The sequence below is a fragment of the Roseinatronobacter sp. genome, from assembly GCF_051859525.1.
Classification (GTDB): domain Bacteria; phylum Pseudomonadota; class Alphaproteobacteria; order Rhodobacterales; family Rhodobacteraceae; genus Roseinatronobacter.
Map to the genome: position 1 here is coordinate 112201 of NZ_JBHYFM010000003.1, position 55462 is coordinate 167662.

Annotated in this window: 56 protein-coding genes and 1 tRNA gene (2 of these 57 running past the window's edge); 21 read left to right on the forward strand and 36 right to left on the reverse strand. The window is 60.3% G+C overall.

The genetic code is table 11. The features are described 5' to 3' along the window. The 6 genes from rseP to pyrH all read right to left on the reverse strand — a co-directional run. Window positions 1-1037: the 5' portion of an RIP metalloprotease RseP gene (rseP, locus tag ACTIE1_RS04935; protein WP_439562272.1), read on the reverse strand. Its footprint begins 298 nt before the window's first position; 1037 of the gene's 1335 nt are visible here — the first part of the coding sequence; its start codon is at window positions 1035-1037; the stop codon falls past the left edge of the window. A gap of 36 nt (window positions 1038-1073) precedes the next feature. Beyond that, window positions 1074-2249: a 1-deoxy-D-xylulose-5-phosphate reductoisomerase gene (gene dxr, locus ACTIE1_RS04940; RefSeq protein WP_439562273.1), complete on the reverse strand. Its 1176-nt coding sequence runs from the start codon at window positions 2247-2249 to the stop codon at window positions 1074-1076. Window position 2250: 1 nt separating this feature from the next. Beyond that, window positions 2251-3060, reverse strand: a complete 810-nt coding sequence (locus tag ACTIE1_RS04945; RefSeq protein WP_439562274.1) for a phosphatidate cytidylyltransferase — start codon at window positions 3058-3060, stop codon at window positions 2251-2253. Next, window positions 3057-3803, reverse strand: a complete 747-nt coding sequence (locus ACTIE1_RS04950; RefSeq protein WP_439562380.1) for an isoprenyl transferase — start codon at window positions 3801-3803, stop codon at window positions 3057-3059. The genes ACTIE1_RS04945 and ACTIE1_RS04950 overlap by 4 nt, the downstream gene beginning before the upstream one ends. A gap of 50 nt (window positions 3804-3853) precedes the next feature. After that, entirely contained in the window at window positions 3854-4417 is a 564-nt protein-coding gene (frr, locus tag ACTIE1_RS04955; protein WP_439562275.1) for a ribosome recycling factor, read from the reverse strand. Window positions 4418-4516: 99 nt separating this feature from the next. After that, window positions 4517-5248, reverse strand: coding sequence for a UMP kinase (gene pyrH / locus ACTIE1_RS04960; RefSeq protein WP_439562276.1), 732 nt, complete (start codon window positions 5246-5248; stop codon window positions 4517-4519). Between the two features lie 118 nt (window positions 5249-5366). On the opposite strand from pyrH, the gene miaA reads away from it, so the two are divergent. Continuing rightward, the gene (gene miaA / locus ACTIE1_RS04965) at window positions 5367-6266 is read left to right on the forward strand and encodes a tRNA (adenosine(37)-N6)-dimethylallyltransferase MiaA (protein WP_439562277.1); all 900 of its coding nucleotides are present in this window, start codon (window positions 5367-5369) and stop codon (window positions 6264-6266) included. Window positions 6267-6410: 144 nt separating this feature from the next. Further along, complete coding sequence (locus ACTIE1_RS04970; protein WP_439562278.1) at window positions 6411-7238, forward strand: AraC family transcriptional regulator; 828 nt, start codon at window positions 6411-6413, stop codon at window positions 7236-7238. Here ACTIE1_RS04970 and ACTIE1_RS04975 read toward each other — a convergent pair. Beyond that, a complete protein-coding gene (locus ACTIE1_RS04975) occupies window positions 7232-7396 on the reverse strand; it encodes a DUF2256 domain-containing protein (protein ID WP_439562279.1) in 165 nt (54 codons plus the stop codon). The two genes, ACTIE1_RS04970 and ACTIE1_RS04975, sit on opposite strands and share 7 nt — an antisense overlap. A 1-nt stretch (window position 7397) precedes the next feature. Beyond that, window positions 7398-8936 carry an FAD-binding domain-containing protein gene (locus ACTIE1_RS04980; RefSeq protein ID WP_439562280.1) on the reverse strand — a complete coding sequence of 513 codons (1539 nt, stop codon included), beginning with the start codon at window positions 8934-8936 and terminating at the stop codon, window positions 7398-7400. Window positions 8937-9056: 120 nt separating this feature from the next. Between ACTIE1_RS04980 and ACTIE1_RS04985 the strand changes: the two genes are divergently transcribed. Next, complete coding sequence (locus ACTIE1_RS04985) at window positions 9057-9512, forward strand: CAP domain-containing protein (RefSeq protein ID WP_439562281.1); 456 nt, start codon at window positions 9057-9059, stop codon at window positions 9510-9512. A gap of 96 nt (window positions 9513-9608) precedes the next feature. Next, a complete protein-coding gene (pepN, locus tag ACTIE1_RS04990; protein ID WP_439562282.1) occupies window positions 9609-12176 on the forward strand; it encodes an aminopeptidase N in 2568 nt (855 codons plus the stop codon). Window positions 12177-12225: 49 nt separating this feature from the next. On the opposite strand, the gene ACTIE1_RS04995 is transcribed toward pepN, so the two are convergent. From ACTIE1_RS04995 to ACTIE1_RS05010, 4 genes are all read right to left on the reverse strand, one after another. Then, window positions 12226-14943: an ATP-binding protein gene (locus ACTIE1_RS04995; protein ID WP_439562283.1), complete on the reverse strand. Its 2718-nt coding sequence runs from the start codon at window positions 14941-14943 to the stop codon at window positions 12226-12228. Window positions 14944-14945: 2 nt separating this feature from the next. Continuing rightward, window positions 14946-15266, reverse strand: a complete 321-nt coding sequence (locus tag ACTIE1_RS05000; protein ID WP_439562284.1) for a hypothetical protein — start codon at window positions 15264-15266, stop codon at window positions 14946-14948. Next, on the reverse strand, window positions 15263-15631 hold the full coding sequence (locus ACTIE1_RS05005; RefSeq protein WP_439562285.1) for a response regulator transcription factor: 369 nt from the start codon (window positions 15629-15631) through the stop codon (window positions 15263-15265). The genes ACTIE1_RS05000 and ACTIE1_RS05005 overlap by 4 nt, the downstream gene beginning before the upstream one ends. Before the next feature lie 183 nt (window positions 15632-15814). Further along, window positions 15815-17140: a helix-turn-helix domain-containing protein gene (locus ACTIE1_RS05010; protein WP_439562286.1), complete on the reverse strand. Its 1326-nt coding sequence runs from the start codon at window positions 17138-17140 to the stop codon at window positions 15815-15817. Between the two features lie 217 nt (window positions 17141-17357). Between ACTIE1_RS05010 and accB the strand changes: the two genes are divergently transcribed. Next, complete coding sequence (accB, locus tag ACTIE1_RS05015) at window positions 17358-17858, forward strand: acetyl-CoA carboxylase biotin carboxyl carrier protein (RefSeq protein ID WP_439562287.1); 501 nt, start codon at window positions 17358-17360, stop codon at window positions 17856-17858. A gap of 10 nt (window positions 17859-17868) precedes the next feature. Continuing rightward, complete coding sequence (accC, locus tag ACTIE1_RS05020) at window positions 17869-19221, forward strand: acetyl-CoA carboxylase biotin carboxylase subunit (RefSeq protein ID WP_439562288.1); 1353 nt, start codon at window positions 17869-17871, stop codon at window positions 19219-19221. A gap of 29 nt (window positions 19222-19250) precedes the next feature. On the opposite strand, the gene dacB is transcribed toward accC, so the two are convergent. The 3 genes from dacB to ACTIE1_RS05035 form a co-directional block, all read right to left on the reverse strand. Next, a complete protein-coding gene (gene dacB / locus ACTIE1_RS05025) occupies window positions 19251-20735 on the reverse strand; it encodes a D-alanyl-D-alanine carboxypeptidase/D-alanyl-D-alanine endopeptidase (RefSeq protein WP_439562289.1) in 1485 nt (494 codons plus the stop codon). A 154-nt stretch (window positions 20736-20889) separates the two neighbouring features. Beyond that, window positions 20890-21492, reverse strand: a complete 603-nt coding sequence (locus ACTIE1_RS05030; protein WP_439562381.1) for a nicotinate-nucleotide adenylyltransferase — start codon at window positions 21490-21492, stop codon at window positions 20890-20892. Between the two features lie 123 nt (window positions 21493-21615). Continuing rightward, window positions 21616-21692: transfer RNA gene (locus ACTIE1_RS05035), tRNA-His, on the reverse strand. Window positions 21693-21894: 202 nt separating this feature from the next. Between ACTIE1_RS05035 and ACTIE1_RS05040 the strand changes: the two genes are divergently transcribed. Beyond that, entirely contained in the window at window positions 21895-22104 is a 210-nt protein-coding gene (locus ACTIE1_RS05040) for a DUF6324 family protein (protein WP_439562290.1), read from the forward strand. Between the two features lie 153 nt (window positions 22105-22257). Here ACTIE1_RS05040 and ACTIE1_RS05045 read toward each other — a convergent pair whose 3' ends face one another. The 11 genes from ACTIE1_RS05045 to dapB all read right to left on the reverse strand — a co-directional run bounded on the left by ACTIE1_RS05045 (window position 22258) and on the right by dapB (window position 34424). Beyond that, window positions 22258-22602 (reverse strand): hypothetical protein, encoded by a 345-nt coding sequence (locus ACTIE1_RS05045; RefSeq protein WP_439562291.1) that lies wholly within the window; start codon window positions 22600-22602, stop codon window positions 22258-22260. A gap of 43 nt (window positions 22603-22645) precedes the next feature. Beyond that, window positions 22646-24301, reverse strand: a complete 1656-nt coding sequence (gene recN / locus ACTIE1_RS05050) for a DNA repair protein RecN (RefSeq protein WP_439562292.1) — start codon at window positions 24299-24301, stop codon at window positions 22646-22648. Between the two features lie 36 nt (window positions 24302-24337). After that, on the reverse strand, window positions 24338-25201 hold the full coding sequence (locus tag ACTIE1_RS05055; protein WP_439563288.1) for an outer membrane protein assembly factor BamD: 864 nt from the start codon (window positions 25199-25201) through the stop codon (window positions 24338-24340). 85 nt (window positions 25202-25286) lie between these two features. Then, window positions 25287-26207 carry a UDP-3-O-acyl-N-acetylglucosamine deacetylase gene (lpxC, locus tag ACTIE1_RS05060; RefSeq protein ID WP_439562294.1) on the reverse strand — a complete coding sequence of 307 codons (921 nt, stop codon included), beginning with the start codon at window positions 26205-26207 and terminating at the stop codon, window positions 25287-25289. Between the two features lie 233 nt (window positions 26208-26440). Further along, window positions 26441-28198, reverse strand: coding sequence for a cell division protein FtsZ (gene ftsZ, locus ACTIE1_RS05065; protein ID WP_439562295.1), 1758 nt, complete (start codon window positions 28196-28198; stop codon window positions 26441-26443). Between the two features lie 182 nt (window positions 28199-28380). Next, window positions 28381-29715: a cell division protein FtsA gene (gene ftsA, locus ACTIE1_RS05070; RefSeq protein ID WP_439562296.1), complete on the reverse strand. Its 1335-nt coding sequence runs from the start codon at window positions 29713-29715 to the stop codon at window positions 28381-28383. Beyond that, window positions 29715-31022 (reverse strand): cell division protein FtsQ/DivIB, encoded by a 1308-nt coding sequence (locus ACTIE1_RS05075; RefSeq protein WP_439562297.1) that lies wholly within the window; start codon window positions 31020-31022, stop codon window positions 29715-29717. Before ACTIE1_RS05075 ends, ftsA begins: the two co-directional genes overlap by 1 nt. Further along, window positions 31010-31930 carry a D-alanine--D-alanine ligase gene (locus ACTIE1_RS05080; protein ID WP_439562298.1) on the reverse strand — a complete coding sequence of 307 codons (921 nt, stop codon included), beginning with the start codon at window positions 31928-31930 and terminating at the stop codon, window positions 31010-31012. The genes ACTIE1_RS05075 and ACTIE1_RS05080 overlap by 13 nt, the downstream gene beginning before the upstream one ends. Window positions 31931-31981: 51 nt before the next feature. Next, window positions 31982-32944 (reverse strand): UDP-N-acetylmuramate dehydrogenase, encoded by a 963-nt coding sequence (gene murB, locus ACTIE1_RS05085; protein ID WP_439562299.1) that lies wholly within the window; start codon window positions 32942-32944, stop codon window positions 31982-31984. Window positions 32945-33142: 198 nt separating this feature from the next. After that, window positions 33143-33499, reverse strand: coding sequence for a dihydrodipicolinate reductase (locus ACTIE1_RS05090; RefSeq protein WP_439562300.1), 357 nt, complete (start codon window positions 33497-33499; stop codon window positions 33143-33145). A gap of 124 nt (window positions 33500-33623) precedes the next feature. Then, on the reverse strand, window positions 33624-34424 hold the full coding sequence (gene dapB, locus ACTIE1_RS05095) for a 4-hydroxy-tetrahydrodipicolinate reductase (protein WP_439562301.1): 801 nt from the start codon (window positions 34422-34424) through the stop codon (window positions 33624-33626). Window positions 34425-34530: 106 nt separating this feature from the next. Here dapB and rbfA point away from each other — a divergent pair, with 106 nt between their 5' ends. Genes rbfA through ACTIE1_RS05115 form a run of 4 tightly spaced genes read left to right on the forward strand, consistent with a single transcriptional unit; the run spans window position 34531 to window position 37167 of the window. Next, on the forward strand, window positions 34531-34956 hold the full coding sequence (gene rbfA / locus ACTIE1_RS05100; RefSeq protein ID WP_439562302.1) for a 30S ribosome-binding factor RbfA: 426 nt from the start codon (window positions 34531-34533) through the stop codon (window positions 34954-34956). Next, window positions 34940-35698, forward strand: coding sequence for a phosphodiester glycosidase family protein (locus tag ACTIE1_RS05105; RefSeq protein ID WP_439562382.1), 759 nt, complete (start codon window positions 34940-34942; stop codon window positions 35696-35698). Before rbfA ends, ACTIE1_RS05105 begins: the two co-directional genes overlap by 17 nt. 30 nt (window positions 35699-35728) lie before the next feature. Continuing rightward, window positions 35729-36637, forward strand: coding sequence for a tRNA pseudouridine(55) synthase TruB (gene truB, locus ACTIE1_RS05110; protein ID WP_439562303.1), 909 nt, complete (start codon window positions 35729-35731; stop codon window positions 36635-36637). Then, window positions 36634-37167 carry a DUF1643 domain-containing protein gene (locus tag ACTIE1_RS05115; RefSeq protein ID WP_439562304.1) on the forward strand — a complete coding sequence of 178 codons (534 nt, stop codon included), beginning with the start codon at window positions 36634-36636 and terminating at the stop codon, window positions 37165-37167. Before truB ends, ACTIE1_RS05115 begins: the two co-directional genes overlap by 4 nt. Before the next feature lie 18 nt (window positions 37168-37185). On the opposite strand, the gene ACTIE1_RS05120 is transcribed toward ACTIE1_RS05115, so the two are convergent. Next, window positions 37186-37656: a hypothetical protein gene (locus ACTIE1_RS05120; protein WP_439562305.1), complete on the reverse strand. Its 471-nt coding sequence runs from the start codon at window positions 37654-37656 to the stop codon at window positions 37186-37188. A gap of 115 nt (window positions 37657-37771) precedes the next feature. Continuing rightward, window positions 37772-38209: a Fur family transcriptional regulator Irr gene (gene irr / locus ACTIE1_RS05125; protein ID WP_439562383.1), complete on the reverse strand. Its 438-nt coding sequence runs from the start codon at window positions 38207-38209 to the stop codon at window positions 37772-37774. Window positions 38210-38345: 136 nt separating this feature from the next. Between irr and fabA the strand changes: the two genes are divergently transcribed. The 3 genes from fabA to ACTIE1_RS05140 are packed head-to-tail and all read left to right on the forward strand — an operon-like array spanning window position 38346 to window position 40915. Further along, on the forward strand, window positions 38346-38855 hold the full coding sequence (fabA, locus tag ACTIE1_RS05130; protein ID WP_277804780.1) for a bifunctional 3-hydroxydecanoyl-ACP dehydratase/trans-2-decenoyl-ACP isomerase: 510 nt from the start codon (window positions 38346-38348) through the stop codon (window positions 38853-38855). A 31-nt stretch (window positions 38856-38886) separates the two neighbouring features. After that, on the forward strand, window positions 38887-40116 hold the full coding sequence (fabB, locus tag ACTIE1_RS05135) for a beta-ketoacyl-ACP synthase I (protein WP_439562306.1): 1230 nt from the start codon (window positions 38887-38889) through the stop codon (window positions 40114-40116). 10 nt (window positions 40117-40126) lie between these two features. Beyond that, window positions 40127-40915 carry an enoyl-ACP reductase FabI gene (locus tag ACTIE1_RS05140; protein ID WP_439562307.1) on the forward strand — a complete coding sequence of 263 codons (789 nt, stop codon included), beginning with the start codon at window positions 40127-40129 and terminating at the stop codon, window positions 40913-40915. A gap of 60 nt (window positions 40916-40975) precedes the next feature. Here ACTIE1_RS05140 and ACTIE1_RS05145 read toward each other — a convergent pair whose 3' ends face one another. From ACTIE1_RS05145 to ACTIE1_RS05160, 4 genes are read right to left on the reverse strand one after another with little or no spacing between them, the layout of a single operon-like run. Further along, window positions 40976-41347, reverse strand: coding sequence for a fluoride efflux transporter FluC (locus tag ACTIE1_RS05145; RefSeq protein ID WP_439562308.1), 372 nt, complete (start codon window positions 41345-41347; stop codon window positions 40976-40978). Between the two features lies 1 nt (window position 41348). After that, window positions 41349-41780 (reverse strand): fluoride efflux transporter FluC, encoded by a 432-nt coding sequence (locus tag ACTIE1_RS05150; RefSeq protein ID WP_439562384.1) that lies wholly within the window; start codon window positions 41778-41780, stop codon window positions 41349-41351. A gap of 45 nt (window positions 41781-41825) precedes the next feature. After that, window positions 41826-44354 carry an ABC transporter permease gene (locus tag ACTIE1_RS05155; RefSeq protein WP_439562385.1) on the reverse strand — a complete coding sequence of 843 codons (2529 nt, stop codon included), beginning with the start codon at window positions 44352-44354 and terminating at the stop codon, window positions 41826-41828. Further along, entirely contained in the window at window positions 44354-45055 is a 702-nt protein-coding gene (locus tag ACTIE1_RS05160; RefSeq protein WP_439562309.1) for an ABC transporter ATP-binding protein, read from the reverse strand. Before ACTIE1_RS05160 ends, ACTIE1_RS05155 begins: the two co-directional genes overlap by 1 nt. Here ACTIE1_RS05160 and ACTIE1_RS05165 point away from each other — a divergent pair. Further along, complete coding sequence (locus tag ACTIE1_RS05165; RefSeq protein ID WP_439562310.1) at window positions 45045-45773, forward strand: arylesterase; 729 nt, start codon at window positions 45045-45047, stop codon at window positions 45771-45773. The genes ACTIE1_RS05160 and ACTIE1_RS05165 overlap by 11 nt on opposite strands. Before the next feature lie 134 nt (window positions 45774-45907). Continuing rightward, on the forward strand, window positions 45908-47077 hold the full coding sequence (gene metK / locus ACTIE1_RS05170; RefSeq protein ID WP_439562311.1) for a methionine adenosyltransferase: 1170 nt from the start codon (window positions 45908-45910) through the stop codon (window positions 47075-47077). A 632-nt stretch (window positions 47078-47709) separates the two neighbouring features. On the opposite strand, the gene ACTIE1_RS05175 is transcribed toward metK, so the two are convergent. Then, complete coding sequence (locus ACTIE1_RS05175; protein ID WP_439562312.1) at window positions 47710-48738, reverse strand: NAD(P)/FAD-dependent oxidoreductase; 1029 nt, start codon at window positions 48736-48738, stop codon at window positions 47710-47712. Window positions 48739-48795: 57 nt separating this feature from the next. Here ACTIE1_RS05175 and mnmD point away from each other — a divergent pair, with 57 nt between their 5' ends. Both mnmD and ACTIE1_RS05185 read left to right on the forward strand, forming a co-directional pair. Beyond that, window positions 48796-49455, forward strand: coding sequence for a tRNA (5-methylaminomethyl-2-thiouridine)(34)-methyltransferase MnmD (mnmD, locus tag ACTIE1_RS05180; protein WP_439562313.1), 660 nt, complete (start codon window positions 48796-48798; stop codon window positions 49453-49455). After that, window positions 49452-50324 carry a DMT family transporter gene (locus tag ACTIE1_RS05185; RefSeq protein WP_439562314.1) on the forward strand — a complete coding sequence of 291 codons (873 nt, stop codon included), beginning with the start codon at window positions 49452-49454 and terminating at the stop codon, window positions 50322-50324. The genes mnmD and ACTIE1_RS05185 overlap by 4 nt, the downstream gene beginning before the upstream one ends. 16 nt (window positions 50325-50340) lie before the next feature. Here ACTIE1_RS05185 and argF read toward each other — a convergent pair whose 3' ends face one another. From argF to ACTIE1_RS05200, 3 genes are all read right to left on the reverse strand, one after another. Next, on the reverse strand, window positions 50341-51267 hold the full coding sequence (gene argF / locus ACTIE1_RS05190) for an ornithine carbamoyltransferase (RefSeq protein WP_439562315.1): 927 nt from the start codon (window positions 51265-51267) through the stop codon (window positions 50341-50343). A 76-nt stretch (window positions 51268-51343) separates the two neighbouring features. After that, window positions 51344-52519, reverse strand: a complete 1176-nt coding sequence (locus ACTIE1_RS05195; RefSeq protein ID WP_439562316.1) for an aspartate aminotransferase family protein — start codon at window positions 52517-52519, stop codon at window positions 51344-51346. Window positions 52520-52734: 215 nt separating this feature from the next. Continuing rightward, entirely contained in the window at window positions 52735-53070 is a 336-nt protein-coding gene (locus tag ACTIE1_RS05200) for a DUF2794 domain-containing protein (RefSeq protein WP_439562317.1), read from the reverse strand. Window positions 53071-53215: 145 nt separating this feature from the next. On the opposite strand from ACTIE1_RS05200, the gene ACTIE1_RS05205 reads away from it, so the two are divergent. The 3 genes from ACTIE1_RS05205 to ACTIE1_RS05215 form a co-directional block, all read left to right on the forward strand. Beyond that, complete coding sequence (locus ACTIE1_RS05205) at window positions 53216-54343, forward strand: S-(hydroxymethyl)glutathione dehydrogenase/class III alcohol dehydrogenase (RefSeq protein ID WP_439562318.1); 1128 nt, start codon at window positions 53216-53218, stop codon at window positions 54341-54343. After that, window positions 54340-54846, forward strand: a complete 507-nt coding sequence (locus tag ACTIE1_RS05210) for a GNAT family N-acetyltransferase (protein WP_439562319.1) — start codon at window positions 54340-54342, stop codon at window positions 54844-54846. Before ACTIE1_RS05205 ends, ACTIE1_RS05210 begins: the two co-directional genes overlap by 4 nt. 69 nt (window positions 54847-54915) lie before the next feature. After that, window positions 54916-55462: the 5' portion of an NYN domain-containing protein gene (locus tag ACTIE1_RS05215; protein WP_439562320.1), read on the forward strand. The gene runs 158 nt beyond the window's last position; 547 of the gene's 705 nt are visible here — the first part of the coding sequence; the start codon lies at window positions 54916-54918; the stop codon falls past the right edge of the window.

A 55462-nucleotide genomic window follows, 5' to 3' on the forward strand; every position in this document is an offset into this window, starting at 1 on the left:
CCCAGAACCATATAATAAAGCCCTTCGACCGATGTGCGCAGCACGCGCCATATCTGCGTTGCCGCCATTGTCGCGGCGTCAAGGACACTGGGCGTTTGCGTGGCGTATTCAAACACCGCCCCTGATGTCAGCCCGATCAGATACCGTGTTTCAAACCCGCCATCCGGCAAGGGCAGGTCCGTGCTGCGCGGCACCAGCGTCAGGTTCACCACCTCACCATTGCGCCAGACCGTCAGGTCCAATGCGCCACCCGCGGATTCGGCGACCAGTTCGCGCAACTCTCGGAAGGTGGCGATGGGCGTGCCATCAATGGCGGTGATCACATCGCCGGGCTGCATGCGCGCCTCGCGTGCTGCCGATTGCATGGCCACGGAACCCGCAAGCGGCGGTTGCGGGTGCGGGCCGGTCACTTGCAGCACACGCCCGTCGCGGTCCACACGGTAATTCAGCACAGCTTGCGCGGGCAGTGTTTCAGCCGCAGAAAGGAAGTCGCCCAGTGTCGCGGTCTCCACCCCCTCAACGGCCAGAATGCGATCGCCCTGCTCCAACTCGAATGGCTGTGCGGGCAAAGGCGTGATTTCACCAACGACAGGTTCATCAACCGCAACGCCCTGCACCATCATAAGCGCGGCAAATACAAAGAATGAAAAGATGAAGTTGAAAACCGGCCCTGCCGCAACCGTTGCCGAGCGCGCCCATAGGGGCGCACCATGCATGGTGCGGCGGCGCGCGCTGTCATTCATGCTTGATATTGCATCAGCATCCTTGCCCGAGGCCGCATCCGCATCACCTGCGAATTTGACATAGCCCCCCAGCGGGATTGCAGCGATCTGCCAAACCGTGCCGCGCCGGTCCTTGCGGCTGGCCAGAACCGGCCCGAACCCGATTGAAAACACATCCGCATGAATTCCGGACCAGCGCCCGACAATGTAATGGCCATATTCATGCACAGCAACGATGATCGAGAGCACCACCACAAACGCCGCGATTGTATAGAAAAAGTTGCCAAAACTGGGCAGAAACCCGATCAAATCCAAGTGCTTTCCCCTTTGTCGCGCCAGACAGGGCGGCGCTTAACTTCTATTGAACAGGCGTGACACAAGTTCGCGCGCTGTTGTTCTTGCCATTTGGTCCATGGCCTGCACTGTTTCAAGCGCCTGCACCGGCGCGGTTAGACCGCTGTCAGACATAAGCCGTTCCAGCGTTTGGTCTACCAGCCGCGCCATATCAAGGAAACCGATACGCCCGGCAATAAATTCATCCAGCGCGACTTCTTTTGCAGCATTGAAGGCCGCGCCGGCATGGCCGCGCATATCCATCACCTCTCGGGCGATGCGCAAAGCGGGAAAGCGTTCGGGGTCGGGCGTTTCAAAGTCCAGCTGACGCAGGGTCGCAAAATCCAGCCGTGGCACTGGCAGCGCGGCACGATCCGGCCAGTTCAGCGCATAACCGATGGCATGGCGCATATCGGGCATGCCCATATGCGCCATCATCGCACCATCCCGAAACCCCACCAAAGCGTGCACAATGGATTGCGGGTGGATCACAGTTTCGATCTGTGCAGGATCAAGGCCAAAGAACTCGCGTGTTTCGATCAATTCCAGCGCCTTGTTGAACATGCTGGCAGAATCGATGGTAATGCGCTGGCCCATAGACCAGCTTGGGTGAACCTGCGCCTGCGCCAGACTTGCCGTTTCCAGTTCCGACTTGGTCCAGCCTCGGAACGGCCCGCCGGATGCCGTGATGACAACACGCTCCACTGTGGCGATATCTTCGCCGACGAGGGCCTGAAACACGGCGGAATGTTCACTGTCAACAGGCAGGATACGCCCGCCATGCCGTGCCGCGCAGTCCATCATCAGCGGACCGGCAGTAACCAGCGATTCCTTGTTGGCCAGTGCAAGCGTGGCCCCTTGTGACAGGGCGCGAACCCCCGGCACCAGCCCCGCCGCACCCACGATTGCGGACATAACCCAGTCCACGGGCCTGTCGGCCGCATCAATCAGGGCCTGTGTGCCAGCGGCAACCTGAACGCCGCTGCCTGCCAGCGCATCGCGCAGGGCCGGAAGGCAGTCTTCATATGCCGTGACGGCAAGTTCGGCCCGCAGCATGCGCGCCTGCTGTGCAAGCCGTGCAACATTGCGCCCGCCCGTCAGCGCGACAACCTGAATGTCGGCGCGGCGCGACAGCAGATCAAACGTGCTTTCCCCGATGGACCCCGTGACACCGAACACAGAAACCCGTCTCACGTCAGTGACCTGCCACTTGTTCAAATGCCAGCGCCATCAGGCCGGTTTCCGTCAGCAGCAGCACCATCAGCGCGGCGGCAATCATGGCATCAAACCTGTCCATAACCCCGCCATGTCCGGGTATCAGGTTCGAGCTGTCCTTGACACCGGCATGACGCTTGATCGCGCTTTCGGCGATATCGCCCGCCTGACCCGCCATTGCCACAAGAACCGAAAGCACCAGCAGACCTGCACCCGCGCCCAAAACCCCCATGAATGCCCAGCCTATGGCCACAGCGACAGCCCACCCCGCAACCGTGCCGGACCAGGTTTTTTTCGGGCTGACACGCGGCCATAGTTTGGGGCCGCCAAAAATGCGGCCCGCAAAATACCCTGCTACATCCGACCCGATGACCAGCAATACCAGCCACAATACCCAGTCCCAACCATGCACATTGCGCAGCAGGATCAGCCCCAGCCCCGCGAACAGGATCAAGGCCAGATAGGCGGCGGCGACCCCGCGATCTTTTGGAAACCGCCACGCCAGCAACAGCACGGACAGCGCCAGCACGCCCAGTAACACCGCGCCTGACAGCTTGGCGGAAAACACCCATAGCGCGACAGCCGCACTTAGCCCTGCCGCTTCCGCCTTGCCGGACGGGGCGGCGGGGTCCAGCATACGCGTCAGTTCCCACACCATTGCGCCGGTCAGGACATAGACCAGCAGCTCGAATGCCAGCCCGCCCGCCCAGACTGCCGCAATTCCGATGACAGCCATTGCAAGCCCCGACAGGGCACGCGCTCGCAGGTCACTGAAACTCGCCGCACTCATGCGTTTACCCCGCCGAAACGGCGTTCACGCTTGGCAAAGTCGTTCAGGATATTCTGCATGCTTAGGGGGGTAAAATCCGGCCAGAGGGTGGCCGTAAACACATATTCGGAATAGGCCGCTTGCCATGGCAGGAAATTCGACACACGGGTCTCGCCAGAGGTGCGGACAACCAGATCGGGGTCTGGCAATTGTCGCGTGTCAAGGTAGCGCGACAGAACATCGTCATTTATGTCATCGGCGTCCAGTTTGCCTGCGGCCACATCACGGGCAATGGCGCGGGTCGCGCGCGTGATTTCATCGCGACCACCGTAGTTCAGCGCAACAGTCAGATGCACGCGGTCATTTCCAGCGGTTTCGGTTTCAATCCACTGGATAAGCATCTGCAAATCGTCATTCAGCCGCGTCCGGTCCCCGATGAAGCGCAACCGCACGCCTTCGCGCTTCATGCGCCCCGCCTCGCGCCGGATGTAGCGCGCAAAAAGCGACATCAGGCCCAGCACTTCCTCGGTGGAGCGCTTCCAGTTTTCCGTCGAGAACGCATAGAGGGTCAGATAACGAATGCCCAGTTCGGGGCACATCTCGACCAGTTTGCGCACCTGTTCCGCCCCTTTGCGATGCCCGACAAGGCGCGGCCAGCCACGGTTTTGCGCCCAGCGCCCGTTCCCGTCCATGATGACCGCCACATGCAAATCCCGCGGCAACGCGGGATGGTCACGGTCGTGCGGGACTGACTTGTCGAACATCATTCACCAGAAACCTTCTCAACTGGCGTCCGCCAGCGGGTTTGGCAGACTCAAACCTGCATTATTTCTTCCTGCTTGCCATCCAGCGCCTTGTCAACGTGGACAATATAGCTGTCGGTCAGGTCCTGAATCTCTTCTGACCAGAGTTTCTGTTCATCCTCTGACATGCCAGCTGCTTTTGCCTTCTTGATCTGGTCCATCCCGTCACGGCGCACATTTCGGATGGCCACACGCGCATGTTCGGCATATTGCGCGGCAACGCGCGTCAATTCGCGGCGGCGCTCTTCGTTCAGTTCGGGGATCGGCAGCATGATGATCGTGCCGTTCAGCTGCGGGTTGATGCCCAGACCGGATTCGCGGATCGCGCGTTCGACCTTGCCGACAAGGCCCTTGTCCCAGACATTGATTGTCACCATGCGCGGTTCGGGCACGTTCACACTGCCCACCTGATTGATCGGGGTCATCTGGCCATAGGCTTCAACCATGATCGGTTCCAGCATTGTCGCTGATCCGCGCCCTGTCCGCAAAGATGCGAATTCGGTTTTCAACGCACTCATGGCGCCATCCATGCGGCGCTTCAGATCATCCAGATCAATTTCAATTTCGTCTGACATCCTAATATTCCCTGTCACTGGGCCAGCATCGCATGATGCAGCAAGCTTCCCGTCTTTTAGCGTCAACATTGCGGCTTTGTAAGCCCGTGTCGACCAGCCCTAGTCCGAAACGCGGGTATATGTCCCTTCCCCGCGCAAAATACCGCTAAATCCGCCCGGCTCATCCAGCGAAAACACGATGATCGGCAAGTGGTTATCGCGCGCCAGCGCAATGGCCGAGGCATCCATCACCTGCAAATGTTTGACCAGCACATCGTCAAAGCTGATGGTGTCAAAACGGCGTGCATCCGCATGTTTCTTGGGGTCTTTGTCATAGACGCCGTCAACCTTGGTGCCCTTGAAAATCGCCTCGCAGGCCATTTCATTGGCGCGCAACGTGGCGGCGGTGTCCGTGGTGAAATAGGGGTTTCCGGTGCCGGCTGCAAAAATACACACGCGTTTCTTTTCCAGATGGCGCACCGCGCGGCGGCGGATATAAGGTTCGCAGACCTGATCCATGGGAATGGCGCTGATGACGCGGGTAAAGACGCCCAGATCCTCCAGCGCGGCCTGCATGGCCAGCGCATTCATCACTGTGGCCAGCATGCCCATATAATCGGCCGTGGTGCGTTCCATCCCCTGCGCGGAGCCCTGCAACCCGCGAAAGATGTTGCCGCCCCCGATCACCATACAAATCTCGACGCCCATATCATGGACGGATTTGACTTCTTGCGCGATGCGCGCAACCGTTGGCGGGTGCAGGCCATAGCCCTGATCCCCCATCAGCGCCTCGCCCGAAATTTTCAGCATCACGCGTTTATAGGTGGTGCGGGTTTCTGGGGCTTCACTCATGGGACAGTCCTTTTTCTTGGCACGCGCGGCAGAACTTGCGGCAGGGCGCTTTCATCACGCTGCAAAATGTCGGAAAACGGGCGCAGGTTCAATGTGAAAGCGGGCAGAGATGCAGGAAATGACCGATCCATCGCAGATGGCACTGGCGCGGCTGCACGCCCAACCGCCAGACACTGCGCGCCCCGTCCTGCTGGCCGGTCCCACAGCCAGCGGCAAGTCGGCGCTGGCCCTTTGGCTGGCCCGCACCCAAGGGCGGGTGATCATCAATGCCGATGCACTACAGGTCTATGATATGTGGCGCGTGCTTAGTGCGCGCCCTGACAATGATGAAACCGCGCTGGCCCCGCATTTTCTGTATGGCTGTGTTGCGCGCGGTCAGGACTGGTCGGTGGGGCACTGGCTGCGCGCGCTGCGCCCGATTCTGTTGCGCCACCCGAATGCAGTTATCGTGGGGGGAACGGGCCTGTATTTTCGGGCACTGACCGAAGGGCTGGTCGAGATTCCGCCGACGCCCGCAGACATTCGCGCCCAAGCCGATCGGCACATGGCGGCCAATGGCGCCGCAGCCTTGCTGGCCGAACTGGACCCTGCGACAGTTGCACGGATCGACACTGCCAACCCCGCCCGCATCCAGCGCGCATGGGAAGTGTTACGCACCACCGGACGCGGGCTGGCCAGTTGGCAAGACGACACCCCGCCCCCGCTGCTGCCGCAAGGCGACACGACGCCCTATGTCCTGCGCCCCCCCAAGGACTGGCTGAACACCCGAATCGATTCGCGGTTTGACACCATGATCGCCGCTGGCGCGTTGGAGGAGGCGCGCGCGATGCTGCCACACTGGTCCCCCGGCGCGCCCTGGACCAAGGCAATCGGCGCACCAGAGTTGATTGCCCATCTGCAAGGCCATATGTCGTTGTCCGATGCCATTGATGCCGCTAAACTTGCTACGCGGCAATACGCAAAACGGCAACGAACATGGTTCAGAAACCGGATGCAGGGCTGGATTTCCCTGCCATAAGCGCAATTTCCCCCGAAAGTCAGAGTCACAGAATTGCCACGCCATCCGGAAATATGTCCGATCTGACACATCTGCGTGATTGATTTTCCTTCCACTGGTCCGCTTCGGCCTTACTGTCGCAAGGCCTTGGGGGACAGATAAGCAATGATGCAGATACCTGAACAACCGTCACGCCTGCGGATGAAACCACTGGCGAAACTGGCCAACAGTCCGAAATGGCAACTGGAAACACTACGCGCCCTGAACGAGCCGCTGTTTTTGTGGTTCACCCACGGGCAGGGCCGCATAACCATTGCGGGCAGTGCGCGCGGGTTCCACCCGCATAACGCCATTTTCATACCGGCAGGTGTCATGTTCAACTTTCAGGCCATGACCCGCGTGCAGGGCATGGCAATCTATTTCGGGCACAAGCATGGTCTGGACCTGCCCGACCGCCCCCTGCACCTGCGCCTGCGCGAGGGTGGCCACCAATCCGAAGTGGGGCAGATCATCGATGCGATTCACCGTGAACTGGATGGCGGCCGCCCGCTGGCAGAACGCGCCGCACTTTTTCAGGCTGGCCTGTTGTCGGTCTGGCTGGATCGCCACCGCGCCGAGCAGGCAAAGGACACAAGTCAGGCTGGACCCCGCAATGCCAATGAACGGCTTACCGCACGCTACACAGCGCTGCTGGAGCGTGAATTCGGATCGGCGCTGAATATCTCGGATTACGCGACAGCGCTTGGTGTGACGCCGACACATCTGACCCGCGCCTGCCGTGCAAGTTGCGGGCGCACTGCGCTTGCGCTGCTACAGGACCGCCGCCTGTATGAAGCACGCCGCATGCTGTCGGAAACGACCGTGCCCGTTCAGGACATTGCGCGCGGATTGGGGTTTTCGACAGCGGGCTATTTTGCACGCGCCTTCGCACAGCAAACAGGCCAGCCGCCCACCGCGTGGCGCAAGGCCCATAGCGGCATCACGCGTCACTGATCCGGCGCGCGGGCCTTCGGCCTGGTGTCGCGGCACCTGTCCGAGCAATAGCGCACCTCTTGCCAGACGCGCGCCCATTTCTTGCGCCATGCAAACAGGCGCCCGCAGGTGGCGCATATTTTTTGTGGCAATTCGGATTTGCGGCGCATACGGGCCATATCACAAATCCAGTCGCAACTGTGCGGGGTTATCCTTGCTGCGCCGCGCTGCCGCCTGACGCAGGGTGCCTGCGTTGCTGCGGTCGGTTCCCCGCGCGCGCGACGCGTGTTTATGGGCAACCGCCTGCGCCACGTCACGAAACCCAGCCTGTTTGCGCAGACCCCAAAGCGTTTCACGCGCAAATTTCCCTGCCTGCGCCAGATCGATAACCGGCGCGGGATACCGCTGCCCCAACATGCGCCGCCCTTCCGGCCAGGTCCAGGGTGTGTGGATATGCGACTGGGGCACATTTGCCAGTTCCGGAACCCATGCCCTGATGAAACGTCCGTCAGGGTCATGGTCAAGCCCTTGTTTGACGGGGTTATAAATGCGTATGGTATTTATCCCTGTGGTGCCCGATTGCATCTGGCATTGCGACCAGTGAATTCCCGGCTCGTAATCCGTGAACATCCGCGCCAGATGCGGGCCGCTGTCGCGCCAGTCCAGCCAAAGATGATAGCTGGCAAATGACATCAGCATGGCACGCATTCGGAAATTCAGCCAGCCGGTGGCATGCAGATAGCGCATGCAGGCATCAACAAAGGGAACACCGGTTTCCCCGTGCGCCCATGCCTGCAAACGGTCCTGATCCCGCCCGCGCGGGCGCAGGTTTTCATGCGCCGGATGCAGGCACTGGGTTTCCAGCTGCGGTTCATCCTCCAGTTTCTGGATGAAATGGTCCCGCCACGCCAGACGCTTGGCGAAGCTGTTGAAGGCCGCCGACCATCCACCCTGCCCCGCATGGCGCGCGCGCGCCTGCTGGCGGGCATGCTCGACCTCTCGGACCGACAAAACCCCCAATGCCAGATATGGCGACAAGCGCGAACAGGCCCGTTCAGCCGTCAGCGGCGACGACATTTGCGCCCGATACCCCTGCCCGCGCGTTTCCAGAAATGTCTGCAAGGTATGGGTCGCGGCTGCATGCCCGCCACGCTGGCGGCTGGGACATGCATCAGGACTCAGGCGCAAGGCTTTCGCGTCTGGCAAATGCTCCAGCGTTGTGATCGCTGGCTGGATGGGGGCCAGGGCCTGCGGCGCGGCAGCGGCCTGCCCGGCCATGAATTTCGCGCGCTGGCTTTGCCAGCCATCACGCGATGCCAGCCGCCGCACAACGGCAGATTGCGGCAGTTCCAGCCACTCGACACCCGCGCCGCGCGCCCATGCGCCGACACGCCGGTCGCGCGCGTATGTCCAGCCGTTGCCGGTTTCTTCTTGGCTGATCATCCGCGTCACGTTATGGCGCTGGCACAGACGCGACAATTCCTGCACAGCGCAGCCCATGCGAACAATAAGCGGCTGCCCAAGGCGCGCCAGATCTTCGCGCAGACTGTGCAGGCATTGGGCGGTAAAGGCCCATTGCCGTCCGGATGTGTCGGGTAATGCCCAATATTCGGGTTCGATAATATATACCGGCAGCACATATGAGCCCGCAGCCACAAGCGCAGGATGATCGTGAACACGCAGATCGCGTTTGAACCAGACAAGGACAGGGCTATACATAACAGCAATGACATATCGCAGGAAAATGGCGGGTCAAGCACGTTTGTTCACATAATGTTCACTTCCGTGGTGTATTTCAATCATATCGAAGGTCTGCAAGGAAAGGGCTGGGGTAGTTATGTGTTAAAACTTAAACTGTTTGTCATACTCTGTCTGGCGTGGCTGCCCCTGCAAGCGCGCGCATGTCCGGTCCCTGTGAATGACGAACTCGGTATTCATCTCGATACTCTGAACCGCGAGCGACAACGCGCGGGCCTGCCCGCATTTACCCTGTCTGCCGAATTGACACGCATTGCACAAGATCACGCCTGCGACATGTCCAGACGCGGGTATTTCAGCCATAACAGTCCGGATGGCAGGGGCATGATGGACCGGCTGGCGAATGCTCGGGTCACGGGCATATGCCGCGCCGCTGAAAATATTGCCAAGGGACAACGCGATGTGCCCCATGTCATGCGTGTGTGGCTGCAATCGGACGGACACCGGCGCAATATTCTTGACCAGCGCCTGACATTGGTCGGTTTCGGGCGCGCACCGGGTGCGTATTGGGTGCAGTTATTTGCGGCACCATGCTGACCGCAGGCCGCACAAATAGCACACTGGCACAACGGGTGTTTGCTGTCAGTGACAGTCTGGGCTACACCCTGCCCGTCACCCTGCCGGAGGAACTGAATGCCCGACACGACACCCCAGCCCGTCTTCCTTGCCGATTACCAGCCGCCGCCGTTTCTGGTGGATTCGGTCGCGCTGACATTCCGGCTGCACCCCAAGGCTGCGCGGGTGATGTCCGAAATCCGCTTTCGCCCGAACCCGGATGCAACGCCGGGCCATGACCTGCGACTGGATGGCGAAGGGCTGATCTTGCTGCAGGCCAGCATTGACGAAACCCCGCTGGATGCCCGACCGGACGCAACCGGCCTGACCATTCCTGCGGCGCGGCTGCCAGATGGTGCGTTTGTGTGGCGGGCAGAGGTCGAGATTGCACCCGAAGGCAATACCGCGCTTGACGGATTGTATATGTCAGGGGACATGTACTGCACCCAATGCGAGGCTGAAGGCTTTCGCAAGATCACCTATTACCCCGACCGTCCGGATGTGATGGCCCCGTTTCGCGTCCGTATCGAAAGCGATATGCCGGTGCTGTTGTCGAACGGGAACCTTGCCGCTTCTGGTGACGGCTGGGCGGAATGGCATGACCCCCACCCCAAACCGTCTTATCTGTTTGCGTTGGTTGGTGGTGATCTTGTGGCAACGCGTGACAGATTCACGACAATGGACGGGCGCGACGTCGCATTGAACATTTGGGTCAGGCCCGGTGATGAGGAGAGCACGGCCTTTGCAATGGAGGCGCTGAAGCGTTCCATGTTGTGGGATGAACAGGTTTACGGCCGAATCTATGACCTGGACGTTTTCAACATTGTCGCTGTTGATGATTTCAACATGGGGGCCATGGAAAACAAAGGCCTGAACATTTTCAACTCCCGTTATGTTCTTGCCACGGCGGAAACGGCAACCGACACGGATTTCGCCAGCATTGAACGCATTATCGCGCATGAGTATTTCCACAACTGGACAGGCAACCGCATTACCTGCCGCGACTGGTTCCAGTTGTCGCTGAAAGAAGGGTTGACCGTGTTTCGCGACCAGCAATTCATGGGCGATATGCGCAGCCATGCGGTCAAACGGATCGAAGATGTCCTGACGCTGCGCACACGCCAGTTCCGTGAAGATGCAGGTCCGCTGGCCCACCCTGTCCGCCCCGAAAGCTATGTCGAGATTAACAATTTCTACACAGCTACCGTCTATGAAAAAGGGGCTGAACTTATCCGGATGCTACGCCTGCTGGTTGGCGAAGACCGCTATGCCGCGGCCCTTGACCTGTATTTCAACCGCCATGACGGGCAAGCCTGCACGATCGAGGACTGGATTGCCGTGTTTGAAGAAGCGGGCGGACGGGATCTTTCCCAGTTCAAGCGGTGGTATGAACAGGCGGGCACACCGCGCATTGACGTGACCGAAGACTGGCAGGACGGTCGACTGACGTTGAGCATGCGCCAGCATACAGCGCCCACACCGGGGCAACCGCTGAAAGAACCCCTGCTGATTCCGGTCGCTGTGGGTTTGATCGGATCTGACGGAGGTGAAGTTTTGCCGACGCGGGTTCTGGAACTGGACAGCCCGACCCTTGACGTTACGTTCGACGACCTTCCTGCGCGGCCTGTCGTATCCCTGCTGCGGGGGTTTTCCGCGCCTGTGATCGTGCACCATGACCAACCGGCTGCTGACCGCGCCGTGTTGTTGGCGCATGACACCGACGCCTTCAACCGGTTCGAGGCGGGACGCAGCCTTGCGCGTGACAGCTTGCATGCCATGATCTTGCAGCATGCGACGCAACCTGACCCGCATTTCGCAAATGCCTTGCGCGTCCTGCTGTGCGACAACGCGCTGGACCCCGCTTTTCGCGCGCTTGCCTTGCGCTTGCCAAGTCAGGAAGACCTAGCCGCCTCGCTTTTTGATGCGGGACATACGCCTGATCCGGTTGCAATATTTCATATGCGCCAAGCCGCAAGCAAGGCAATCGCCACAGCGCTGGAACCCGAACTGGCCCGGCTTGCACAGGACATGGCAACCCCCGGCCCGTTCAACCCCGATGCAAAGGATGCGGGACGCCGCGCATTGCGCATTCAGGCGATCGCGCTTCTGGCCCATGCAGATAATGGCGCGGCAGCACGACAGTGCCTTGCCCAAGCCAACAATATGACCGAAGAAATGGGCGCGTGGTCAGCCCTTCTTGGGATCGGGGAAGGCGCGCCCGAAGGCGCAGAGTTTTACGCCCGCTGGGGGCATGACAGGCTGGTCATGGACAAGTGGTTTACCGCCCAGATCGTCCATGCCGGCCCTGACGCTGCAGTGGCGCTGACCGAAGACCTGACCCGCCATCCGAAATTCGAGTGGAAGAACCCCAACAGGTTCCGCGCGGTTATCGGCGCGCTTGGCGCGAATCCTTGCGGCTTTCATGTTCCGGACGGGACAGCGTACCGGCTGGTCGCTGACTGGCTTCTGCGCCTTGATGCCGTCAATCCGCAGGCTGCTGCGCGCAACTCAACCGTTTTCGAAACATGGCGGCGCTATGATACAGCGCGACAGGTGCTTATGCGCACCGAACTGGACCGCATCGCCACGCACCCAAACCTGAGCCGTGACATGAGCGAGATGGTGGCGCGAATGCTGGGCGACTAGGTGCAGGCGACAAATGCGACCCTGCCCGCGACGCCCCATGGCGCGGCGGTCACTCCGCCGTTGCGGGGGCAGAACCAGACCCGGAAGGGCGTTCCAACAGCAGCGGCAGACTAACCCGGAATGCCGCGCCGCCCTGCCCGGGGACATAGTCGATATCGCCGCCAAGATTGTTCATGATCTCGCGGCAGATTGCCAAACCCAGCCCTGCCCCGCCCGCCTGCAACGAATCCGTCAACCGAGAGAATTTTTCAAAGATCAGGGCCTGTTTGTCGCGCGGAATACCGGACCCGTTATCAATGAAATCAACCTCGAGCATGGATTTGTGCTGCCGCACAATGATTTTCATCTGCGGGTCGGTCGCATCGCAATATTTCCGCGCATTTGACAGTATGTTGATAAACACCTGCGTCAGACGCCCGGGATCGGTGACAATCTCCACGTCTTCGGGATCACGGCTGCGCAGGATACGAAAGGTCCGCTGCGCCTGCACTGATTTGGACGCGGTGATGGATTTGTCGATCAGATCGCGCAAATTGACCGGCCGTATATCGAGCGACACCTGCCCGTGTTCCAGCACACTCAGGTCAAGCAAATCGTCCAGCAGCCGCGTCAGGCGGATGGATTCATCGTGGATAATGCGGGCAAAATGCGTCTGTTCCTGTGCGCTTAACCCGTCAGCATCCATCATGATTTCGGAAAATGCACGAATAGAGGTCATGGGCGTGCGCAGCTCGTGGCTGATCTGACTTAGAAAGGCATCTTTCTGGTCCGAGAGGGTGCGTAGCTTCTCATTCGCATCGCGCAATTTGCGCGCGGTGCGGGACAATTCCTCGGATTTCGCCTCCAGCTGACTGGAATATTCGATAATCTGCGCGGTTTCCGACGCCACCGCCATCAGATCCTCGACCGAGACAACTGTTGCACCAACCGTTTGCGAAATCATTGCATGCGCTGTTGCAGCGCCCACCGAACCTGACATCTTCAGTTCCAGCGCTTGCAGGAATTCCGGCGTAATGTCAGGCAGAAATCCGTTCTTGCCCTGCGCCTGTGCCTGCACACGGAAAAACGCCTGCCCTTCGCTGGCGCCCAATATGCGTTGCGCCATGGGCAACAGGTCCTCGGCTTGGGCGACGGGGTTGGTCCAGCTGCGCGCAGGGCCGGGGCGGTCGAAGATATTGACGAACAGCGCGCCCTGAACCCGTTCGATCGGGCTGGGCAGGCTTAACAGCGACCCAAGACAGAACGCCAGCGTATTCAGCGACAGCGACCAGAACAGCGCATGCAATAGCGGGTCCAGCGTTGTCAGCCCGAACAGGCTGTAGGGGCGCAGCCATGACTGGCCGAACAGGCCCTGATCCATCAGCGTTGCAGACAGCAGCACATCCGGCCCGAAACTGGGCAGAAACAGCGCGTAAAACCACAAGAACGTGCCAAGCCCGAGCCCCAGCGCGGCACCATTGCGACTTGCCCCGCGCCAGAACAACGCCCCCAACAACGCTGGAAGCACCTGTGCCACGCCAACAAAAGCCACAAGGCCAATGGCGGCCAGGGCTTCGGTCCCGCCGGAAATAATGTAATAGATATATCCCAGCCCCAGAACCAGACTGATGGACAAACGCCGCACACTCAGCACCAGCAAACGCATGTTTCCAGTGTCCAGATTTCGCGCCGCACGCAGCTTCAGCCACAATGGCACAACGATATGGTTGGACACCATCGTCGCCAGCGCAAGCGACGCCACAATGACCATGGAGGTTGCCGCCGAAAACCCGCCAAGAAACGACAGAAGCGCCAGACCATCCTGCCCCAGATGCAGCGGCAGCGTCAGCACGAACATGTCGGGATTGGCACCCTCGGGCATCAGTTCCATGCCGATCACGGCAATAGGCAACACAAATAGCGAAATCAGAAACAGGTATAGCGGGAATGCCCAACTGGCCGTTGCAAGGTGTTTGTCATCGATATTTTCAACCACGGTCACCTGAAACATGCGCGGCAGGCAGATGATCGCGATGGCAGACAGCAAAATCAGGCCGGTCCACCGACCCGGCTGGATTGTCCATTCCGGCAGGGCCTGCGCATCTATGCGCGTCAATATATCGGTGGGGCCGGATGCCACGAACCACACAACGAAAATACCCACGGCAATCAACGCAAGCAATTTGACCACCGCCTCGACCGCAATCGCGGTGACGACACCGTGATGCTGTTCATTCGCATCCAGATTGCGCGTGCCGAACGCGATGGTGAAAAACGTCAGGCCCGCGGCCACCCAGAATGCGATCAGGTTGCGATCTGCGGCAAGTGGGGCGCGCCCCGTATCTGACACAAATACCGTGAAGGACAGCGCGATCGACTGAAGTTGCAGCGCTATATACGGGGTTCCCGCTGCGACGCACAGCAGCGTTACGATAACCCCCAGAAGGTTCGACTTCCCGTAGCGTGCGGAAATCATGTCGGCGATGGATGTAACACGGTTTTCACGGCCAATGCGCACCAGTTTGCGCAACACCACCCACCACCCGACAAAGACCAGTGTCGGCCCCAGATAGATGGTCATGAATTCCAGCCCCGAACGCGCGGCGTAACCGACTGCGCCGTAAAACGTCCATGCTGTGCAATACACGGACAGGGACAGCGTATAAACCAAAGGCGAGCGCAACCACTTTGCCCGTCCCTGCAACGCGCTGCGTTCTGCGGCCGAGGCTACAATGAACAGGAAAATCACATAGGCGATGCAGGTCAGAACAAGCAGGTTGAACGACATGCCTAGCTGTCCTGCGAAATGGACGGGGGGGACTCAGGCTGGTGCTGCGGCATGGGGGTGACATGCGGGGGCGGCGGGCGCAAAGTGCGGCGCAACCATAGCGACATGATGAATGCGATCACAATCAACCCGATCCAGACGGCAAACAGATACACCGCCTCTGCCGCTGTCGCCGGGCTCTCCGAGCCCGAATCAAGTCGCATCAGCGGAAGCAGCAACAACACCAACCCGATGACCGGCAGCATTCGCGCCGCATCCATAAGCCGCCGCATGCGGTAACTGTCGCGGGCCAGAAACTGTGTGCTGCGGGACGGAAGTTTCATGGACCCGCCATTTCACGAACCGCCGCAACCACGTCTGAATTCGCAAACGGCTTGGTCATAAAGCGGGTGACGCCCAGACGCTCGGCTTCTTCGCGGTCGGCTGTTTGTCCTTTGGCCGTCAGCATCAGCACGGGCATGGCCTGTGTGACCGGATCGGCGCGCAATGCCTTCAGAATGTCAAAACCGCTGACATCAGGCAGCATCAGGTCAAGGATCAGTAAATCCGGGGGGTTCGCCTGCAAATCACCGATAGCCGCAATCCCGTCGGCTGTTACATCGACATGCCAGCCGTTTCGCGTCAGGATGAACCTTATCGCCTCCGATATGTTGGGCTCGTCTTCGACCACGACCACGCGCTTGTCCATTACGGTTTCCCCCCCGTCATCGGCGGCAACGCTAGAATTGCGGCGCCTGATCTTGCGTCACGCAACAGGACAGGTCGACCGGACCAGTTGCGCGCCCATACAGTCCAGCCCCCCTCCCAAGTGGTGCCGAGCTACAGTTTTATCCTGCATTCCATCCTATCTGTCAAAGTCCGATCTTGCCGTTCATGCAAAAGCGACAAGTATGGACGGCTCGCGCCGTGCAGGACAATCGGCCTGTGCGCAGGTCCGGCATGTTCCGCCAACAATCAGGGGTTGAGCATCCGCCGGTATCGCAGGGCCGGCCTGTGCCACGATCAGCATTGTCGATTGCATCACTGGCGGGTAGTCGAAACTTGGCGGCGCATCGGATGCGCATATCGCATAGGCGGTGAAGTGCCGCCCCAAGCGCCCATCTGTCAGAAGATGCACACGAAACGCACGTCCGGGACTGTGCTGCGCCTGATACAGCGGCCATAGCGGGCACGCCCCGCCGAAACGCGGCATGGGAAAACCGTCAATGGCCCGACGCAGCACCAATGTGCCGGAACCATCACAAACGGCCAGTCCGGTCGCCGGAACACCACGCTTGCGCGCCGCCTCGGTGGGCAACATGGCCAGCCGCCTTAGAACCTGTTGCAAAGGCACGCCAAAACGCGCGGCCAACAGATCAGGGGCCATGCCCACCTCTGTCAGCGCATCCAAAAATACATCCAGCGGAAGCGCGCGTGCATCGTCTTGAAGGCGGGCCAGCCATTGCAAGGCCAAACTGCGCGATGCATCCGAGGACAGCTCGACCTGCCCATCCACCAAATCCGGCAACGCCCCCTGATTTCCGTCCTCCAGCGCAGGAAGGTGAAACCCGAGACGCGCCAACCATGCCTCGACTTCTTCCTGCGGGGCGGCAAGTCCGCTTTCAGTGTCGTCGGCAGCATCAAGATAATTGACCAGCGCCACCGCCCCCTCGGCCAGCCGCTTGGAGTCGTTTAGAATATTCGCGTGGAACCGCGCCTGCCATTCCGGCGCGATCTCGCCCCCGTCATTCAGGATTGCCGCCGTCGATTGCACAGATGTCACAGCCGAAATAATTTCATGCAGCGCGGCCCCCAGATAGGGATCATGCGTCATGCGGTCACTTAGCTGCTCGACCACGCGTTCCAGTGTTTCCACGCGGGCCTGTGTTTCCGCCAAAACCTTGGCCCAACCGGGAAACCGTCCTGTAAATTCATCGACTCTTTCCAGATCGACGATGTCGGTATCGGCGCGCAATGCCGCCGCACGCGCACCTTCGACAAACCGGATATCATTGTCCTGAACCAGTGAATCTTCGGACACCCCAAGGGCTTGCGCCACGGCATGCAGCAATGGCGGGCTGACCTTGCGGCGGTTATGTTCAATAAGGTTCATATAGGATGGCGACACACCCACCATCTGCGCCAGATCAGACTGGCGCAAGCCACGCAAATTGCGCCTTGCGCGAATGCGTGTTCCTGTAAGACTGGATTTTGACACGATAGCGCCCCCCCGACAAAGGAACTTTACAAAACTTTACAGTGATGGAAAGAGAAATTCCCGCTGATGTGCCGCGTCCATGCGCGGGCGGCTGCGCGTTTTCGGCACGGGATCGGGAAAACCATGCTTCACACCGGGGCCACACTACCGTATAAGCGGGCCGGAAATGGGGTGTTCTGTACGCCCTTGTCAGTTATGTCAGCATATCGAGGACCATATGGATCAGACCCGCAATGACGCCGATGTAGCCTTTATCAAAGCCCTTGCGGAACTTCTGAACGAGAATGATCTGTCCGAGCTTAGCGTGAAGCGCGAATATGGTGAAAAAGACAGTCTGAATGTGCGCGTGTCCAAAATGATGGCGCAGCAATTTGTTACGGCAGCACCTGCGCCACACCCTCAGGCTACGGCAATGCCGACCCACGCCCCGCAAACAGCAGCCCCGGCACCGGACTCAAGCGCCGCCGCCGATCCTGCGCAACACCCCGGCGCAGTTGCCAGCCCGATGGTCGGAACCGCCTATCTGGCACCCGAACCGGGCAGTGCGAATTTTGTCGCAATCGGGGATCAGGTCAGCGAAGGGGACACGTTGCTGATTATCGAAGCCATGAAAACCATGAACCATATTCCTGCGCCGCGCGCCGGTGTGGTCAAGCGCATTCTGGTCGCCGATGGCAGTCCGGTCGAATATGGCGCGCCGCTGATGATCATCGAATAAGGCGCATGTGATGTTTCAGAAAATCCTGATAGCCAATCGCGGGGAAATCGCGCTGCGCGTTATTCGCGCATGCCGCGAAATGGGTATCGCGTCCGTCGCCGTGCATTCCACCGCAGATTCTGATGCGATGCATGTTCGTATGGCCGATGAGGCCATCTGCATCGGTCCGCCTCCGTCAGGCCAAAGCTACCTGTCTGTTCCCGCAATTATTTCTGCATGCGAAATTTCGGGGGCGGATGCGATTCACCCCGGCTACGGGTTCCTGTCGGAAAATGCAGCTTTCGTGCAGGTGGTTGAAGATCACGACATTACCTTCATCGGCCCGTCGGCGGAACATATCCGCATGATGGGCGACAAGATCACCGCCAAGGACACCATGAAGGCACTGGGCGTGCCATGTGTTCCCGGATCGGATGGTGGCGTTGCCGATCTTGAAACTGCGAAAACAGTTGCGGCGGAAATCGGATATCCGGTTATCATCAAGGCCACAGCAGGCGGTGGCGGGCGCGGCATGAAGCAGGCGCATAACCCGTCCGAGCTGGAATCCGCCTTCCGCACAGCCCGATCCGAGGCGAAAGCCGCCTTCGGCAATGATGAAGTCTATATCGAGAAGTATCTAAGCACCCCCCGCCATATCGAGGTTCAGGTGTTTGGCGATGGCAAGGGCAATGCCGTTCATCTGGGCGAACGCGACTGTTCCCTACAGCGCCGCCACCAGAAAGTTCTGGAAGAAGCGCCCAGCCCCGCCATTGATACGGAAACGCGCGCGCGCATTGGCCAGACCTGCGCCGAGGCAGTGGCCCGCATCGGCTATCGCGGTGCCGGCACAATCGAATTCCTGTATGAGAATGATGAATTCTATTTCATCGAAATGAACACCCGCTTGCAGGTCGAACACCCTGTGACCGAAGCAATCTTTGGCGTCGATCTGGTGCGCGAACAGATCCGCGTTGCGGCAGGGGCGGATTTGTCCTTTGCGCAAGACGATCTTCAGGTGCTGGGTCACGCGGTCGAAGTGCGTATCAATGCTGAAAAGCTGCCCAACTTCACCCCCTGCCCCGGTCGGGTAAATACCTATCACGCGCCGGGGGGGTTGGGCGTCCGGATGGATTCAGCGCTGTATTCGGGCTATTCCATCCCGCCCTATTATGACAGCCTAATTGCCAAACTTATCGTCCATGGTCGTGACCGCCCCGAAGCGCTTGCGCGATTGAACCGCGCCTTGGGCGAATTGATCATCGACGGCGTTGACAGTTCAGTCCCGCTGTTCCGTGCGCTTCTGGAACAAGATGATGTGCTGACAGGAAACTATAACATCCACTGGTTGGAGAAGTTTCTGGCGCAAGCGCTGGACGCAAAATAGTGACGATATAAGGCGCGCAGGCAATCCCGTCAGGAATGTGCCTGCGCCCAACGAAACAGCATGTCCTGCTGCATGTTGCGCGCGGTACGCGCCCAGGCCGCTGTGCCATCAGGGCGATCCATATCGCCCCCCGCGACCTGCGACCGGCGCGACAGATCTGCCGAACACATGGCAAAAGCCAGATCACGCCCGCCTGGTGCCGCGACATAGCCGCCAAGTGCGGACACAAAGTAAAGTGTTCCCGTCTTGGCGCGCACATCTATTCCGGGGTTCGACATGATATTTCCGTTGGCATCGCGCAACGGGTGTTCACGCAACAACCCGCGAAGCACGCCTTCCTGCCCCGCACGCCGGAACATATTGCACAGATCGACCATGGACACGCGCGATGCGGCCCCAAGGCCGGAATGGTCCACAAGGCGCGCACTTGACATGCCATAACGCGCCCGCGCCCAATCTGACATCTGGCTTGCAGAGGCCGCCAGACTGCGCGGCGCGACACCGGCCTGAACGGCACTGGCCATCATGCCCACGGCCTCGGCCGTGATATTCGTTGAAAACCGCAATGTGTCGCGCAGCACTTCCGTCAACACCTTGGAGCGATGCTCGACCAACACCCGCCCATCGGGCACGGCTTGCATCACCTGCGGGGCGGGCAGCGTTATCCCCTGACCAGTGCCAAGCGCGCGAAGCACCTCGCCTGCATAAAGTTCGGGGTGGCGCACAGGCAGCCAGCGCGACCCGCTATTGCCCAAAGCGCCGCGCGCAACCGTCCATGAATCCTGCGTCTGGCTGCGGCTGTAGGTATATAGGGGGCTGGAGCGGTTGACGACCTGCATACGCGCCATCTGCACGGCGGGCCGGTGCCTGTCAGACCGTCCGTCCATGGTCACGGTGTAGTCATTGCCCGCGCGCGTCCAGCCGAAATGCACCCGATTAAAATTCAGGTTCAGCCCCGACACCGTGGCGTTATATCCGGCTTGCGGGGCCTGATCATTGGCGATCTGTTCCACGAATGGCAATGCGCCGCCCCAAACAAGAAAGCGCCCCTCGACGCGCTGCACACCTGCGCCACGCAATTCGGCGGCCATGCGCGCCAGATCATCCGTGTCCAACAACGGATCACCGCCGCCCGCCAGCACCAGATCCCCGCGCAACACGCCATCTGCAATGGTGCCGCTGGTCATCAGCCGGGTCCGGAACTGATAGGCCCCGCCCAAGGTATCCAGCGCATACAAGCTGGTCAGGGTTTTGGCGACACTGGCAGGCGGCAGGGCTGTATTCCCGCCGCGACCTTCCAGCAAATTGCCGCTGCCCATATCCATGACGGCATAGGACAGATCCCCCCCAAGCCCCGCGCGCGAAACAATACGGTCGGCTGGCTGTGCAGGCCGTTCCTGCGGACGGCGAGAGCGCTCTGGCGCTTCGGCACATGCTGGCAGAGCACATAGCGCACCGCCCCCAACCAGCAGGCGCAAAACACTGCGCCGGTCCCCTTCTGCCCCCCAAATCATTCAACCATCCCCGTTACACCACATGAACCAATCAAACACGCGCCCCCCCAAGAACCCGCATCATGAAAGCTTAACCAATTTTCAGGATCAAGTTAAAGAAATTCCCTGCCATCCGCGCCACAAAACAATGTGTTTCGCCATTGGCAATATTGAACTAACCCCAAAATCCGGCAGCGCGCAGCTGCGTCGAGGAAATGTCGCGCATAGGAATCGTGATGTAGCACCATGCGGGGGCATCGATATGCGCCAGTTGCATTGCCCGCGCTGGCAGGATGCGCCTGGCCGCATAGGCGCGCGCGGCAACCGACGACAGCGCACGCCGTTGCTGGCCGGGACGGGCGATCACGGCGACCGGCACATGGTCCATGATCCAGCGCCAGTTTTCCCAGTGATGGAACCCCGCCAGATTATCCGCGCCCATGATCCATACAAACCGCCGGTCCGGATATATCTGCATCAACCGCTGAAGCGTATCCGCCGTGTAGCGCGTGCCAAGCTGCGCCTCGGCGGTGGTGATATCGACGCGCGGATGCGACATCAATTCACGCGCCCGCGCAATCCTTTGGTCCATAGGTGCCGGGCCATTCACCTTTAGCGGATTGCCCGGCGACACCAACCACCAGACGCGGTTCAGCCCGAAGGCGCGCAGCGCATGGCGCGTCACATGCGCATGTCCGTCATGTGCAGGATCGAAAGACCCGCCAAACAGGCCGATAGCCGCCCCTTTGGGCGCGAATGGCAGCAGGTGGCGGGCAATGACAGGCAAGGCGCAAACCTTATCGTTCAGAAACAACAGCTTTGCGACATACGCGCCCGCACCGGCAAACACAAGCTGCGCGTCCGACCCGCAAACCACAAACAATCAAGGTGTTGGTGAAGGTGGTACCGCCTCCCCGGCTTGAACGGGGGACCTCTGGATCCACAATCCAGCGCTCTAACCAACTGAGCTAAGGCGGCACTGCGGGCGATTTAGCGCTGCTGGCGCACGAATGCAATAGGGCATGTGCTTGAAAAATCGCTACACTGCGCGTATCGCAACGACCAAGACAGTGTGCAATGCCCCGATCGGGGCTTTGCATGCGACTGAACAAGGCACCAGCGGTGCCATTATAGCAGGCAGTCTGGCCAATGGATCAGGCGTAAACAAGGATGTGGGAAAATGGGAATCAACACCGAAAGCGATATCTCCGCGAATCTGCAAATCGGGCCTACGACAATGGGGATGGTCCGCATTTATGTCGCAGGCGATGGCATCGATCTGCCGCTTGATTTCGACCCGGAAGAAGCCGAAGAAATCGCGCAGGAATTGCGCACAGCCGCAGCAGGTGCCCGTAAAATGGCGGAAGCGGCAAAAGCGAAGAAGAAATAGGACTGTCGCGCCGGTTGCTACATCGAAAAACGGGACAGACCCTGCAAGCCTGTCCCGCCACGATGTCCATAAACGCACGGCCAAGCCGCGCCATAACTGCTTCAAGGCATCAGCTCTGCGCGTTTCGGCATCCTGCTTGCGCGGGCTGTTGCGTCAGATCAGCATGATCCGCGCCATTCCGGTCGCGGTCTGGTAATTGCAACGCACCTCGATCTGTGTGCCGCTGCGGGTGACACGCAGCATAACATCGCGCGCGTCCTGCCCGTCCGGACCCGTTACGCTGCGCGAACCTGCAACGCCCTGAACCTCCAGACCGCGATCCTGTCCCGCAGCGATGCAAGCCTGCTCTGCGTCAGCGCCGCCCATCGGCTGGATATCCGATTGCGGGGCAACCGACGCTGGCGCAGGAATAACCCTGTTCGGGCCAGTTGCCATTGGCGCACCCATGCACCCTGCAAGGACAAGCACGAGGGCCATACCGCCTGCGCTTCGTGTCATGCGCTGAAACCGTGTTTTTGTCATGCTACTGCTCCAAATTCTGTCAGGTGCCCGCTTGCAACAGATCCTCTGCCGCGGCGCGGGCTGCTGGCGTTATCGTATCACCCGACAGCATTCTTGCAATCTCCTGAACACGGTCATCGGCGGAAAGCGGCACAACACGCGACAAGGTAATGTCATTGTGAAGCTGCTTCTCGACACGCCAATGATGGGCACCAAGGGCGGCAACCTGCGGCGAATGGGTGACAACCAGCACCTGCGCCCCATCGGCAAGGGCGCGCAACCTGCGGCCCACGGCATCAGCTGTGGCCCCGCCAACCCCGCGGTCGATCTCATCAAAAATCATGGTAACACCCGCAGCGCCACGGGCCAGACAGACCTTCAGTGCCAGCAAAAAGCGCGACAATTCCCCGCCGGACGCAATCCGCGACAACGGGCCAGCCGGTGCGCCAGGGTTGGTTGCGACTTCAAACGTTACCGAATCCGCGCCATCAGGGCCGGGGTCATCGGATATGACGACTGTGGTGAAAATCGCGCGCTCCAGCTTCAGGGGTGCCAGTTCACGCGCCATATCTGCATCAAGGCGCTGCGCCGCGTCCTGTCGCGCCGCACTCAGGGCGCGCGCTGCCCCTTCATAGGCGGCGCGCGCGTCCCCCTCGGCGCGGGCGAGTTCAGCCATATGTTGCGCGCCGTTGTCCAACGCGGCCAGACGCTGGCGCAATGTGGCAGCGAAATCGCCCAGATCATCGGGCAGGACGGAATGCTTGCGCGCCAAACCACGCAGACTGAACAAGCGGTCCTCGACGGCCTCCAACTCCATCGGATTGACATCCAGCGCGTCAAGGCAGGCCTCGACGCCGTTTTGCGCCTCGCCCAAAGCGTCCATGGCGCGGCCAAGGGCCTCCAGCGGGGTGTCAAGGCGTCCCTCAACTTCGGGGGCCGCCCCTTCAAGCCAGCGCGTTGCATCGACCAGCATGCGCTCTGCCCCCTCTCCGGACAGGGCGGCAAGGGCGCGCGCAACATCACCTTTCAGCTTTTGTGCGGCCTGCATCAGACGGCGGCGGGAATCCAGCGTGACTTCTTCACCAGGTTCAGGGGCCAGCGCATCCAGCTCTGCCACGGCATGGCGCAGAAAATCTTCCTCGGCCTTGACTTCGGCCAGACGTGCGGCCGCACTCTCATGGGCCTTGCGCGCCTTGCGCAAATCGGACCACGCGCTGCGGGTGGCAGCAATCTTGTCGGAAACGCCCGCATAGGCATCCAGCAAGTCACGATGCCCGCGCGGGTTCAACAATCCGCGGTCATCTTGTTGCCCGTGCAATTCGACCAGTGTTTCCGACAGGGCGCGCAGCACCTCGCCCGAGGCACGGCGGTCATTCACCCACGCAGTCTTGCGTCCGTCGCGCGCGTTGACCCGCCGCAGCAATAGCGTATCGGATGGTGCGAAACCCGCATCTGCCAGAATGGCTTGCGCAGGGTGTTCAGGGCCTAGCGCGAATTCGGCCACCACCTCGCCTTGCTCGGCGCCCTGCCGAACCAGATCCGCACGGCCGCGCCACCCCAGAACGAAGCCCAGACTGTCCAGCAGGATGGATTTTCCGGCACCTGTTTCACCTGTCAACACATTCAAGCCCGGCTGAAACACCAGTTCCAGCCGGTCAATGATCAACATGTCCCGAATATCAAGCGAAAGCAGCATAGGCGCGCCCCTAGTCCTTAACTGACATGGGCGGTATCAGATCCAGTCCCCGCGCACGGCCTGACGATAGATGCGGCTTAACCACCCCTCACCGCTATCGGACGGTTCCAGCCCCTGTCCGGTCAGCAATGCAAAAGTATCCTGATAGAAGGGGTTCGCCTCGAAGTTATAGCCCAAAATGGCAGCGGCCGTCTGCGCCTCGCCGCGCAGGCCAAGCGACAAATAGGATTCAACCAGCCGGTGCAACGCTTCCGGGGTATGGGTTGATGTCTGGAAATCCTCGACAACGACGCGGAAGCGGTTGATCGCCGCGTTGTAATTGCCGCGTTTCAGGTAATAGCGCCCGATTTCCATTTCCTTGGCGGCCAGATGGTCAAAGGCCAGTTCAAACTTCAGCACAGCAGAACGCGCGTAATCGGTGTCTGGGTAATCCTCGATCACGCGGCGCAGGTGTTGCAGGGCCTGAAACGTAACGCCTTGGTCACGCCCGACTTCATCCACCTGATCATAGAATGACAACGCCAGCAGATATGCTGCATAGGGCGCTTCTTCATCATTCGGATACATATCCAGAAAACGCTGTGCGGCGGCACGGCTGTCTTCGTATTCGCGGCTGCGGTGATGCGCATAGGCTTGCATGATCAACGCACGGCGCGCCCATTCAGTATAAGGGTAAAGCCGTTCGATTTCCTGGAAATAGCGTAGCGATCCAGATGACCGACGCGAGGTTTCCAGTTCATATTCACCGCGTTGGTAGATTTCTTCGGCGGTGAAACCGGATAATGATTCGTCAGGACCAGTGTTGCGGTTACACGCCCCCAGTGCTGCCAAAACTGCAATACCTATTGCAAAACTCCGAAAGCTTGCCCGCGAAATCATCTTGGCACTACCCCATCCCATCAAAGAGTGCCTTTGTCCTAGCACATAAAAAACCAAGGCGCAAAACGCCTTTTTGCCCAATTTGCCCCTGCGATGCCCCGAAAGGTTACGCAGACAGCGGCATATCCTTCTCGCTTAGATTTGCGCCCGGCAGGCGGGCGACATTATGCGCCTCGCAGGGGACAATTTCGTAGTTCTCCGGATCGGAAAACAGCGCCTGAAGCAGCTTGCCGGTCAAGGCGTGTCCAGCCTTGATACCTTCATAGCGCCCGATGATGGAATGGCCCGCAACATACAGATCCCCCATCGCATCCAGCATCTTGTGACGCACAGGTTCATCCGCGCGGCGCAATCCGCCCGGTGTCAGGACCGCGCCGCTGTCGAACACGACTGCATTGTCCAATGTGCCGCCAAGCGCCAGACCATTGGCCTGCATCACTTCTACGTCTGCACGCATGCAGAATGTGCGGCAATCGCTAAGTTCGCGCAAAAACGCACCGTTATACATTTCCAATGACTGGCGCTGAAAACCGATTGCCTCATCCGCGAAGTCGATCTCGAACGTCAGTTCCAGACCATCGGCTGGCAACAGGCTGGCGCGCGCACCGTTACATTCCACAGTGACAGGACGCAGAACACGCACAACGCGCACAGGTGCGTCGCATTGCACCAGTCCCGCAGCAAGTATGCGCGCGACAAACGGGGCGGCGCTACCGTCCAGAATTGGAACTTCGGGACCGTCAATTTCAATCCGAAGATTATGAACCCCGCAGCCGTGCAGCGCGGCCATCAAATGCTCGATCGTGCTGACCGATGCGCCCGCGTCATTTTGCAAGACAGTGCACAAGCTGGCTTCGACCCAGTTTTCGGGCGTCACTGCGATGACATTATCGGTCTCTACAATATCGGTGCGGACAAATGTCAGGCCATGATCTGCCTTTGCGGGGCACAATGTCAGACGGACAGGAACCCCGCTATGAAGTCCTGTTCCAACGATACTGACATGTTTCGCTAAGGTTTGTTGCATACTGTCCGCCACTCTGTCCGCGTTTTACTGCACCTTACTGGCGCTTGCCCTTAACTAACCGCTAGAATGCTGCAGGTGCAATTCACAGATTGTGACCCTTTGTAACAATAGGCCGCGCATTGGGCAGGTTCTTGCACATGAAATTCCGCGCCGCGCAACGTCTTGTATTCAATACGCAAAAAGACCGGCATTGCCGGTCTTTTCACAAATGGTCAAAATTGAAAGTTACCTTGTCAATTCGCCTGACGACGCAGGAAGGCAGGAATTTCGATACGCTCGTCCGATGCAGCAGGGGCTTGCTCTTCGTCGTATTGATGCATTGGCGGCGACACGCGACGCTGCGCGGCAGATGCCGGACCGTCATTTCCGTGCCCTGCCATACGGCTGATCAACGATCCGATCCCGAAGCGTGACCCGCCCCGATCCCCTTCCGATGCAGGTGCGGCAAGTGCGGCAGGACGCGGGCGTGGTGCCGGATGTTCCGGCCCTTTTTGAACGGCACGCTGCAAACGGGCCAGTGTTTCTGGCGAAGGGGTGCCGGGCGCATTGCGACGTGGCGCTGTGAACTGCGCGGCGGGATGCGCATTCTGCCCGTTGTCAAAGACCGAGTCGATGTCAAACCCGTCATCTTGCATATGGTCATGATAAGCGGCTGCATCATTCCGGTCATGCGCCGCATGACGCGGCTGCGGGGCGTGCACTTCTTGCGGGTGCGGTGCTGGCTGAGGTTCATAGCGCGCAGGCTCCGGATTTGCGGGGCGCATCGCCTCGCGCGCGAACAGGTTCTGCTGCTCCGGCTCAGGGCGGGCATGGGGTTCCGCACGCTGTGGCTGGTATTGCGGCTGGTAATGCTGCGGTTGCGGTTGTGGTTGTGGCTGCGCATGGTTTGCCTGTGCAACGGCAGGTGCCGGCTGTTGTTCAACCGGCTGCGGCGCGGGTTCCGCAGGGCGTGCAGCACGTTCCGGCGCGGGCACGGGTGTCGACAGGCTGCGGCGCGGCAGGTCTTCTGCTTGCGCATTCTGAACCGCATCTATGCCGGTCGCCACAACGGACACGCGCAACGCGCCTTCCATTGCGGGGTCCAGCGTCGAGCCCACGATGATGTTCGCCTCGGGGTCGACCTTCTCGCGAATGCGGTTTGCGGCTTCGTCCAACTCGAACAATGTCAGGTCGTAGCCACCGGTGATATTGATCAAAACACCGCGTGCGCCATGCAGGCTGATTTCGTCCAGCAGCGGGTTGGCAATCGCTTTCTCTGCGGCCTGAACGGCACGGTCTTCGCCCGTTGCCTCGCCGGTGCCCATCATGGCCTTGCCCATCTCGTCCATCACGGCGCGCACATCGGCAAAGTCCAGGTTGATCAGGCCGGGGCGCACCATCAGGTCGGTCACGCCTTTGACACCCTGATACAGCACATCATCCGCCATGGCGAAGGCTTCGGTGAAGGTGGTCTTTTCGTTTGCCAGACGGAACAGGTTCTGGTTGGGGATAATAATCAGCGTATCAACCACCTTTTGCAACGCTTCCACGCCTTCTTCGGCCTGACGCATGCGCTTGGCGCCTTCAAACTGGAAGGGTTTGGTCACCACGCCCACTGTCAGGACGCCCAGTTCGCGCGCGGCCTGCGCGATAATAGGCGCAGCCCCTGTGCCGGTGCCACCGCCCATACCGGCAGTGATAAAGCACATATGCGAACCGGCCAGATGGTCGATTATTTCCTCGATGGTTTCCTCGGCGGCAGCGCAACCGACAGAAGGGCGTGCGCCCGCGCCCAGACCTTCGGTGATTTTCACACCCATCTGGATGCGACCGGGGGCCTTGTTCTGCTGAAGGGCTTGCGCATCGGTATTGGCGACGACGAAATCGACGCCCTCCAACTGCTTGTCGATCATGTTATTGACCGCATTGCCACCTGCGCCGCCCACACCGAATACGGTAATTCTGGGGGCCAGCTCCTGATGAGTATCAGTTTCTACGAAATTCAATGCCATGATCACTCCGCCTCGTTTTTTCCGAACCCTGCCCGCCAATGTCCCGCGTCAGGGTGCTGGTTTTGCTTGAATCTACAGTGCTTCGCTCCTTAGGTCATCAAAAAAGTCACTTTTCTGCACCAAATATGGCAATTTTTTCATCCAGACTCACTGGATTTCAACAAACACGACACATATTGCGGCTACCAGTTGTCCTTGAACCACTTGACAGCCCGCCGCAGCGACCGCGCCGGATAGTTTTGGGCAGGCAAGTCGAAATCCCACCACTCATCCTGCGGGCTGGTCGCAAGCAGGCTCAGACCGACAGAGCCGGAAAATGACGGGCCGGATGCCGCTTGCGGCAAGCCGCGCACGCGCACCGGACGGCCCAGACGCACCTGCTGGCCGAATATCCGCGCGGCCAGCCCGTCGATGCCCGGGATCTGGGCGCCACCGCCGGTCAGGACAACCTGCTGGCTGGGCAAATAGCCAAACCCTGCCGCATCCAGTCGCGCGCGCACATCTTCCAGTATCTCTTCAATCCGGGGGCGCATTATGCCAATCAGTTCGGCGCGGCTGACAGTGCGCCGGTCTTTTTCCCAATCGCCGGAATTCCCGCCGATCTCGATCATCTCTCGGTCATCCATCGATGTGGCCTGCACACCGCCGTGAACCGTCTTGATGCGTTCGGCGGTCGTCATGTCCACCTGCAACCCCTTGGCAATGTCCAGCGTCACATGCGCGCCGCCCAATCGCACGGTATCGGCGAAGATCATGTGCTTCTTGATGAAGATGGAAACGCCAGACGTGCCCGCCCCCAGATCGACACAGGCCGCACCCAGTTCCTTTTCATCCTCGACCAGTGCCGCCATGCCGCTTGCATATCCACTGGCAACGATACCCGCCAGTTCGACATCACAGCGTTTCAGGCAGTTGCAGATATTTTGCACAAGCGAGGTATCGATCGTCACCATATGCATATCGCAGGCAAGCTGCTGGCCAATCTGGCCGCGCGGGTCCGACAGTCCGGTGCGATGATCCAATGCGAAATTGATAGGTTGCGCATGCAACACATCACGACCCACGCCAAAATCAGGCACGTCACAGGCCGCCATCACCCGCGAGATGTCATTTTCAACGACTGTCGTGCCCTCGACATCAACCTCGCCAGCCAGCCCATAGGACCGGATTGCGCCGCCGGACACGCATACGATGACATGGTCAACGCGGGTCTGCGCCATCTTCTGGGCGGCCTGAAGGGCTGTGCGCAATGCGGTTTCGGTTTCGGACATCGCGGCAATTTCACCCAGACGCACACCGCGCGACCGCGTCGTACCCGCACCGATTACACGAAATCCGGCCTGCCCGCCCAGGTTTCCAATCGTTGCCGCCTTCGGCTCGGGGCTTGTCGGGTCCACCTTCAGGACAAGTGCGGCGACCTTGTATGTGCCGATATCAAGAACGGCGATCACGCCGCGTTGCATTGCTGCACGGCGCATTTGCCGCATGGCCCGTTGCGAGGAGTAGGGATCTATCATTACTGCAATGCCTCCGTGTTTTGAGAGCGGATTGCGCGGATTGTCTCCATCGCGCCCTCACTTATTTGCAAGACCGGACGCGCGGGGTTGCGCATGTCAGCGGCAATCAGGTCACGCGCCAGCAAATCCTGCGCCTGTTCCAGCGCGATGACATGCTCTAGCGCTGCAATCGCGCCGGTTTCGGGTAATTTGATACGCTGGTCACGGTCCAGAACCACATCCCAGCGGCGTTCACCAACACGCACAAGGCCGTGGACGCGCTGGCCAAGGGGGGATGCGGCATCAAACAGGTCCAGCGCTTCGGGAACATGCGCATTGCCGCCCTGCCCCGATATAACCGGCAGATCCGCAAGCGCGGACCGGTCCGGCGCGAACCCGATACGCATGCCTTCTATGTCCAGCACTTCCAGCCCTTCGGCCGACCGGAACAGGATGACAGGGACACGTTCCGTAACCGAAACCGACAAGACGCCGTCTTGCATAAGTCGCAGATCGGCGACCAGAATTGCATCAAGCAACTCTATCCGCGCGCTCAGTTCATCCAGATCAAGCCGCCACGACGATTTTGGCAGTTCCGGTTCCAGTGCGGTGCGAATTGCATCTTCCAACTCGGGGGCAAGATCGGGCAGACGAAGTTCGCTGACCATGAAATCCGGACGATCCACGAAGGCGGAATAGGCGGCTTCTGCCTGCGCGACCATCGCCAGGCGCCGGTCCTCGCTGGACAGGGTCAGCGCGGCGGCAACCAGACAGGCCACAATCGGCAATCCGATCTTGATTGCACGGCGATATATAGGTGTCAGCCAGACCCGCTGTATCCGGTAGGACAGGCGACTGGGCAGGTGCGATCTACGGCGCGGCTTGGCTGCAGACCGGTGCGGGCGCGAATTTACTGGCGGCGGGGCTGCAATGGGCTGGCGTGGTTGTGCCGTGCGCTGCGCCGGCGGTCGGGTGCGGATTTCCGCATCAGCGGATTGCCCGACAGCGCCATCAGGCGACCATGATGCGGCTTCACGGGCGCGCAAGGTGTCATCAAGACGGGTGAACCCATGCTGCGGCATGGATCGTGGCGGGGCCATATCCACAGATGACAGCGGCACCGGCGCGACGGCCACCACATCCGGCAGGGGCACACCGGTCAGAATATCCTCTCGTGCGTATTCATCCGCGCGGGTGGCGCCAAGATGGTCCCAGAAGCTGAGTTCCGGTGAAGTCGCCGAAAGCGGGGCATCCCCGTCATGGGTGTCTATATGATGGCTGGACAATCCATCATCACGGTCGCGGTCAAAGGGGTCTACCGGTCGCATGATGCATCCTCGACCATCCAGCGGCACAGATCGGCGAAACTGGTTCCGCAATGCGCGGCCTGCTCCGGTACAAGCGATGTCGGTGTCATTCCGGGTTGCGTGTTCAGTTCCAGCAGGATCAACCCGTCAAGGCCGCGCCCTTCGTCCCAACGAAAATCGGTGCGGGTCACGCCGCGACACCCCAGAACCTGATGGGCGCGCAACGCGTAATCCAGACAGGCTGCGTGTATTTCGGCGGGAATATCGGCAGGCACCACATGACGAGAGCCGCCGGGGCGGTATTTGGCGTCATAGTCATACCAGCCATCGGTCACGATATCCGTGACTGTCAGCGCGCGGTCACCCACAACTGTGGTGGTCAGTTCGCGCCCCGGAGCGAATGCCTCGACCATGACAAGTGCGGGCATTTCCTGCCCAAGCTGCGGGGGGGTATTTGCCCCGTCATTGACCAGATAGACGCCGACGCTGGACCCTTCGTTATTGGGTTTGACCACATATGGCGGTTCCATAAGGTGGCGCGCCATCACGTCCGCTTTCGGGGCGATCAGGCTGGGCAGGACCGGCAGGCCCGCAGACATAAACGCGGCCTTCGCGCGCTCCTTGTCCATCGCAAGGGCCGAAGCCATGACACCTGAATGGGTATAGGGAATGCGCAGCCATTCCAGAATGCCCTGAACACACCCGTCCTCGCCGAAACGGCCATGCAATGCGTTGAAAACAATATCGGGTGCAATATCAACCAGACGCTGCGCCACATCGCTGCGCGCGTCCAGTTCGATCACTTCGTATCCCGCCACCCGCAGCGCCTGCGCGCATTCATGCCCTGATGACAGCGAAACCTCCCGCTCGGCCGAGAGTCCGCCCTTCAGAACACATACTCGGGGGGCTGCCCTGCTCGACATGCCCATTCCCACTGCCTCTGGGCCTTTGTGGCCCTTTTTGCCCCATTTTCGGGGTGTTTATTGTGTATTCACCGCGCCAGTTACAAGTTCAACCGGCGGCAGATCCATGTCGGGCAAGCTGTCGCCGACCCGCATGATTTCCCAGTGTAGCGAAATACCGCGCGCTTGCAAAACCCTTTTTCGCACTTCTTCGCCCAACCCCTCCAATTCGGCGGCAGTTGCGCCACCGGCATTGATCAAAAAGTTGGGATGTTTGGGCGACATCTGCGCGCCCCCCATGCGTGCGCCGCGCAAGCCCGCATCCTCGATGACCTTCCACGCTTTCAGGTCATGCACATCATCCTCGCGTCCGGTCGAGCTGAATCCGGCAGGGTTGCGGAATGTTGACCCGGCACTGCGGTCCTTGGTGGGCTGTGTCGCGTCGCGGCGGGCAAGCTGCTCGGTCATGCGCGCGTGCAACATGTCGGGATCGGCGGCAGGCGCATTGAACCGGGCCTGTGTTATGACCATGCCTTCTGGCAAATCGGACTGCCGGTATGCCAGATTCAGCGCGCTGGCGGGCAGGACATGTCGGTCACCTGCACGGTCAATGGCGGTCACATCGATCAAACGATCGGCGACATAGGTGCCGTAGCACCCCGCATTCATGCGCACAGCCCCACCGACACTGCCCGGAATGGTGCGCAAAAACGTCAGGTCACGCCCGGCATCTGCGGCTTTGCGGGCGACATGCGCATCCAGCGCGGCGGCCCCTGCGGTAACGGTATCGGCTGCATCAATAGCGTTGAACCCGCGCCCCAGCCGGATGACCACCGCGCGGATACCACCGTCACGAACAATCAGGTTTGACCCGACCCCCATGGGAAACACGGCAATGTCAGGATCAAGCTGGCGCAAGAAGGTGCGCAGGTCATCCTCATCTGCGGGCTGGAACAGCCAGTCAGCAGGCCCGCCCACGCGCAGCCATGTCAGGGTGTCCAGCGGTTTTTGCGCGGTCAATGTGCCACGCACGGGGATCATTTCGGGTGTCATGCCGTTGAATTAGGCAGGAATGGAGGGTTTGTCCAGATGCAGGGCATTTATGTCTGAACTCAGCCATAGCCGAAATGTAGGTGCCTCCGGCGGGAGTATTTGGGGCAAGATGAAAAGGTCAGACGGTCGCAGCCCGAGCTAGGGGGATGGATGGATCAAACACCCTGCACATTTCGTCCAGCAACCCTACCGTAGGCGCAGGTCCGCAAAATCCCCCTGCCCCTGGTCCGAGATGAAACGCAATGTGTTTCCGTCGCGCAAAACCAGCTGACAATTATAGGGGTCGCCAGAGCTGCCGAATTCCAGCGTGCGGCAGAAAAAGCCATCGCGCCATTCCCACATGCCGCCCACGCGCATTCCAAACCCGCGCCCTGTAATCTGGCCTTCCGGCAACACTTCCAGCCGGACGCCGAACCGCGCCAGTTCACGCCCCTCCACAAGGCTGCGGAACGTGGTTTCGTCGCGCACGGGTTCAAAATCGGCCTTGGCCGCAAGGGGCGTGACTGCCAGCATGGCAACCAGCAAAACAAGCAGGGGCTTCATGGCGTTCCTCCGGTGTCTTTGACAATGGTGGTACGCAAAGATACGCAGGCTGGATCATGCAAGTTTCAAAGCGCACGCGCCCTGCCAACGCACCGGCGAAAACCCGCCGAACACCGAAACCCCGCTACAGGCCCAGCACGTCGAGCATGGAATATTCACCCGGCGGCTGCGTCTGCAACCAGATCGCCGCACGAATGGCCCCGCGCGCAAACAGCGCCCGATCTGACGCCACATGGCGCAACACGATCCGTTCGCCCGGACCGGCGAAAACGACGTCATGTTCCCCGATAAAGTCACCGCCACGGATCGCATGAAACCCGATTGCGCCCGCATCACGCGGGCCGGTTATGCCATCGCGGCCACGGTCGGCCACTTCCGGCAACAGCACCCCGCGCCCGCGCGCCGCCGCCTCGCCCAGCATCAGCGCAGTGCCAGAGGGGGCGTCTACCTTGTGGCGGTGGTGGGACTCGATGATTTCGATGTCGTATTCTGTGTCCAGCGCCTGCGCGATCTGCTGTGTCAGCTTCACCAGCAGGTTGACCCCAAGGCTCATGTTCCCGGCGCGCATGATGCGGCCTGTGGCACTGGCCCGCGCAATGGCGGCCAGATCATCATCATCAAAGCCGGTGGTGCCGATCACATGGGCAACCCCGGCCAGTGCGGCCTGCTGCGCCAGCGCAACCGACACGGCAGGTGCCGTAAAGTCCACAATCGCGTCCGAGCATTCCAGCGCCTGCGCCAGATCGTCTGTCACGATGACACCGCGCGCAGCCCCGCCCTGCACCACGCCCAGATCCTGGCCGATCCAGTCATGCCCCTGCCGTTCGACCGCCGCCGAAAGGACCGCAAGATCGCTTTCGTCCACCAGCCGCAGCAACATTTGCCCCATACGCCCCGAAACACCCATTATCGCAATGCGGACCATTTGCCCCACTCCTGCCAAGATCACAGTTTCGCGTATTCCTAGCGGTTGGGGCGGAAATTGGCAAAGGCTCGTTGCGCGCGGATACAGATTGACCTAAATGGACAGTATGAGTGTGAAACGCTACCAACAGGGCACAGGCCCGTCGCAACGCCAGCTGCGCGTGGCCGAACTGATACGGCGCACGCTGGCAGAAGTGCTGGCGCGTGGCGAAGTGCATGATCCCGATCTGGGGCGCATGGCGATTACCGTCAGCGAAGTGCGCACATCTACCGACCTGAAGGTGGCAACGGCCTATGTCATGCCACTTGGTGGCAAGGACCAGCAAATCGCACTGAAGGCACTGGCGCGCAACAAATCCGAACTGCGCCATCTGATCGGGCGGGAACTGACCTTGAAATACGCCCCCGACCTGCGGTTCAAGCTGGATGAAACTTTCGACCGGATGGACGACACGCGCCGCCTGCTGGGACAGGAACGTGTCCAGCGCGATGTCGCCGCAGGCGAGCATGATGACGATGCGGACCGCGATTAAGCCGACGCTTGGTGCATTGGCACTTTGGGCGGCAAGCGTTACCGCGTCAGTGGCGGAATGCGCGCGCACGGATTATCTGGATCACAGCTTCACGACATGCACCGCAACAGTGGGTGATGACCTGCGCCTGTTTCTTTATGCGGACGAAACCAAGGTCTACGGCAACTTCGCGACGATCGACAGCGCATTGACCCGCGAAGGCAAGAAACTGGCCTTCGCGATGAACGGCGGCATGTACCATCCGGACCGCCGCCCTGTGGGCCTGTATATAGAAGATGACAGGGAAGTGTCGCGCATCGTCACCTCGGCCGGGCCGGGCAATTTCGGAATGTTGCCCAATGGCGTATTTTGCATCGAGGACGCGCGCTTTACGCTGATCGAAAGCCGTGCCTTTGCACAGGACCCGCTTGCATGCCGGTATGCAACGCAATCCGGCCCCATGCTGGTCATTGACGGCCAATTCCACCCGCGCTTCATCGAAGACAGTGACTCGCGCCTGATCCGGAACGGGGTGGGTGTTTCTTCGGACGGGAAGCAGGCGAAATTCGTGATCGCCAACACCCCCGTCAATCTGTTCGAATTCGCACGTTTTTTCCGTGACCATCTGGATATGCCGCAAGCGCTGTATATCGATGGCAATGTGTCCCGCCTGCACGCGCCCGGATTGCGGCGCTCGGATTGGGGGGTATTGCTGGGACCGATCATCGGCAAGGTTGTTGACGCGGGCAGGCCCGCCCAGTAGCAGGCGCGTAAACAGACAAAAGGGCACTTCATGGGACGCAAGCGCAAGGGCCGGGCAATATCTGGCTGGCTGGTGATCGACAAACCTTCGGGCATCACCTCTACGGCGGTGGTCAATAAGGTGCGTTGGGCATTGCAGGCCCAGAAGGCGGGCCATGCGGGCACGCTGGACCCCGCAGCAACCGGCGTTCTTGCCATCGCATTGGGAGAGGCCACAAAAACAGTGCCCTATATTACCGATGCGCTGAAATGTTACCGTTTCATGGTGCGGCTGGGTCAGGCCACCACCACCGATGACGCCGAGGGGGCGGTTATAGACACCCGTGAGCAGCGCCCCGATGATGCTGCGATAGAGGCTGCCCTTGGCGCCTTTCGCGGCGAGATTGAACAAGTGCCGCCCCAGTTTTCCGCCGTCAAGGTCGACGGCGAACGCGCATATGACATTGCGCGGGCGGGCGACGAAATGGACCTGGCCGCGCGTCCGCTTTGGGTGGAACGTCTGGACATTGTGGCAAGGCCGGATGCCGATCATGTGGAATTGGAAATGGTCTGCGGCAAGGGGGGCTATGTGCGGTCCATCGCGCGCGATCTGGGTGCGGCATTGGGCTGTCTGGGACATGTCGCGTGGTTGCGGCGCACATGGTCGGGACCGTTTGACGCCAGTGACGGCCTGGGTATGGACCAGATCGAGGCGATGGCCCACAGCCCCGAACTTGACACCCACCTGCGCCCGCTGGAACAAGGGCTGGCGGATTTGCCGGAACTGCCTGCCACACCGGAAGGGGCCGCGCGGCTGCGCAATGGCAACCCGGGCATGGTGCTAAGTGCATCGGTCGAATATGGCGAGGAGGCGTGGGCCAGCTATCAGGGGCGCGCGGTCGCAGTTGGCGTATACAAGGCAGGCGAGTTGCACCCCCACCGCGTGTTCAATCAGGAATGACAATTCCGGGCGAAGTCATAACGCGCAGTCACGTCAAGGGCGACGCGCCGTCGGTGGCGGTCTATTCCCCCTGCGAGGCGTTTCGGTATCTGCTGACCCGTGAATGGGACGCCCGTACAGGGCGGGTGCTGTTTGTCATGCTGAACCCGTCAACCGCGACCGAAGTGCAGAACGACCCCACTGTCGAACGCTGTGAACGGCGGGCACGCACGCTGGGCTTCGGGGCTTTCAGGGTTTGCAACATCTTCGGGTTTCGTGCCACTGATCCGCGCGTGATGCGCGCAGCGCCCGACCCTGTTGGCCCGCTGAACGATACCGCAATCGCACAAAGTGCGGAATGGGCCGACCAGATCATCTGCGCATGGGGCACGCATGGGGAATTCCTGAACCGCGGCGCGCATGTTGAGGCCCTGCTGCGTGCGACGGGGCGCGAATTATGGCATCTTGGATTAAGCAAGGCAGGCCACCCCAAACACCCGCTATATATAGGGTATAATGTCCGCCCGAGCCTGTGGACACCAACGCCCTGAACGGGCGCGCGGCTTCGTTCAGGGAAAGGCTTCGATCTGCAAGGTAGCCATGCAAATATCCGGACCGAATGTGCCTGCCCAGATATCATACCGACCTGTTTGCGCTGAGGTGACCCGAATAGCAGGGTCCACGCCGTCATCATCGTCGTTGAACAGCCACCGCCCGCTTGGCGTGTTGATCAGCAAAACTGTATCGCAACCGTCATGACCCGTGATCTTGAAGCGGATCATCCGGTCCTTGTTGTTCCGCGTCAGGAAAACATTGAAATCCGGTTGAAGGGCAACGAACCCGACCCCGTCAAAACGCGCGCATCCCCACAGATCGACCGACCCGCCTGCGGCAACGGCATGGCGACGCTCGGACCACAGGTCATCCTCGCTGTAGCTAAGGTTGTTTCGCGCCTCGATCGTGAAATCGGGACAATCCTTGGCCATGGCTGCGAAAGGTGAAAGTGCCAGCGTAAGAACCGCCGCAACGAAATGACGCATTCATCCCCCAATGAAAGAAGGACCGGCGTCCGACCGATCCCTGACCTTCTTATATCCGTAGTCACAAAGCCATGCACGCACAGGCAGCGCAAGGCCGGAAAACCGAAATCCGCAATTATTTCCGGCGTAACCGGATCACCACATCAACCCGAGAGATTTCTGCCCCTTCAGGCGCCGATGGCAACCGCGAAAAAGCCACCTCGCCAGAGGGGGCATCAGTCAGTTGCTGGCTGTCTTCCCAGAAGTAATGCGGATGCTCGTCCACGCAGGTATCAAAATAAGATCGGGTCGCATCGACCGTAATCTCATTCATCAATCCCGCATCGCAAAAGGCGCGCAGCGTATTGTAAACTGTTGCAAGCGAAACGGATTCACCGCTTTCTTTTACCGCCAGAAACAGGCTTTCGGCGGTTACATGCCGATCATGCCCGTCACCCACAAGTAACCCTGCAAGCGACAATCGTTGACGTGTAGGCCGGACGCCCGCGCGGGCAAGCCAGTCTGCGCCCGCATTCAGGGCGTCATCGTTCAGTTGTGCAAAATCGGTATCCATGAAACGTATATAGGGCTTGTTGCACATGAATTTCAAACAAAATTCATTCCGGACACCTGCAATCTGTCGTGATGCGCGGGCTTGCATGACTTTGGGGCGCGGTGCTAGAGGAAGAAAAGTCATGCAGGAGAGTTTCATGTCCCAGTTTCCAACGTCCTTCGACAAAGAGGGCCTGTTGGCCTGCGCGCGCGGCGAATTGTTCGGGCCGGGCAACGCGCAGCTGCCAGCGCCGCCAATGCTGATGATGGACCGGATCACCGAAATCTCTGGTGATGGGGGGGCGCATGGCAAGGGCCATGTGGTGGCCGAATTCGACATTACGCCCGATTTGTGGTTCTTTGACTGCCATTTCCCCGGCAACCCCATCATGCCCGGCTGTCTGGGCCTTGATGGCTTGTGGCAGTTGACGGGGTTCAATCTGGGCTGGCGCGGCTGGCAGGGGCGCGGCTATGCGCTGGGTGTAGGCGAGGTCAAGCTGACAGGCATGGTGCGCCCTGACCGCAAGATGCTGACCTACAAGGTAGATTTCACCAAAGCCGTGCAAACGCGCCGCCTGACCATGGGCGTTGCAGATGGCATTGTCGAAGCGGATGGCGATGTCATCTATATGGTCAAGGACATGAAAGTCGCGCTGTCGGAAAGCTGAAGCGCCAATCCAACAACAGGGAGGGACGCCGATGCGTCGCGTTGTTATCACAGGGCTGGGGATCATCTCGCCCATCGGAAATTCTGCGGATGAAGTCGCAGCCAGCCTGCGCGCGGGCCGTTCGGGCATTGTCTTCGCGCCCGAATATGCCGAACACGGGTTTCGCAGCCAGATCCACGGCATGCCACAAATCACGCTGGAAGATCATATCGACAAGCGCAACCTGCGCTTCATGGGGCCGGGCGCGGCTTATAACTTCCTGTCGATGGAACAGGCCATTGCCGATTCCGGTCTGGAAGACAGCGATGTGTCAAATGAACGCACCGGCCTGATCATGGGGTCGGGCGGGCCGTCCACATCGAACCTGTTTCAGGCGCACAAGATCGTCATCGAAAAAGGCAGTCCCAAACGCATGGGGCCATTCATGGTGACGCGCGGCATGTCGTCCACAAATTCGGCCTGTCTGGCCACGCCGTTCAAGATCAAGGGCGTGAACTATTCCATCACCTCTGCCTGCTCAACCTCTGCGCATTGTATCGGCAACGCGGCGGAACTTATCCAGATGGGTAAGCAGGACGTGATTTTTGCAGGCGGCGGCGAGGAACTGGACTGGACGCTGTCTTGCCTGTTCGACGCGATGGGCGCCATGTCGTCGAAATACAATGACGCCCCCGAAACTGCTGCGCGGGCCTTCGATGCCACGCGCGACGGTTTCGTGATTGGCGGCGGCGGCGGTGTTGTGGTTCTTGAAGAACTGGAACATGCCAAGGCACGCGGCGCGAAAATCTATGCCGAAGTCACGGGCTATGGTGCCACGTCTGACGGGCATGACATGGTTGCCCCGTCTGGCGAAGGTGGCGAACGGTCCATGCGGCTGGCGCTGTCCACCCTGCCGCAGGGACGCAAGGTCAGCTATATCAACGCGCATGGCACATCGACCCCCGCAGGCGATGTGACCGAAGTCGAAGCCATCCGCCGTATTTACGGCGAAGGAAACGTGCCGCCCATCTCATCGACCAAATCGCTGACAGGCCACAGCCTTGGGGCGACAGGTGTCCAAGAGGCGATTTATTCGCTGCTGATGATGCAGGGCCGGTTCATTGCCGCGTCAGCCAACGTGACGCAACTGGACCCTGCCATTCGGGACGGTGAAATTGCAACCGGACTGGTCGAGGATGTGGAACTGGATTCTGTCCTGTCCAACAGCTTCGGATTTGGCGGAACCAATGCAACACTTATCATGAGTGCGATGCGTGACTGAGGGGCGTTCGATGACGGGATTGATGGCCGGCAAACGCGGTCTGGTGATGGGCGTTGCCAATGAACGCTCCATCGCGTGGGGCATTGCGAAAGCAATGGCCGATCAGGGCGCGGAACTTGCCTTCTCCTATCAGGGGGAGGCATTTGGCAAACGCGTCGAACCGCTTGCGGCATCTGTCGGGTCCGACATCTTGCTGGATGTCGATGTCACGAATGAAGCCTCGCTTGACGCCTGTTTCGATGCGTTGAAGGCGCGCTGGGGCACCATGGATTTTCTGGTCCATGCCATCGCGTTTTCCGACAAGACCGAGTTGACGGGCAGGTTCCGCGACACCAGCCGCGCCAATTTCAAGCATTCGCTGGAAATAAGCTGCTACAGCTTCATCGATCTGGGGCGGCGCGCATCCGAGTTGATGCCGAATGGCGGCACCCTGCTGACGCTGACCTTTCAAGGGTCGAACACGGTGACCCCGTTCTACAACGTCATGGGCGTGGCCAAGGCTGCGCTGGAAAGCTCGGTGCGCTATCTGGCCAATGATCTGGGACCAGAGGGGATTCGCGTGAATGCCATCAGCCCCGGCCCCATGAAAACCCTTGCGGGTGCAGCCATCGGGGGGGCGCGCAAAACCTATCGCCATGCGGAAACCAACGCACCCCTGCGCAGCAATGCGACACTGGAAAGCGTGGGCGGCACAGCCGTTTATCTGGCATCCGATTATGGTGCCTTCACCACCGGCGAGATCATTCACGTTGATGGCGGGTATCATGTTATGGGAATGCCGCAGGTCGACAATATCTGACCGCAAGGGCGGGCAGTCAGGCATGGCTAACAGGGGGCAATCCGCCCCCTGTTTTTTACATCAGCGCGCCGGCAGGCGACACCCCAGCCGATACCCCAGCGCCGCGGCACCAACCCACGCCACCAACGAAACTGCGCCATAAGCCAGACCGGCGGCTAGACTGCGCTCCAGCAGGATCAGCACCTCCAGCGAGAATAGCGAGAATGTGGTGAAGCCGCCGCAGAATCCCGTCATCAGCAAGGCAGTTGCTACGGGGCGCAGCGCACGCGTCGCCAGATAGCCGATCAATGCCGCGCCCAGTATATTTGCGGCAAGCGTGGCGATGAAAGCCGCATCAGGCAGCACGCGCAACGCGGCCAGACTTAATGCCACACGCGCGCCCGTGCCCACAGCGCCCCCGATGCCAACACCAAGCAATGTGATGCCCCGCATTCTATCCCCCTGCAAGCCAGGGAACGAACGCATGCGCCGCGATGGCCACGCCCAAGGCCACCACCAAGGGGCCGGACAGGACCGACCCCAGCGCGTTCGTATAGGCCGCCCTTCGGTGCCCGGCCTGCCATTGTGTCAGGACATTCAGCGCAAGGGTCGAAACCGTCGTGTACCCGCCCAGCACACCAAGCATAAACACGGCAGCACTTGGCGGCGTCTGCGCAATAACTGCCGACAAATGCACTGCACCTGTGCGTCCCACCAGCAGACCCAGTGCCACGCCAAGCAAAAAACACCCCGTCATATTCACGACCAGCGTTCCCCAAGCCGGATGCAGCCTGCGCGCGACACGTTCCGATACCACAGCGCGCGCCATGGCCCCCAAACCACCGCCCAGACATAGAGCCAAGAAAAGGTATAGTTCCGCATGCATGGGCAAGCTATAGCCTGCTTGCCCATGGGTTGGAATAGACGCGGTTCAGTCCTGCGCGCGCAATATCCGCGCCGGACGCACGGCAAGCGGTCGCAACGCGAAGGCAAGACCCGCCAGCAATGTGGCCAGAACACCGCCAGCGATGACGGCCAATGCGGGCAGCCATTCGAATTGATAGCTGGCCTCCATCACGAAGCGCATCACGGCCCAACTGGCCAGCGCACCGGCCCCAAGCGCCACAAGGCCCGCCGCAGCCCCCATCAGCGCGGACCGCAGCGCGAAACTGGCCAGAATGCCACGCCGCGACGCACCAAGGGTTTTCATCACAGCGGCCTCAAACACGCGCGCGCGTTCACCTGCGGCTGCGGCGCCGATCAGAACGACAAACCCTGTCAACAACGTGGCAAGCGCGGCAAAGCTGGTGGCCGTCGCCATTGTGGACAGCGCTTCGGTCACGCGCTCGGCCGCTTCGCGCACGCGGATCGCGGTGATGTTGGGATACATATTGGACAGGTCACGCAGGATCGCACCTTCTGCCGCTTCCAGCGCATAGACTGTGGCAATATGCGTGTGCGGGGCGGCACGAATGGGGTCCGGCGTCATGACCATGACGAACCCGATCCCGCCCGTGGAAAAATCCACCTCTCTCAGATTGGCGATTTCGGCTGTAATGTCGCGGCCAAGAACGTTGATGGTTACAGTGTCGCCGACACCCAGCCCCAGATCAGCGGCCTGTTCGGCACCGAAACTGACCAGTGGCGGGCCGGAATAATCCGCATCCCACCATGTGCCCGCTGTCAGGCGTGTGCCTTCGGGTGGGGTGGCCGAATAGGTTATGCCACGATCCCCGCGCAGCACCCAATGCCCCGCCGCAGGATGGTCGCGCGATGCAATGCCGTTCAGTTCCGTGACAACAGCGCGCAGCATGGGCGCAGTTTCAACGCGGTCAACATTGTCATCACGCTCCAACCGGTCCAGAAACCCGTCCAGCTGGGTGTTCTGGATATCAAGGAAAAAGTAGCTTGGCGCGCGGTCCGGCAAATCTGTGGAAATCGCGCGGCGCAGGTTATTGTCAATCTGGCCCACCGCCGCCAGCACCGTTAGCCCCAGCCCCAGCGACAGGATGACAGCCCCTGCCCCTTCGCGCGGGTTGCCGATCGCCCCCATGGCCATGCGCAGCGCGGTATGCCCGCGCAAACCACGCGACCGCGCGGCACGCCGCGCAAGAGCACGCACGCCCAGCGCGGCCAGCGCCAGCACAGCCAATGCACCGATCACCCCGCCAGCAGTCGCAAAGGCCAGCACCGGCACCGCCGCGAAGGCCGCCGCAATCGCCACCAGCCCCCCGACCAGCGCCAGCGTGACCAGCATATAGGGCCAGCGCGGCCAGCCCTGCGCATGGTCATCCATCCCGCGAAAGATGACTGCCGCACGCACATTCTCAGTGCGCGCAAGAGGCCACAGGGTGAAAATAAGTGCGGTCAGCGCCCCATAGATCGCGGCCTCGGCCAGTGCCGTCGGGTGCAGTCCGATATGCAGGTCTACGGGCAACTGATCGGCCACCAGCGGCGCCACCGCAAAAGGCACCACCGCCCCCAGCGCCAGGCCCAGCGCGATACCCAGCGCCGTCAGAACCCCGATCTGCATCAGATACACCGCAAGGATGGTGCGACTTTCGGCACCAAGGGTTTTCAGCGTGGCAATCACATTGGTCTTGCCATCCAAGTAGGTGCGCACCGCCGCAGACACACCCACGCCCCCCACGGCCAGACCAGCCAGACCGACCAGAACAAGAAAGGATGATACGCGTTCAATCACACGCTGAACCTGCGGCGCGGCATTGCGGCTGTCACGCCAGCGCACGCCTGCACCATCAAACTGCCGGTTCACAGCCGCACGCGCCTGATCCAGATCGCGCCCGTCCAGAAGCAGGCGGTAATTCACTTCATAAAGCGTGCCGGGGCCAAGCAAGCCCGCATCCTGCAAGGCCTCTGATCTGACAATCGTGCGCGGGCCAAAGCCAAAATTCGCCCCCATCCCGTCGGGTTCACGCGTCAGATGCGCTGTCAGGCGAAATTCCTGAACACCAAGGCGGAACACATCGCCAAGCTGCAAATCCAGCCTTTCGGCCAGAATACGCTCCATCACGCCGCCGGGCAGGCCATCTTGCACGGCCAATGCCTGTTCCAGCGGGATTTCAGGGTCAAGCCCGACCGTCCCCACCAGCGGATAGGCTACATCAACGCCCTTGACCTGCGTGACAGACCGTTCGGCATTGTCCCCCTGCCCCGCAACAGCCATGGACCGGAAATCAACCGCTTCGGACACGGCACCCGCAAACCCGTCCATCCAGTCGCGTTCATCAGGTGTCGCAAAACGGTAGGTCATGCGCAGTTCCGCATCACCGCCCAGAAGTGTCGCCCCTTCGCGCGCCAGCCCGTCGTCAATAGCCCCCCGAACGGACCCCACGGCAGCAATGGCGCCCACACCCAGCGCCAGACAGGCCAGAAACACCCAGAACCCGCGCAAGCCGCCGCGCAATTCGCGCCGCGCAATCGCCCATGCCACGCGCATCATTCGGCAGCCTTCGCGGTGGCGCGGTCTTCACCCTCGATGCGGCCATCGGCCAAGCGGATGACACGATCGCAGCGCGCTGCAAGGTCCGGTGCGTGGGTCACAAGTATCAGCGTTGCCCCATGCCGGTCGCGCAGGCCGAACAACATGTCCATAATGGCTTGCCCGTTCACCCCGTCCAGATTGCCTGTCGGCTCATCCGCCAGCAGGATCTGGGGGCGCGGCGCCGCGGCACGCGCAAGTGCAACGCGCTGCTGTTCGCCGCCCGACATCTGGGCGGGGTAATGGTCCATCCGGTGGCCCAGACCGACAGCGCGCAGTTCCTCCTCGGCACGGTCAAAGGCATCGCGTTTGCCTGCCAGTTCCAGGGGCGTTGCAACATTCTCCAGCGCGGTCATTGTCGGGATCAGGTGGAAAGACTGGAACACAACCCCCATATGTGACCTGCGAAACCGGGCAAGGGCATCTTCGTTCAGCGCGGTCAGATCATGGCCAAGGGCCGAAACCTGACCCGCAGTCGCACGTTCCAGCCCCCCCATCAGCATCAGGAGGGATGATTTGCCAGACCCAGAAGGCCCGACCAGACCAAGGGTTTCCCCGCGCGTGACATCCAATGTGATTGCGCGCAAAATCTCTACCGGCCCGGCATTGCCTTGCAGGGTCAATCCCGTATCCTTAAGCGAGAGAATAATGTCAGTCATCAAATCCGTCCTTTGCGTGCACCTATCGCACCCATATGGGGTTTTCCATCAGTTCGGCAAGCGCTGCGGCGCAGCGTTTGCAATCATAACGCTGGCTGCGGGGCTTTCCGTCGGCGCGGCCGGTGCAGACCCGTTGCGCCTTGTGGCCTTGGGGGATTCGCTGACCCAAGGCTACGGATTGCCCGCCGATGACGGGTTCGTGCCACAATTGCAGGACTGGCTGACGCAGAACGGCCATGACGTTATCGTGATAAATGCAGGTGTGTCAGGCGATACGACTGCTGGCGGGCTGGCCAGACTGGACTGGACACTGGCCGAACCTGTCGACGCAATGCTGGTCACATTGGGCGGCAACGATCTGTTGCGCGGCGTTGATCCTGCCGCCAGCCGCGCCAATCTGGACGCCATTCTTGCGCGCCTGCAAGACGAGGGGATACCTGCAATGCTTGCGGGCATGCCGGCACCGGGAAATTACGGACCGGAATTTCGTGACGCATTTGAACGGATGTATCCTGATCTGGCGCAGGAATATGACGTGCCGCTGGTGCCCAATTTCATGCAACCCATGACAGACAAGGCCGATGCGGGCGCCAGTTTCGCAGACTTGATGCAAGACGATCATATCCACCCGAACGCGGACGGCGTCGCCTTGATTGTTGAGGGAATTGGGCCAGACATTGCGGCCTTTCTTGAAACTGTCACAGCCGCAACACCCTGACGCCTTGCGCGGCGCAAGCAGGCGCAAACAGTTGTGTCGCTTGACACTTGTTGATAAGCGCTACAACAAATCTGAGCTAGGCATGACGGGGCAGTCCGATGGGCTGCCCCAAAACAGGAACGGGTGGCCCGCATATGGCAAGAAACAATTTCATCTTCACCTCGGAATCCGTATCGGAAGGGCACCCGGACAAAGTTTGCGACCGCATTTCAGACGCGGTTCTGGACGCGCTTCTGGCCGAGGAAGAAACCGCCCGTGTGGCCTGCGAAACTTTTGCCACATCGTCACTGGTCGTGATCGGCGGTGAAGTTGGCCTGACGGATCCGGAGCGCCTGAAGGATTACATGGGCCGTATTCCCCAGATCGCGCGCGATTGCATCCGCGATATCGGCTATGAACAGGACAAGTTCCATTGGAACACCTGCCATGTGCTGAATTTCCTGCATGAACAATCCGCCCATATCGCCCAAGGGGTGGACCGTGACGGCGCAGGCGATCAGGGCATCATGTTCGGTTACGCAGTTGATGACACACCGGAGCTGATGCCCGCGCCCATCCAGTACGCGCACAAAATCCTGAAACGGCTGGCTGAAGTGCGCAAATCCGGTCAGGAACCGACACTGCGCCCCGATGCAAAAAGCCAGCTTTCGGTCCGCTATGAAAACGGCAAACCGGTTGAGGTGACGTCGATCGTGCTGTCCACGCAGCATGCCGATGAAACCCAGACATCCGATGATATTCGCGCCATTGTCGAACCCTATATCCGCGAAGTGCTGCCAGCGGACTGGATCACGCCCAAGACCGAATGGTGGGTCAACCCCACCGGCACCTTCGTCATTGGCGGCCCTGACGGGGATGCCGGCCTGACCGGACGCAAGATCATCGTTGACACCTATGGCGGTGCTGCCCCGCATGGCGGCGGCGCGTTCTCCGGCAAGGACCCGACCAAGGTTGACCGTTCTGCCGCCTATGCGGCGCGCTATGTTGCCAAGAATGTCGTTGCCGCAGGTATGGCGCAGCGCTGCACGTTGCAGCTGTCCTATGCGATCGGTGTGGCGAAGCCGCTGTCAATTTACGTCGATACGCATGGCACCGGACAGGTTGACGACGAAGCGATCGAACGCGCGATTTCGCAGGTTATGGACCTGACCCCGCGCGGCATTCGCGAACATCTGGGGCTGAACCGTCCCATCTATGCCCGCACTGCCGCCTATGGCCATTTCGGGCGCGCGCCGGAATCTGACGGCGGGTTCAGCTGGGAACGCACCGACCTGATTGATGCGCTGAAAAAGGCAGTGCGCTGAAGCGGCGCTGCAAGAACCGTTAATAGCATCCGCGATCATGGACGGGCAGCCAATGCCCGTCCTTTTTTATGCGGCTTGCGGGAACACGCAGATCCCGTGATGTTCAATTGCCGGCTGCCAAAGCAATCTCACGAAAAGGGTGATTGCCAGTTTCGTGTCGAAACTGCGCCACATCAAGGCGTTGTTGCTTCGGCGTGTGGACGAAGAACCGGAACGCTTTAGTGCCGGAATAGGCGGGTATGCGGCGCTGCTACGGCCATATCGTGCTTCATGCCGGATAACCGCGTGCGTACCGGATCAATCGTCAAACCTTCATAGACTGCAAGCAATGCATGCGGAACGGCCCTTGCGGGAAAACGCCTTGGAAGAATAACTGCATCATGGGTCATTTTGACAACCTTCGTATTTGCACCGATGCCCTCTGCATCCGGTTAACGAAGGTTAATACCGAACTTGTGGCACAAATCTGGCAGAATGCGAATTTTTTTGCGATTTGCAAAAAAATTCTTTTCCAAAAGGTTAATTGTCATCTTGTTGGTAAACAGTGCACCTGATGCTACGGCGATAAACTCTGCACTTGGAAACGACGTTTTCACCACGGCCTGCAAAACGCAATGCCCTCGGACATGCGGCTAGATCAACCGGAAGTCATCCGGAATATGGTCTGTATTCGCCAGCACCAGATCCGCCATTAACCCAGCCAGAACCGGGGCCATGGCGAAGCCGATCTTGAACCCGCCATTGAACACATACTGCCCCGCCCTGCCAGGCCATGGCCCCATCAACGGCGCACGAGTTTTGGCACGCGGTCGCACCCCCGCCCAGCGTTCAAGGACCGGCGCATCCGCCAGGGCGGGGCAGACAAGTCGCGCACGCGCGATCAGCGCGTCACATTGCTCGTCAACACTGTCACGCGCGTCAAACTCACGCTCGCTGGTGGACCCGACAGCAATGGTGCCGTCCCCATGCGGGACAATATGCAACCCGTCCACAAACAGTTGCGGGGCATGTGGGGCTGAATGGGCCAACAGGGCGGCCTGCCCCTTGACGCCGCTGCCCATTTCCCGGCCAAGGTCACGCGACAGGTCCAGCAAACCGTCATATCCCGTGGCCCAGACAACCGGCCCGCCGGATTGTGGCGCGTCCGCAACGCTGAACCTGCCCCCAAGCGCCGTGAAGGCCGCGAAAAGCGCGCATCCCGCCTGCCTTGGGTGCAGTCTTGCGGTCAGCGTGTCATGGATAACCCAGCCCGATGGCGCATCCAGCGCCAGTCCCGGTGCATCTTCGCGGCGCAAAACGCGCCACTGTGCCGCTCCCTGCCATAATTCCGCCGCGCCCGCCTGCCGCGCCAGTGCTAGGTCCAGCTTACCCTCTGGCACAGGCTGGACGCGCCCGTGGCGCGCATAGCCGGGATCCTGCCCGGAACAGGTGGCAACATCGTGCCAGAAATCCGCAGCCTTGATCAGCGCATCCAGTTGGAAGGCCTTTTTCGCATTCCAGTTTTCGGGCACATGCGGCGCCAGCGCGCCCACAAGCCCGCCGCTGGACCCTGCCCCCAGACCCCGCGCGTCATGCAAATGGACATCCGCACCACGCCTGGCGCATTCATAAGCCAAGGCAAGCCCGAAGACCCCCGCCCCCATGATTGTCACATCTGCCATTGTCATTTCCCCCATGCCCCTGCATGACTGTTCACATGTGTCATAAAGCGGCTTCACATGAACGACCAGATTGCAGATATCACCTGGAAGAACAACCAGACGCCCGTCGCCACACGGTTCGACGACCCATATTTTTCGCTGTCCGACGGGCTGGCGGAAACGCAGCATGTGTTCCTGAATGGCAATCGCATTGTGACCCGCGCGAAACAGGGCTTTCACATAGCCGAACTGGGCTTTGGCACGGGGTTGAACCTGCTGGCCACAGCGCAGGCGCTTACGGGTATGGACGGCCCCATAAGGTTTACCAGCTTCGAAGCCTATCCGATGCATGTCGATGACATGACCCGCGCCCTTGCGCCGTTTTCTACCCTTGATACAGGCCCGCTGCTGTCGGCATGGGCCAGCGGCGCGCGCCAGTTCACGCTTGGCACGCTACAGGTCGAGATCATTTTGGGCGATGCCCGCAAGACGCTGCCAGCATGGCAGGGACAGGCAGATGCGTGGTATCTGGATGGCTTTTCACCGGCCAAAAACCCCGAGCTGTGGACAGATGAGCTTATGGCGCAAGTCGCCCGCCACACCCGCAAGGGGGGCACATTTGCAACATACACAGCCGCAGGCGCTGTGCGCCGCGCCCTTTCTGCTGCCGGTTTCGATGTGGTCCGCCAACCCGGATTCGCGCATAAGCGGCACATGACATCCGGAACCCTGACATGAGTGCGCCGCAGAACAATTCCCTTGGCATCTGGTTGATGTGTGCCACCGCCTTCATCTTTGCGGTACAGGACGCCATGTCCCAGCATCTGGCCGGGGAATACAATGTCTTTATGATCATCATGATCCGCTACTGGTTCTTTGCCAGCTTCGTGATCGTGGTTGCATCGCGTCAGGCAGGCGGCATTCGCAAGGCTGCTGCCACGACGCAGCCCGTCCTGCAAATCTTCCGCGGTGTGCTGCTGGCACTGGAAGTCTGCGTCATGGTCACTGCCTTCGTGATTCTGGGGCTGGTCGAAAGCCACGCTGTTTTCGCGGTCTATCCGCTGCTTGTCGCCGCATTGTCCGGACCGGTGCTGGGCGAAAAGGTTGGCTGGCGGCGCTGGAGTGCGATCGCAATAGGCTTTCTGGGGGTTCTGATCATTCTGCAACCGGGGATCGGTGTGTTCAATCCGGCGGCCCTGATCCCGCTTCTGGCGGCGTTCATGTTCGCACTTTACGGATTGCTGACACGCTATGCCGCGCGCAAGGACAGCGCCGCCGTCAGTTTCTTCTGGACCGGCGTTGCAGGCGCCGTCACCATGAGTCTGATCGGCATCTGGTTCTGGGAACCCATGATGCCGGGGGATTGGGTCTGGATGGGTGTATTGTGCATGACATCGGCGTTCAGTCATTTCCTGCTGATCCGCGCTTATGAAGTGGCGGAAGCCAGCGCCGTGCAACCCTTTGCCTATCTGCAATTGCCCTTTGCCGCAGCGATCGGGCTATTGCTGTTTTCCGAGACACTGCGCAGCAATGTGGCACTTGGCACATTGGTCGTGGTCTGTGCGGGGCTGTTCACCCTATGGCGGGCAAGACAGGTGAAAGCCTGACCGGCCCCGCCGTCCGTCAGACGCCAAGACAATAGCGCATCACCGCTTTTTGCGCATGCAGGCGGTTCTCGGCCTCGTCGAACACCACAGATTGGGGACCATCCATCACGGAATTGGTCACCTCTTCCTCCCGGTGGGCGGGCAGGCAATGCATGAACAATGCGTCCGGTTTGGCATGCGCCATCAACGCGTCATTCACCTGATAGGGACGCAGCAGATTATGGCGGCGTTCACGGTTGGACTGGCTGTCATGCATGCTGACCCATGTATCGGTGACGACCAGATCCGCACCTTCGACCGCGCGCACGGGATCACGAATAATATCAACCTGAACGCCCTGCCCGCGCGCAAGGGCCACGAATTCGGGTTCGGGGTCCAGCGCTTCCGGCCCTGTAAAAACAAGATCAAACCCGAATTGTCCGGCCGCATGCAGGAAAGATGCACAGACATTATTGCCATCCCCCGACCAGACCACACGCCGCCCCGCAATCGGGCCGCGATGTTCCTCATACGTCTGTATGTCAGCCATGATCTGGCACGGGTGGGTGCGGTTCGTGAGCCCGTTGATCACGGGCACTGAGGCATATTCGGCCAACTCGTGCAGGACGGTTTCTTCAAACGTGCGGATCATGATCATATCGACATAGCGTGAAAGCACACGCGCGGTATCGGCAATGGTTTCGCCATGCCCCAGCTGCATTTCCGAACCGGACAAAACCATCGTCTGCCCCCCCATCTGGCGCACACCGACGTCAAAGCTGACACGGGTGCGGGTGGACGGCTTTTCAAAGATCAGCGCGACCATGCGGTTCGCCAGCGGCTGGTCCTGATCGGGTGCGGCCATTGGCAGGCCCTTGCGTGCGGATTTCATCGCATGGGCGCTGTCGATCATGGCACGCAGATCAGAGGGCGCGGTTGTATGGATGTCCAGAAAATGAGGCATGCGTCAGACCTTTGTCGCTAAGGGTGGGGCGAGGGCGCTGCCCTCGCGCTCCCGGGATATTTGGACCAGAATGAAATCAGGCAAGGGAAGATGCCGCGCGCCCGAGCCTGTTCACGGCTTCTGCGATATCAGCGTCGGTGACCGTCAGCGGGGGCAGAAGGCGGATGACGTTATCTGCCGCGGGCACTGTCAGAAGCTGCTGCGCCTGTGCCGCCTTGACCATATCAAGATTGGTGCCGCGACATTTCAGCCCCAGCATCAGCCCGGTCCCGCGCACCGAGTCAAAGATGTCGGGATGCGACGCCACAAGCCCCTCAAGCCGTTGCCGCAACAATCCTGCCTTCGCGCGCACATCATCCAGAAAGCCGGGGGCGGTGATAATCTCGACCACTTTGGCCCCGACAGCGCAGGCGAGAGGGTTGCCGCCATAGGTCGAGCCATGCGTGCCCGCCCCCATGCCCGATGCCGCCCGCGCAGTGGCCAGCACAGCCCCCAGCGGGAAGCCGCCGCCAATCCCTTTGGCGACCATCATGATATCGGGGGTGATACCCGCCCATTCATGCGCGAAGAGTTTGCCGGTGCGGCCCATGCCACATTGCACCTCGTCCAGCACAAGCAGCGCGCCGGTCTGGTCGCACAGATCGCGCAGGCCCTTGAGGCATTGATCGGGCAGCGGGCGGATACCGCCTTCGCCCTGCACCGGTTCGATCATGACCGCCGCGACAGTTTCATCCAGCGCGGCATGCAATGCATCGTGATCCCCCCAGGGCAGGGTCTTGAAACCGGGCATCAGGGGGCCGAACCCTTTGGTCATTTTCTCGGACCCTGCGGCAGCAATGGCCCCTGTCGAGCGACCATGGAATGCCCCCTCGAATGTCAGGATCGTCGGACGGTCCACGCCCGCATCAAACCAGTATTTGCGCACCATCTTGATCGCCAGTTCGGCCGCTTCGGTGCCGGAATTGGTAAAGAATGCGGTATCGGCGAATGTATGCTCGACCAGGGCCTCGGCCAGTTTGGCCTGCGCGGGAATATCATAGAGGTTCGAGACATGCCAAAGCGCCTGCGCCTGTTCGGTCAGGGCCTGAACAAGTGCGGGATGGGCGTGTCCCAGTGCATTGACTGCGATCCCTGATGTGAAATCCAGATAGCGTGTGCCGCTTTCTTCGATCAGCCAGGCCCCTTCGCCACGGCGGAATGCCAGCGGTGTGCGGTTATACGTCGGCAGGACAGCTGGAAATTGTGCAGTCATGGGCATCATCCCGTTCAGGCAAAGCATTGACCTGCCAAAGCATTACGGACAAGTCAACGGCGGTTTTCATTTGGAAGGATAAAACAATGCGCTTGCCATGGACATGACCGCGCAGGAACACATGCACCGCGTCAGCGGCGTCGCAAGATCAGGTGATATGCATATGTTGTGTTCATAAACAGGGCATTAGCACCGCCCGACAGCGCTGTAAATGCCTATTCGCCGATGACACGCAGCAAGCGGCGTTCCAGCACCTTGAGCACGATGCCCAGATCATGCCCGCGCTTGAGGATCTGGCCATCCATGCCGATCACGGCATACATGCCCTGACGATTGCGCAGATGCGGGTGTTTTTCGATGCGGTAAAGCGGGTGTTCCGCCGTGCGCCGGAACACCGAAAACACCGCCACGCTGCGCAGGCATGAAATACCGTAATCACGCCATTCCCCTGCTGCGACCATGCGACCATAGAGGGACAGGATCACGGATAATTCGCGGCGGTCAAAGCTGACCTGCGCATGGGACGTGCGGGGTGGGTTTTGCATGTTCATATTGCAGATTGTGTGACTGGCCCCCGCGAAAATCAAGCCTTAGCTGCGCCGGACGCTTTTTTCACGCCCATACGCCGCTTTCGCTTGCAGCGCCCCCATATGCTGCGTAACATTGCATAAAACTGCAAATCAGGAGGACCATTTCATGCGCACCCGTGCCGCTGTTGCCCTAGAAGCCGGCAAACCCCTTGAAATCATGGAAGTTAACCTTGATGGTCCCAAAGCGGGCGAAGTCCTGATCGAGATCAAGGCGACCGGAATTTGCCATACAGATGAATTCACCCGTTCGGGCGCGGACCCTGAGGGGCTGTTCCCAAGCATTCTGGGCCATGAGGGCGCGGGTGTGGTGATCGAGGTGGGCGAAGGGGTCACGACCCTGAAGCCCGGTGATCATGTCATCCCGCTGTATACGCCCGAATGCCGCGAATGCTATTCCTGCCGGTCGGGCAAGACGAACCTGTGCACAGCCATTCGCGGCACCCAAGGCCAGGGCCTTATGCCCGATGGCACCACACGGTTTTCCATGCTCGATGGCACGCCGATTTACCATTACATGGGCTGCTCGACTTTCGCCAACCACACAGTGATGCCGGAAATCGCGCTGGCCAAGGTGCGCGACGATGCGCCCTTTGACAAAATCTGCTATATCGGGTGCGGCGTGACCACGGGGATTGGCGCGGTGATCAACACGGCTGGCGTTGAAATCGGATCGACAGCGGCCGTGTTCGGACTGGGGGGCATTGGCCTGAACGTCATTCAGGGGCTGCGCATGGCGGGCGCGGATATGATCATCGGGGTTGACCTGAATGACAGCAAGGAAGAAATGGCGCGCAAGTTCGGCATGACCCATTTCATCAACCCGTCCAAGGTGGACAATGTGGTGGCCGAGATTGTCAGGCTGACCCAGCGCGGCGATGACGCGATTGGCGGGGTGGATTATTCATTTGACGCGACCGGCAATGTGAAGGTGATGCGCGATGCGCTGGAATGCAGCCATCGTGGCTGGGGCGTGTCGGTGATTATCGGGGTTGCCCCTGCGGGCGCCGAAATCTCGACACGGCCCTTCCAGCTGGTCACGGGCCGCGTGTGGAAAGGCACGGCCTTTGGCGGCGCGAAAGGGCGTAGCGATGTACCGAAATTCGTGGATTGGTATATGAATGGCAAGATCGAGATTGACCCGATGATCACGCACAAGCTGAGCCTTGATCAGATCAATGAGGGGTTCGAGCTGATGCATGAAGGTAAATCCATTCGCGCAGTGGTGGAGTTTTGAGCGAACAGGTCAAGGGCGCCGTGCATCTGCGCCCCGCCACGCAAGCCGACCACCCCGCGCTTTGGGCGATGCTGGAGCCGGTGTTCCGCGCGGGCGAGACTTATGCGATTGACCGCCAGATCAGCCGCGAAGCCGCGCTGGCGTGGTGGTGCGCGGGCACGCATAGCGCGTTTATGGCCGAGGCCGAGGGCAAACCCGTTGGCAGCTACTACATTGCGCCCAACCAGCAAGGCGGGGGGGCGCATGTGGCCAATTGCGGATTTGTCAGCGCCCCGGCCGCGCAGGGACGTGGTGTTGCGCGCACGATGCTGGCGCATGCGCTGGACACGGCGCGCGCGCAAGGCTTCAGGGCCATGCAATTCAATTGCGTTGTATCAAGCAACACCCGCGCTGTGGCCCTGTGGCAGGCCAACGGGTTCGAGATTGCGGGCCGCCTGCCCGGCGCCTTTTGTCACCCTGTGCAGGGGTATATTGATGCGTATGTGATGTATCGCACCCTATAAGGGGGGCGCTGCCCCCGACCCCTTCGGGGCCTCCCCCGGGATATTTTGACCAGACTGAAAGGAGCCGTCATGGCGCGTTCGGGTATTCCCCTGCTGGCTGTGCTGATCGATGCGGATAATTCGTCACCCAAATGGGTGGAAGCCATATTCGAGGAGATCGCGTCGCTGGGCGAGGCCAGTGTCCGGCGGATTTACGGCGATTTCTCGCGCAGCCAGATGTCAGGCTGGCAGGATAAACTGCCAAGTCTGGCACTGGTGCCGCACCATCAGCCCGCAAACACAGTGGGCAAGAATTCCAGCGATATTGCCTTGGTGATTGATGCGATGGATTTGTTGCACACGGGGCGTTTTGACGGGTTTGTTCTGGTCAGTTCAGACAGCGATTTCACACGTCTGGCAAGTCGTATCCGCGAGCAGGGTCTGGATGTCTACGGGATCGGGCAGCAAAAGACGCCGGAGGCGTTTCGCAAAGCGTGCAAGCGGTTTATCTTCGTCGAGAACATTCTGCCCGAGGCCGACCCCGAACCCGCGCAAAGCCGCAAGGCCCCCCCGTCAAAAGCCGTGCCCCTGATCAAGGCGGCAATGCAGGCCATCGACAAGGACGAGGACTGGTTTT

Bases quoted from the DNA above. Each gene is read 5' to 3' on its own strand.
- ACTIE1_RS05000 (WP_439562284.1), bottom strand. From the start codon at position 15,266: ATGAAACTTCCGTCCCGCAGCACACAGTTTCTGGCCCGCGACAGTTAC.
- ACTIE1_RS04970 (WP_439562278.1), top strand. From the start codon at position 6,411: ATGATGCAGATACCTGAACAACCGTCACGCCTGCGGATGAAACCACTG.
- rbfA (WP_439562302.1), top strand. From the start codon at position 34,531: ATGAGTGTGAAACGCTACCAACAGGGCACAGGCCCGTCGCAACGCCAG.
- ACTIE1_RS05120 (WP_439562305.1), bottom strand. From the start codon at position 37,656: ATGCGTCATTTCGTTGCGGCGGTTCTTACGCTGGCACTTTCACCTTTC.
- accB (WP_439562287.1), top strand. From the start codon at position 17,358: ATGGATCAGACCCGCAATGACGCCGATGTAGCCTTTATCAAAGCCCTT.
- ACTIE1_RS05005 (WP_439562285.1), bottom strand. From the start codon at position 15,631: ATGGACAAGCGCGTGGTCGTGGTCGAAGACGAGCCCAACATATCGGAG.
- ACTIE1_RS05115 (WP_439562304.1), top strand. From the start codon at position 36,634: ATGACAATTCCGGGCGAAGTCATAACGCGCAGTCACGTCAAGGGCGAC.
- accC (WP_439562288.1), top strand. From the start codon at position 17,869: ATGTTTCAGAAAATCCTGATAGCCAATCGCGGGGAAATCGCGCTGCGC.
- ACTIE1_RS05140 (WP_439562307.1), top strand. From the start codon at position 40,127: ATGACGGGATTGATGGCCGGCAAACGCGGTCTGGTGATGGGCGTTGCC.
- ACTIE1_RS04995 (WP_439562283.1), bottom strand. From the start codon at position 14,943: ATGTCGTTCAACCTGCTTGTTCTGACCTGCATCGCCTATGTGATTTTC.
- ACTIE1_RS05040 (WP_439562290.1), top strand. From the start codon at position 21,895: ATGGGAATCAACACCGAAAGCGATATCTCCGCGAATCTGCAAATCGGG.
- metK (WP_439562311.1), top strand. From the start codon at position 45,908: ATGGCAAGAAACAATTTCATCTTCACCTCGGAATCCGTATCGGAAGGG.
- ACTIE1_RS05200 (WP_439562317.1), bottom strand. From the start codon at position 53,070: ATGAACATGCAAAACCCACCCCGCACGTCCCATGCGCAGGTCAGCTTT.
- ACTIE1_RS05160 (WP_439562309.1), bottom strand. From the start codon at position 45,055: ATGACTGACATTATTCTCTCGCTTAAGGATACGGGATTGACCCTGCAA.
- ACTIE1_RS05185 (WP_439562314.1), top strand. From the start codon at position 49,452: ATGAGTGCGCCGCAGAACAATTCCCTTGGCATCTGGTTGATGTGTGCC.
- pepN (WP_439562282.1), top strand. From the start codon at position 9,609: ATGCCCGACACGACACCCCAGCCCGTCTTCCTTGCCGATTACCAGCCG.
- pyrH (WP_439562276.1), bottom strand. From the start codon at position 5,248: ATGAGTGAAGCCCCAGAAACCCGCACCACCTATAAACGCGTGATGCTG.
- ftsZ (WP_439562295.1), bottom strand. From the start codon at position 28,198: ATGGCATTGAATTTCGTAGAAACTGATACTCATCAGGAGCTGGCCCCC.
- ACTIE1_RS05055 (WP_439563288.1), bottom strand. From the start codon at position 25,201: ATGGGATGGGGTAGTGCCAAGATGATTTCGCGGGCAAGCTTTCGGAGT.
- ACTIE1_RS05175 (WP_439562312.1), bottom strand. From the start codon at position 48,738: ATGGCAGATGTGACAATCATGGGGGCGGGGGTCTTCGGGCTTGCCTTG.
- fabA (WP_277804780.1), top strand. From the start codon at position 38,346: ATGTCCCAGTTTCCAACGTCCTTCGACAAAGAGGGCCTGTTGGCCTGC.
- recN (WP_439562292.1), bottom strand. From the start codon at position 24,301: ATGCTGCTTTCGCTTGATATTCGGGACATGTTGATCATTGACCGGCTG.
- ACTIE1_RS05075 (WP_439562297.1), bottom strand. From the start codon at position 31,022: ATGCGACCGGTAGACCCCTTTGACCGCGACCGTGATGATGGATTGTCC.
- frr (WP_439562275.1), bottom strand. From the start codon at position 4,417: ATGTCAGACGAAATTGAAATTGATCTGGATGATCTGAAGCGCCGCATG.
- ACTIE1_RS05090 (WP_439562300.1), bottom strand. From the start codon at position 33,499: ATGAAGCCCCTGCTTGTTTTGCTGGTTGCCATGCTGGCAGTCACGCCC.
- ACTIE1_RS04975 (WP_439562279.1), bottom strand. From the start codon at position 7,396: ATGGCCCGTATGCGCCGCAAATCCGAATTGCCACAAAAAATATGCGCC.
- ACTIE1_RS05150 (WP_439562384.1), bottom strand. From the start codon at position 41,780: ATGCATGCGGAACTATACCTTTTCTTGGCTCTATGTCTGGGCGGTGGT.
- ACTIE1_RS04980 (WP_439562280.1), bottom strand. From the start codon at position 8,936: ATGTATAGCCCTGTCCTTGTCTGGTTCAAACGCGATCTGCGTGTTCAC.
- ACTIE1_RS05155 (WP_439562385.1), bottom strand. From the start codon at position 44,354: ATGCGCGTGGCATGGGCGATTGCGCGGCGCGAATTGCGCGGCGGCTTG.
- ACTIE1_RS05105 (WP_439562382.1), top strand. From the start codon at position 34,940: ATGCGGACCGCGATTAAGCCGACGCTTGGTGCATTGGCACTTTGGGCG.
- ACTIE1_RS04945 (WP_439562274.1), bottom strand. From the start codon at position 3,060: ATGAGTGCGGCGAGTTTCAGTGACCTGCGAGCGCGTGCCCTGTCGGGG.
- mnmD (WP_439562313.1), top strand. From the start codon at position 48,796: ATGAACGACCAGATTGCAGATATCACCTGGAAGAACAACCAGACGCCC.
- truB (WP_439562303.1), top strand. From the start codon at position 35,729: ATGGGACGCAAGCGCAAGGGCCGGGCAATATCTGGCTGGCTGGTGATC.
- dacB (WP_439562289.1), bottom strand. From the start codon at position 20,735: ATGATTTGGGGGGCAGAAGGGGACCGGCGCAGTGTTTTGCGCCTGCTG.
- murB (WP_439562299.1), bottom strand. From the start codon at position 32,944: ATGATCCCCGTGCGTGGCACATTGACCGCGCAAAAACCGCTGGACACC.
- ACTIE1_RS05205 (WP_439562318.1), top strand. From the start codon at position 53,216: ATGCGCACCCGTGCCGCTGTTGCCCTAGAAGCCGGCAAACCCCTTGAA.
- lpxC (WP_439562294.1), bottom strand. From the start codon at position 26,207: ATGCAACAAACCTTAGCGAAACATGTCAGTATCGTTGGAACAGGACTT.
- miaA (WP_439562277.1), top strand. From the start codon at position 5,367: ATGACCGATCCATCGCAGATGGCACTGGCGCGGCTGCACGCCCAACCG.
- fabB (WP_439562306.1), top strand. From the start codon at position 38,887: ATGCGTCGCGTTGTTATCACAGGGCTGGGGATCATCTCGCCCATCGGA.
- ACTIE1_RS04950 (WP_439562380.1), bottom strand. From the start codon at position 3,803: ATGTTCGACAAGTCAGTCCCGCACGACCGTGACCATCCCGCGTTGCCG.
- ftsA (WP_439562296.1), bottom strand. From the start codon at position 29,715: ATGATAGATCCCTACTCCTCGCAACGGGCCATGCGGCAAATGCGCCGT.
- ACTIE1_RS05080 (WP_439562298.1), bottom strand. From the start codon at position 31,930: ATGGGCATGTCGAGCAGGGCAGCCCCCCGAGTATGTGTTCTGAAGGGC.
- ACTIE1_RS05045 (WP_439562291.1), bottom strand. From the start codon at position 22,602: ATGACACGAAGCGCAGGCGGTATGGCCCTCGTGCTTGTCCTTGCAGGG.
- ACTIE1_RS05165 (WP_439562310.1), top strand. From the start codon at position 45,045: ATGTCAGTCATCAAATCCGTCCTTTGCGTGCACCTATCGCACCCATAT.
- ACTIE1_RS05145 (WP_439562308.1), bottom strand. From the start codon at position 41,347: ATGCGGGGCATCACATTGCTTGGTGTTGGCATCGGGGGCGCTGTGGGC.
- dapB (WP_439562301.1), bottom strand. From the start codon at position 34,424: ATGGTCCGCATTGCGATAATGGGTGTTTCGGGGCGTATGGGGCAAATG.
- irr (WP_439562383.1), bottom strand. From the start codon at position 38,209: ATGGATACCGATTTTGCACAACTGAACGATGACGCCCTGAATGCGGGC.
- ACTIE1_RS05195 (WP_439562316.1), bottom strand. From the start codon at position 52,519: ATGACTGCACAATTTCCAGCTGTCCTGCCGACGTATAACCGCACACCG.
- argF (WP_439562315.1), bottom strand. From the start codon at position 51,267: ATGCCTCATTTTCTGGACATCCATACAACCGCGCCCTCTGATCTGCGT.